Annotated in this window: 49 protein-coding genes and 3 tRNA genes (2 of these 52 cut by a window edge); 30 read left to right on the top strand and 22 right to left on the bottom strand. The window is 60.6% G+C overall.

Annotation, left to right across the window (positions count from 1 at the left end):
• From B5D32_RS06265 to B5D32_RS06210, 12 genes are all read right to left on the bottom strand, one after another.
• On the bottom strand, positions 1 to 301 hold the 5' end (the start) of the coding sequence (locus tag B5D32_RS06265) for a hypothetical protein (protein WP_078784225.1). It extends 395 nt beyond the left edge of the window; 301 of the gene's 696 nt are visible here — the first part of the coding sequence; the start codon lies at positions 299 to 301; the stop codon falls past the left edge of the window.
• 3 nt (positions 302 to 304) lie between these two features.
• Positions 305 to 634 (bottom strand): PadR family transcriptional regulator, encoded by a 330-nt coding sequence (locus B5D32_RS06260; RefSeq protein WP_078784224.1) that lies wholly within the window; start codon positions 632 to 634, stop codon positions 305 to 307.
• A gap of 155 nt (positions 635 to 789) precedes the next feature.
• Positions 790 to 1,803, bottom strand: coding sequence for an acyltransferase family protein (locus B5D32_RS06255; protein ID WP_078784223.1), 1,014 nt, complete (start codon positions 1,801 to 1,803; stop codon positions 790 to 792).
• On the bottom strand, positions 1,803 to 2,342 hold the full coding sequence (locus B5D32_RS06250) for a PglD-related sugar-binding protein (protein ID WP_078784222.1): 540 nt from the start codon (positions 2,340 to 2,342) through the stop codon (positions 1,803 to 1,805). Before B5D32_RS06250 ends, B5D32_RS06255 begins: the two co-directional genes overlap by 1 nt.
• A gap of 2 nt (positions 2,343 to 2,344) precedes the next feature.
• A complete protein-coding gene (locus B5D32_RS06245; RefSeq protein WP_078784221.1) occupies positions 2,345 to 3,733 on the bottom strand; it encodes a hypothetical protein in 1,389 nt (462 codons plus the stop codon).
• A gap of 15 nt (positions 3,734 to 3,748) precedes the next feature.
• Positions 3,749 to 5,251 carry an MBOAT family O-acyltransferase gene (locus tag B5D32_RS06240; protein WP_078784220.1) on the bottom strand — a complete coding sequence of 501 codons (1,503 nt, stop codon included), beginning with the start codon at positions 5,249 to 5,251 and terminating at the stop codon, positions 3,749 to 3,751.
• A gap of 18 nt (positions 5,252 to 5,269) precedes the next feature.
• Complete coding sequence (locus B5D32_RS06235; protein WP_078784219.1) at positions 5,270 to 5,623, bottom strand: DUF2304 domain-containing protein; 354 nt, start codon at positions 5,621 to 5,623, stop codon at positions 5,270 to 5,272.
• Positions 5,620 to 6,339, bottom strand: a complete 720-nt coding sequence (locus B5D32_RS06230; protein WP_078784218.1) for a glycosyltransferase family 2 protein — start codon at positions 6,337 to 6,339, stop codon at positions 5,620 to 5,622. The genes B5D32_RS06235 and B5D32_RS06230 overlap by 4 nt, the downstream gene beginning before the upstream one ends.
• A 374-nt stretch (positions 6,340 to 6,713) precedes the next feature.
• A complete protein-coding gene (locus B5D32_RS06225; protein ID WP_078784217.1) occupies positions 6,714 to 7,931 on the bottom strand; it encodes a glycosyltransferase family 4 protein in 1,218 nt (405 codons plus the stop codon).
• A gap of 21 nt (positions 7,932 to 7,952) precedes the next feature.
• Positions 7,953 to 9,128: a non-hydrolyzing UDP-N-acetylglucosamine 2-epimerase gene (gene wecB, locus B5D32_RS06220; protein ID WP_078784216.1), complete on the bottom strand. Its 1,176-nt coding sequence runs from the start codon at positions 9,126 to 9,128 to the stop codon at positions 7,953 to 7,955.
• 208 nt (positions 9,129 to 9,336) lie between these two features.
• Complete coding sequence (locus B5D32_RS06215; RefSeq protein ID WP_078784215.1) at positions 9,337 to 10,536, bottom strand: capsular polysaccharide biosynthesis protein CapF; 1,200 nt, start codon at positions 10,534 to 10,536, stop codon at positions 9,337 to 9,339.
• Positions 10,533 to 11,591: a polysaccharide biosynthesis protein gene (locus B5D32_RS06210; protein WP_078784214.1), complete on the bottom strand. Its 1,059-nt coding sequence runs from the start codon at positions 11,589 to 11,591 to the stop codon at positions 10,533 to 10,535. The genes B5D32_RS06215 and B5D32_RS06210 overlap by 4 nt, the downstream gene beginning before the upstream one ends.
• A gap of 172 nt (positions 11,592 to 11,763) precedes the next feature.
• Here B5D32_RS06210 and pepT point away from each other — a divergent pair, with 172 nt between their 5' ends.
• Positions 11,764 to 12,978 (top strand): peptidase T, encoded by a 1,215-nt coding sequence (pepT, locus tag B5D32_RS06205; protein ID WP_078784213.1) that lies wholly within the window; start codon positions 11,764 to 11,766, stop codon positions 12,976 to 12,978.
• A gap of 334 nt (positions 12,979 to 13,312) precedes the next feature.
• Here pepT and B5D32_RS06200 read toward each other — a convergent pair whose 3' ends face one another.
• From B5D32_RS06200 to B5D32_RS06190, 3 genes are all read right to left on the bottom strand, one after another.
• The gene (locus B5D32_RS06200) at positions 13,313 to 13,618 is read right to left on the bottom strand and encodes an SdpI family protein (RefSeq protein ID WP_338108538.1); all 306 of its coding nucleotides are present in this window, start codon (positions 13,616 to 13,618) and stop codon (positions 13,313 to 13,315) included.
• Positions 13,619 to 13,819: 201 nt separating this feature from the next.
• Complete coding sequence (locus tag B5D32_RS06195) at positions 13,820 to 14,485, bottom strand: SdpI family protein (protein ID WP_078784211.1); 666 nt, start codon at positions 14,483 to 14,485, stop codon at positions 13,820 to 13,822.
• Positions 14,472 to 14,756 carry an autorepressor SdpR family transcription factor gene (locus B5D32_RS06190; RefSeq protein ID WP_078784210.1) on the bottom strand — a complete coding sequence of 95 codons (285 nt, stop codon included), beginning with the start codon at positions 14,754 to 14,756 and terminating at the stop codon, positions 14,472 to 14,474. The genes B5D32_RS06195 and B5D32_RS06190 overlap by 14 nt, the downstream gene beginning before the upstream one ends.
• A 364-nt stretch (positions 14,757 to 15,120) precedes the next feature.
• Here B5D32_RS06190 and clpB point away from each other — a divergent pair, with 364 nt between their 5' ends.
• A complete protein-coding gene (clpB, locus tag B5D32_RS06185; protein WP_078784209.1) occupies positions 15,121 to 17,733 on the top strand; it encodes an ATP-dependent chaperone ClpB in 2,613 nt (870 codons plus the stop codon).
• Between the two features lie 254 nt (positions 17,734 to 17,987).
• On the opposite strand, the gene B5D32_RS06180 is transcribed toward clpB, so the two are convergent.
• Positions 17,988 to 18,545 carry a manganese efflux pump MntP gene (locus tag B5D32_RS06180; RefSeq protein WP_078784208.1) on the bottom strand — a complete coding sequence of 186 codons (558 nt, stop codon included), beginning with the start codon at positions 18,543 to 18,545 and terminating at the stop codon, positions 17,988 to 17,990.
• A 508-nt stretch (positions 18,546 to 19,053) separates the two neighbouring features.
• Here B5D32_RS06180 and B5D32_RS06175 point away from each other — a divergent pair.
• From B5D32_RS06175 to B5D32_RS06165, 3 genes are all read left to right on the top strand, one after another.
• Complete coding sequence (locus tag B5D32_RS06175) at positions 19,054 to 19,872, top strand: Cof-type HAD-IIB family hydrolase (protein WP_078784207.1); 819 nt, start codon at positions 19,054 to 19,056, stop codon at positions 19,870 to 19,872.
• Positions 19,873 to 19,875: 3 nt separating this feature from the next.
• Positions 19,876 to 20,835 (top strand): 3'-5' exonuclease, encoded by a 960-nt coding sequence (locus B5D32_RS06170; RefSeq protein WP_078784206.1) that lies wholly within the window; start codon positions 19,876 to 19,878, stop codon positions 20,833 to 20,835.
• A gap of 164 nt (positions 20,836 to 20,999) precedes the next feature.
• Positions 21,000 to 21,860 carry a LysR family transcriptional regulator gene (locus B5D32_RS06165; RefSeq protein ID WP_159446994.1) on the top strand — a complete coding sequence of 287 codons (861 nt, stop codon included), beginning with the start codon at positions 21,000 to 21,002 and terminating at the stop codon, positions 21,858 to 21,860.
• A gap of 213 nt (positions 21,861 to 22,073) precedes the next feature.
• Here B5D32_RS06165 and B5D32_RS06160 read toward each other — a convergent pair whose 3' ends face one another.
• The gene (locus B5D32_RS06160) at positions 22,074 to 22,913 is read right to left on the bottom strand and encodes a DegV family protein (protein WP_078784204.1); all 840 of its coding nucleotides are present in this window, start codon (positions 22,911 to 22,913) and stop codon (positions 22,074 to 22,076) included.
• Positions 22,914 to 23,112: 199 nt separating this feature from the next.
• Here B5D32_RS06160 and B5D32_RS06155 point away from each other — a divergent pair, with 199 nt between their 5' ends.
• From B5D32_RS06155 to sstT, 7 genes are all read left to right on the top strand, one after another.
• On the top strand, positions 23,113 to 24,123 hold the full coding sequence (locus tag B5D32_RS06155) for a GDSL-type esterase/lipase family protein (protein ID WP_078784203.1): 1,011 nt from the start codon (positions 23,113 to 23,115) through the stop codon (positions 24,121 to 24,123).
• A gap of 259 nt (positions 24,124 to 24,382) precedes the next feature.
• On the top strand, positions 24,383 to 26,482 hold the full coding sequence (gene glgB, locus B5D32_RS06150) for a 1,4-alpha-glucan branching protein GlgB (protein ID WP_078784202.1): 2,100 nt from the start codon (positions 24,383 to 24,385) through the stop codon (positions 26,480 to 26,482).
• A gap of 60 nt (positions 26,483 to 26,542) precedes the next feature.
• Positions 26,543 to 27,766, top strand: coding sequence for a glucose-1-phosphate adenylyltransferase (locus B5D32_RS06145; protein WP_078784201.1), 1,224 nt, complete (start codon positions 26,543 to 26,545; stop codon positions 27,764 to 27,766).
• A complete protein-coding gene (gene glgD, locus B5D32_RS06140) occupies positions 27,760 to 28,884 on the top strand; it encodes a glucose-1-phosphate adenylyltransferase subunit GlgD (protein ID WP_078784200.1) in 1,125 nt (374 codons plus the stop codon). Before B5D32_RS06145 ends, glgD begins: the two co-directional genes overlap by 7 nt.
• A gap of 149 nt (positions 28,885 to 29,033) precedes the next feature.
• Positions 29,034 to 30,452, top strand: a complete 1,419-nt coding sequence (gene glgA / locus B5D32_RS06135; RefSeq protein WP_078784199.1) for a glycogen synthase GlgA — start codon at positions 29,034 to 29,036, stop codon at positions 30,450 to 30,452.
• Between the two features lie 156 nt (positions 30,453 to 30,608).
• Positions 30,609 to 30,695, top strand: a tRNA-Leu gene (locus tag B5D32_RS06130).
• Between the two features lie 433 nt (positions 30,696 to 31,128).
• On the top strand, positions 31,129 to 32,385 hold the full coding sequence (gene sstT / locus B5D32_RS06125; RefSeq protein ID WP_078784198.1) for a serine/threonine transporter SstT: 1,257 nt from the start codon (positions 31,129 to 31,131) through the stop codon (positions 32,383 to 32,385).
• 161 nt (positions 32,386 to 32,546) lie between these two features.
• Here the strand turns inward: sstT and B5D32_RS06120 are convergent.
• Positions 32,547 to 32,633, bottom strand: a tRNA-Leu gene (locus B5D32_RS06120).
• 360 nt (positions 32,634 to 32,993) lie between these two features.
• Here B5D32_RS06120 and B5D32_RS06115 point away from each other — a divergent pair.
• The 7 genes from B5D32_RS06115 to B5D32_RS06085 all read left to right on the top strand — a co-directional run bounded on the left by B5D32_RS06115 (position 32,994) and on the right by B5D32_RS06085 (position 40,880).
• Complete coding sequence (locus tag B5D32_RS06115) at positions 32,994 to 33,773, top strand: DUF975 family protein (protein ID WP_078784197.1); 780 nt, start codon at positions 32,994 to 32,996, stop codon at positions 33,771 to 33,773.
• Between the two features lie 172 nt (positions 33,774 to 33,945).
• Positions 33,946 to 34,986: an ABC transporter ATP-binding protein gene (locus B5D32_RS06110; RefSeq protein WP_078784196.1), complete on the top strand. Its 1,041-nt coding sequence runs from the start codon at positions 33,946 to 33,948 to the stop codon at positions 34,984 to 34,986.
• Positions 34,970 to 35,833 carry an ABC transporter permease gene (locus B5D32_RS06105; protein ID WP_078784195.1) on the top strand — a complete coding sequence of 288 codons (864 nt, stop codon included), beginning with the start codon at positions 34,970 to 34,972 and terminating at the stop codon, positions 35,831 to 35,833. Before B5D32_RS06110 ends, B5D32_RS06105 begins: the two co-directional genes overlap by 17 nt.
• Positions 35,834 to 35,846: 13 nt before the next feature.
• Entirely contained in the window at positions 35,847 to 37,271 is a 1,425-nt protein-coding gene (locus B5D32_RS06100) for a Gldg family protein (RefSeq protein ID WP_078784194.1), read from the top strand.
• A gap of 9 nt (positions 37,272 to 37,280) precedes the next feature.
• Positions 37,281 to 38,291, top strand: coding sequence for a DUF4340 domain-containing protein (locus tag B5D32_RS06095; protein WP_078784193.1), 1,011 nt, complete (start codon positions 37,281 to 37,283; stop codon positions 38,289 to 38,291).
• Positions 38,292 to 38,598: 307 nt separating this feature from the next.
• Entirely contained in the window at positions 38,599 to 39,774 is a 1,176-nt protein-coding gene (locus tag B5D32_RS06090) for a glycoside hydrolase family 3 protein (protein WP_078784192.1), read from the top strand.
• Between the two features lie 53 nt (positions 39,775 to 39,827).
• On the top strand, positions 39,828 to 40,880 hold the full coding sequence (locus tag B5D32_RS06085) for a glycosyltransferase family 4 protein (protein ID WP_078784191.1): 1,053 nt from the start codon (positions 39,828 to 39,830) through the stop codon (positions 40,878 to 40,880).
• Positions 40,881 to 40,923: 43 nt separating this feature from the next.
• Here the strand turns inward: B5D32_RS06085 and B5D32_RS06080 are convergent, their stop codons facing one another.
• A complete protein-coding gene (locus B5D32_RS06080) occupies positions 40,924 to 42,480 on the bottom strand; it encodes a YifB family Mg chelatase-like AAA ATPase (RefSeq protein WP_276327516.1) in 1,557 nt (518 codons plus the stop codon).
• Positions 42,481 to 42,631: 151 nt separating this feature from the next.
• Here B5D32_RS06080 and B5D32_RS06075 point away from each other — a divergent pair, with 151 nt between their 5' ends.
• The 8 genes from B5D32_RS06075 (at position 42,632) to B5D32_RS06040 (ending at position 52,838) form a co-directional block, all read left to right on the top strand.
• A complete protein-coding gene (locus B5D32_RS06075; protein ID WP_078784189.1) occupies positions 42,632 to 44,314 on the top strand; it encodes a phospho-sugar mutase in 1,683 nt (560 codons plus the stop codon).
• A gap of 456 nt (positions 44,315 to 44,770) precedes the next feature.
• Positions 44,771 to 46,777 (top strand): M56 family metallopeptidase, encoded by a 2,007-nt coding sequence (locus B5D32_RS06070; RefSeq protein ID WP_078784188.1) that lies wholly within the window; start codon positions 44,771 to 44,773, stop codon positions 46,775 to 46,777.
• 14 nt (positions 46,778 to 46,791) lie between these two features.
• Positions 46,792 to 47,175, top strand: a complete 384-nt coding sequence (locus tag B5D32_RS06065; RefSeq protein ID WP_078784187.1) for a BlaI/MecI/CopY family transcriptional regulator — start codon at positions 46,792 to 46,794, stop codon at positions 47,173 to 47,175.
• Positions 47,176 to 47,285: 110 nt separating this feature from the next.
• On the top strand, positions 47,286 to 48,152 hold the full coding sequence (locus B5D32_RS06060) for a PHP domain-containing protein (RefSeq protein ID WP_078784186.1): 867 nt from the start codon (positions 47,286 to 47,288) through the stop codon (positions 48,150 to 48,152).
• 13 nt (positions 48,153 to 48,165) lie between these two features.
• Positions 48,166 to 48,423, top strand: coding sequence for a TIGR03905 family TSCPD domain-containing protein (locus B5D32_RS06055; RefSeq protein WP_078784185.1), 258 nt, complete (start codon positions 48,166 to 48,168; stop codon positions 48,421 to 48,423).
• 128 nt (positions 48,424 to 48,551) lie between these two features.
• A complete protein-coding gene (locus B5D32_RS06050; protein WP_078784184.1) occupies positions 48,552 to 50,330 on the top strand; it encodes an HAD-IIIC family phosphatase in 1,779 nt (592 codons plus the stop codon).
• A gap of 15 nt (positions 50,331 to 50,345) precedes the next feature.
• Positions 50,346 to 51,458, top strand: a complete 1,113-nt coding sequence (locus tag B5D32_RS06045; RefSeq protein WP_078784183.1) for an LB_356 family protein — start codon at positions 50,346 to 50,348, stop codon at positions 51,456 to 51,458.
• A gap of 15 nt (positions 51,459 to 51,473) precedes the next feature.
• Positions 51,474 to 52,838 (top strand): MBOAT family O-acyltransferase, encoded by a 1,365-nt coding sequence (locus B5D32_RS06040; RefSeq protein WP_078784182.1) that lies wholly within the window; start codon positions 51,474 to 51,476, stop codon positions 52,836 to 52,838.
• 154 nt (positions 52,839 to 52,992) lie between these two features.
• Here B5D32_RS06040 and B5D32_RS06035 read toward each other — a convergent pair whose 3' ends face one another.
• Positions 52,993 to 53,952: an ATP-binding protein gene (locus tag B5D32_RS06035; RefSeq protein ID WP_078784181.1), complete on the bottom strand. Its 960-nt coding sequence runs from the start codon at positions 53,950 to 53,952 to the stop codon at positions 52,993 to 52,995.
• Positions 53,953 to 53,955: 3 nt separating this feature from the next.
• Positions 53,956 to 54,861 (bottom strand): DnaD domain-containing protein, encoded by a 906-nt coding sequence (locus B5D32_RS06030; protein ID WP_078784180.1) that lies wholly within the window; start codon positions 54,859 to 54,861, stop codon positions 53,956 to 53,958.
• Positions 54,862 to 55,045: 184 nt separating this feature from the next.
• Between B5D32_RS06030 and B5D32_RS06025 the strand changes: the two genes are divergently transcribed.
• Positions 55,046 to 55,684, top strand: coding sequence for a type I phosphoribosyltransferase (locus tag B5D32_RS06025; RefSeq protein ID WP_078784179.1), 639 nt, complete (start codon positions 55,046 to 55,048; stop codon positions 55,682 to 55,684).
• Positions 55,685 to 55,799: 115 nt separating this feature from the next.
• The gene (locus B5D32_RS06020; RefSeq protein ID WP_078784178.1) at positions 55,800 to 56,897 is read left to right on the top strand and encodes a hypothetical protein; all 1,098 of its coding nucleotides are present in this window, start codon (positions 55,800 to 55,802) and stop codon (positions 56,895 to 56,897) included.
• Positions 56,898 to 56,992: 95 nt separating this feature from the next.
• On the opposite strand, the gene B5D32_RS06015 is transcribed toward B5D32_RS06020, so the two are convergent.
• A tRNA-Gly gene (locus tag B5D32_RS06015) sits at positions 56,993 to 57,067 on the bottom strand.
• A gap of 190 nt (positions 57,068 to 57,257) precedes the next feature.
• Between B5D32_RS06015 and rsmD the strand changes: the two genes are divergently transcribed.
• Positions 57,258 to 57,671, top strand: the 5' portion of a protein-coding gene (gene rsmD / locus B5D32_RS06010; RefSeq protein WP_078784177.1) for a 16S rRNA (guanine(966)-N(2))-methyltransferase RsmD. It continues 135 nt past the right edge of the window; the window shows 414 of its 549 coding nt (coding positions 1-414); it begins with the start codon at positions 57,258 to 57,260; its stop codon lies beyond the right edge, outside the window.

Raw genomic sequence — 57,671 nt, 5'->3', positions numbered from 1 at the left:
ACACAAGGCTGTCTGCCATGTAATCCGCCAGCTTGGGTCTGGGCATGCTTGCCAGCAGATTCCGCTTAAAAACCTCTACGTCCCCGATGACCGACGGCAGATAGTCGCGCCGGGCCTCGGCCTGTGCCGCCATGGCGATCAGGTCCTTGCGAATCAGCTCGATCTCGTACCCGATGCCGCGTGTGTTGTCCACCACGCTGATGATTTCCGTGATGGTATCCCGGTCGTACTCTGCCAGCGTTGAAAAAATCAGGTCGTTCTCTTTTTTCAAGTCGCGGTATTCGTTGCGCATTGTTTTCATGGTTCAGCCCTCCTTGTCGTGCAAAATGCGGTTCACAGTGTCGCTGGCGTTCTGCCATGCCTCCGTAAATTCGTTAAGGTACTGCACCCCGTCGGGGGTCAGGCGGTAATACTTGCGGCTCGGCCCGCCGGAACCCGCGCGGTACTCGGCGGCAATCAGCCCCTTGCGCTCGAGCCGCAGCAGCAGGGGATAGAGTGTGCCCTCGGTCAGGTCGGCAAAGCCGCTGTCCCGCAGGGTGGTGGCAATGGCATAGCCGTAGGTCGGTTCCCGGTCAATGATCTTTAAAATGCAGCCTTCCAGCGTGCCCTTGCGCAGCTGTGCCTGGTCAAACACCGGCTCACCTCCTCTGACTACCTTGCATTACCATGTTCTCTGACTATATTGTATTGCAATGTAGTGGGAATGTCAAGCAGAAATCCCACCCGCATTTTTGTGTAGAATAGACAAAAGCGGCAGTCCCTTTTTCAAGAGACTGCCGCCTGCAGAGGTTATTTTCGTTTGTACCAGCAATTCGCCACCGCGTCACACGCCCGCTGCACCGGGCTAAGGTTCAGCACGGCCAGCGTCACCGCAGCCAGCAGCACGGACCAAAGCACAACGACAATCGTCGCCTTCCCGCGCATAAGGTCGTACAGACCCAGCTCGACCAGCAGCGCCTGCACCGGCAGATGCAGCAGATAGATCGCCAGCGTGTGCCGCCCCAGCCCGGCCAGCAGATGCCGACGGCTGGCCAGCACAGTCAGCGCCGCCGTGGTCGCGATGCCCACGAGGTAGAACACGACCCGGTACTGCACCCTGTCGCCGCCCGCATAGCTCACATCGTGGAACAGCTCCGCGCTGTGGTCCATGATCGGGTCAGCCCGCAGCACCCAGAGAAAATACACTCCATAGCCAAGCACCAGCCCCGCCGCAGCCACAAGACGCACCGGGCGGTGCTCCGCCGCAAACGCGGCCAGCCTGTCCAGCTGCGGGCGGAGCAGCACCCCGCACGCATAAAACGGGTAGAATGCAAATACCCGCACCAGCGTGAAGGGCCAGTCCACCAGCCCGGCAGTCAGCGCCAGCCCCACGGCCAGCGCCATGCCAAGGCAGGAACCGGCCAGCCCCAGCCTGTCCCGCAGCCGACACAGGACCGGCAGTGTCAGATGCCAGAAAATCAGCGCGTACAGATACCATATATGCCGCCACGGCAGCAGCCACGCGGCCAGCAGGCCGCCCGTCTCGGCAAAATTTTCCCGCAGAACGGCGGCACGGAACGCCAGCATCAGCGTCTGCCCCACAAGGTACAGCCACAGCTGCTGTGTGACCAGCTTGCGTGGGTTGAACCGTGCTACCAGCCCGCTGCAGATGCAGAACAGTGCCATGTGGAACGCATAGATGCAGAAAAACGACGCACTGACGAAGGAATACCCCATGCGGTACTGCTCGATAAAATGGCCGAGCACAACCAGCAGGATGCCAAGACCCTTCAGCTCGTCAATATAATCGCGGCGCTGGGGCATTATTGGTTCTCCCACGGGGAGCGCACGATCTCGCCGGAATCGACCTTGCCGAATTCGGCGACCTCTGCGCTGGCCTTGACGATGCCGCCCGGAGCCACATGCACGCCGCGGCCCAGATGGGCGTTGTGGTCTACGATGGCTCCCGCGTTGACGATGCAGCCCACGCCCAGATGGGCGTCCGCACCGACATACGCCTGCGGCAGGATGATGCAGCCCGGCTCCAGCACGGCGCTGGGGCTGACAGAGGCGGCGTCACTGATAAAAACCGGCGTGCTGTAGCCCGCTGCTGCCAGCTTTTGCAGCAGCTCGACGCGCAGCTTGTTGTCGCCCAGCGCCACAAAGGCGGGGCGTCCGCGCTTCAAAATCGCAGGGTCAACGTAATCCCGCAGGCCGCCCACGGCGTCGGGGGCGTTGTCGTCCAGAAAGTCCGCGCTGCCCCAGCCCTCGTCCATCAGCCAGTCGTTCAGCTGGGTGCCAAAGCCGCCGCGGCCCAGGATCAGCGGGCGCTTTGTGTTGAAACCGATCTCAATGAATGCCATAGTTATCCCTCCTGTTGGGTTACTTCACCGTCGGGGGTCTCGCCCTCGGCGGGCTGTGCGTTGGGGTCCTCCAGGCTGGTACGGGGGTGTACGTCCAGCGGATTGGCCAGTGTGCCGTTCTGCAGGTCGCTCAGGGCCTGGGGGATGCCGGGGAAGAACCGGGCAATGCCGGTGCCGCCGCAGTGCAGACCGTCAAAGAAGTCTGTCTCCTGCAAGCCTTCAATGCACGCGGGGTCGTAGCTGCCGTAAATCGGCACGTTGTTGTCGGCACAGTACTGCCGCAGCCAGTTTTCCACCTGGAAGAAGCCCTTGTGGTTCTCCGGCTCGGTCAGCAGGTAGCCGTACAGATACGGGTGCCACGGCGACAGCACAAGAATGACCGTTGTGCCCTGCGACTGGGCGTATCTGACGAAGGAGTCGAACGCCTGGATCTGAGTCTGGCTCAGCTCGTCAAAGCCCTCCATGTGTACGCTGTTAAAGCTCATACAGGCTTCGGCGGCCAGCGTGCGGATCTGGTCCTCGGTCTGATTGCGGAACGCTACATCGTACAAAACGCTGCCGTCGGACCGTTTGATCGACGTGGTCTGGTTGTAGGGGTCGCCCTCGACGGGGTTAAACTCTATCGTGTTGCCCTCGTCGTCGGTGACGGTGGCCTGCCCGCGGTTCTTTATGTAGTAGTCTACGTTGCCCTGGAAGTACGCCGGGTCGGCCAGCGCCTTCCACAGCTCGACCTTGTCAGGCTCCTCGTAATCGGTGGGCACGTTCAGGACCTTCGTCAGAAACTCGTTGTACAGGTCGGCGTCGGCGCGCGCGTCAAACGCGGCCTCGCTGCCGTAGAACACCCACGGGTCTATGCTCCACAAAAGAACCTTCGGGGCCTTGCCGTAGGTGACCATCTTGTAGTAGCTTGTCATGTTGTCGCGCACGTCCGCGCCGGTGACGCCCATGTTGAAGAAGCTCTCGACGCCGGTGTTCTCGCGGTTGAACTGCAGAACACGGCTCGAGCCGATGCCGATGGCCTCGGGCGTCTCGGGCACATCCTGTGCAAATAACTGTACCACCTCGCGCTCGTCCATCTGCTCGAAGTTTGTAACGTCGTAGCCTTGGAGCATCAAGTCGACGATGCGGCGGGGTGCCAGCGCGCCCTGGAACAGACCGCTGCGGTCCACATTGTAGCTGAACGCCACCATGAACACCAGCACCGGCACAAACAGCAGGAACTTGAACGCCGTCTTGATGCCGAAGTAGAGCCGCCGCGCCAGCCCGCGCAGGAACAGCACGAACGGGTTGACCTTCTTTCTGCGGCGGCGCTGCCGGGCGGGTGCGCTGCCGGGGGCACCGCGGTGGATCTTGACCGGCGGTGCGGGAATCGGGGTAGGGGATTTCGCCATGATACACCGCCTTTCTCAATACTGCTGGTAGATGAACGCCGACTGGCCGAAGGCGGCGAAGAACAGAATCGCTGCAGCCATGCCGTAGTAGAGCGTCCAACGCAGCGGCCAGACCTGCTGGCGGATCCAGCGGGCGACGCTGCGGCCCTTATGCTCCGCCGCAAAGACGACGAAGCAGCCAAACAGCAGCACGACGGGCAAACGGCCATCAATGCCGCTGCTGTAGATGAGATTCGACACCTGCGCCCACGACCCTGTCAGACCGTCCCAGCCCTGTAAAAGCGAGCCGTACACGGCAAACGGGTCGGTGTTGTAGATAGCCGACGCGAAGAACACGAGCGTCAGGCAGAACAGCGCATTGGTGAAAAGACACTGCCAGAATACCTTGAACCAGCCCATGCGGTAGAGCGGGTTATAGCGGTTGATTCTCTGCCGCGCCCTGGCGGTCATGACACCGAAGGCGGCCAGCAGACCCGTGAACAGGCCCCACGCCAGATACCGCCAGTCCGCACCGTGCCACAGGCCGGAGCAGACAAAGACGATGACGATGTTTAAGTAGTGCCGCCACGGGGCGCAGCGGCTGCCGCCGAGGCTGAAATAGACGTAGTCGCGGAACCAGCTCGTCATCGAGATGTGCCACCGCCGCCAGAAATCGTTGAAGGTCCGCGCCTCAAACGGGGACTGGAAATTCTCGATCAGGTCATAGCCCAGAATGCGCGCCGCGCCCAGGGCAATGTCGCAGCAGCCGGAAAAGTCCATGTACAGCTGCACGGCAAACAGCACCGTGGCAGCCACGAGGTTCGGGCCGCTCATGCTGCCGACATCGCCGTAGACCAGCGAGACATAGTGGCTCAGGTTGTCGGCAAGGACCATCTTTTTGGTGTAGCCCCACAGCATACGGAACGCGCCGCCCGCGCAGCGGCCATAGCTGAACCGGCGGCTTTTCTGGATCTGCGGGCGCATCTGGGGATAGCGCTCAATAGGCCCGTTGATGAGGGTGGGGAAGAAGCTGACAAACAGCGCGTAGTGCAGCAGGTTTGTCTCGACCCGGCAGCGGCGCTTGTAGACGTCGATGGTGTAGCTCATCGCCGCAAACGTGAAGTAGCTCAACCCCAGCGGGGCCAGCAGATTCTCCCGGTGGGAGAGGATGCTGCCGCCCACCGTGTCCGCCAGCAGGTTCCAGTATTTGTAGTAGACAAGGATACCGATGCCGAACCCCACCGACGCAGCCAGTGCCAGCACCCGCACGGGCTTGGCCCTGACCTTGCCGATGATCAGGCCGCACAGCCAGGTCAGCACCGTGGCGGCGGCGATCACCCAGACCAGCGGGCGGTTGACGGGGTCATAGCAGAAGAAGCCGTAGCTGGCGGCCAGCAGAAAGTAGGGCCGCAGCACACGGGGCAGGGCATAGTTGATGAGTGCCACTGCCGCAAAAAAGGCGAGGAACAACAGCGAGGTAATTGCCATGGTCTGATCCTCGCACAGGAAGGCGAGGACCTGCTCCCAAGTTATCGTCATGATTCCTATTCTCCGCAATTATTTCTTTTCTTCCAGGTCGCGCACGCGCTTTTCCAGCATAGCGTTGGCCTGGGTCAGCCGCTTGCACTTGTCGGCCAGCTGGCTGATGGCAATGCTCAGCGAGAGCAGTACCACCAGCACAAAGCAGAACATTAACAAAAACACCAGATTGACCGGCATCTCAATGTCCAACAGGTCGCGCAGCACGTAGACCACGTAGGGGAACGCCGCCGCAATGACCAGCCCGACGGCCAGCGCAAGCCAGAGCAGACTGTACTTGACGCTCATCAGCCCGCGCTTCAAAAACGCAAAGATGATGAGCAGCAGCACCACCGCGCCCAGAATCATAAACAGCTGTAATTGTGCGGTCATGCGCGGCCCCCCTTGCTTTTGCGGATGGACAGACGGTCAATGATGAGCGCCAGCGAGACCTTGATCATGTAGTAGACGCTCTTGAAGCTGTGGATGCTGGACACGCCGCCCTGCCGCTCCCGCATGATGACGGGGGCCTCGGCCACCTTGAAGCCCGCCAAAATCGCGGCCAGCGCGGCCTCTGGCTCCGGGTAGTCGATGGCGTAGTGCCGGGCAAAATAGGCGGTCATCCGCGCATTGGTCGCGCGGAAGCCGCTGGTCACGTCCAGCACCCTATGCCCGGACAGCAGGAAAATCAGCCCGCTCAAGAACCGGATGCCGACCCGGCGCATAAAGCTGGTCTGGAAGCCCTCTTTTTTGACAAAGCGGCTGCCGATGCACATATCGCATTCGCCGTCCAGCACGGGCTGCACGATCTCCATCAGGTAGGCGGGGTCGTGCTGACCGTCGCCGTCCATCTGCACGGCCACATCGTAGCCGTTGCGCACGGCGTACAGGTAGCCGCACTGCACGTTGCCGCCGATGCCCAGATTGACCGGCAGGTCCAGGAACGGGTAATGATGCCTGCGAAGCAGCTCGGCGCTGCTGTCGGTAGAGCAGTCGTTCACGACGAGAAAATCCACCTCCGGGCATTCTGCGCGCAGATTTTCCACCGTATTGACGATGTTATCCTCCTCATTGTAGCACGGGATGATAACAAGAACTTTTTTATCCAAAGGGGTGTACCTCTCAATTTGGGTAGTGTAGCATTTTGGAAACGGGGACGGCGCCCTTGGCCCCCTCTGGGAGGGTGACTCCCCACTGCGTGGGGAGATGTCGCGTAGCGACAGAGGGGCTCGGGCCCGAAGGGCTCCGCCCGCAGGCGGTGGGGGAGAGAACCTTGCGGTTATCCGAAACATTTCGGGCCGTGGCAAGGTTCTCTCCCTCCGGCCCTGCGGGGCCACCTCCCTCCCAGAGGGAGGCAGGGAGAAAACCGCAGAGCGATTTGCAAAAGGAAACGTAGGGGCGGATTCCATATCCGCCCGGGGAACCTGCCGCTGCTGCACACGGCTGCGGGCGAGCAATGCTCGCCCCTGCAACGCGGTTCCGCTCAAACGCCTTTGACCGTAAACTCCTCCAGCCGCTTCAGCAGCTCGGCACGGCGGTAGTGGGCGGTGTAATACGCCTTTGCCTTCGCGCCCAGTGCGGCCCGCTCGGCGTCGGCCATGCGGTACAGCGCCAGCATATTGTCCGCCAGCGCCTTTTGGTCGCAGGCCGGGCTGACAAGTCCGCCGCCGCTCTCCAGGACTGCCGCATAGCCCGCGCCGTTCATCGAGGCCAGCACCGGCTTGGCCGCGGCCATGTAGCTGGCCAGCTTGCCGGGAACGGTCAGTCCCAGATCGGGTGAGTCGGAAAGCGAGATCAGCAGCGCGTCGGCCAGCGCCGTAAACCGGGGCACATCAGCGGCGGGCACACTGCCGTAAAACGTCACGGCGTCCCCGGCGTGCAGGTCGGCAGCCTGTTTCTGCAAAGCCTCGCGGCTCATGCCGTCGCCGACCAGAAGAAGATGCAGGTGCTCCGCCCCGGCGGCGCGGGCGTCCAGCACGGCACGGATCACCATGTCCAGGCTTTGCGCCGGGGTGAACGTGCCGGTGAACACTATGTTGAACCGCCCCGCAAACTGTGCCTCCAGCGCCGCGTCATGCTGCGGCACGGCATAGAAATCCTCGCAGTACTGCGGAATGACCGCCACGTCCGCCGTGCTCTTGCCGGTGCGGGCGCACAGCCGCTCTTGCAGCGGCCCGCTCATGGCGATCAGCCGGTCACAGCGCCTGTACAGGCTGTCGCTGACCGACTGCGCGACCCAGCGCATAAACCTGTTTTTGACCGGCAGCACGCTGTACAGATTCTCCGGCCAGAGGTCAAGGACGTAATTCGTAAACGGTATATGGTGCTTTTTTGCATACCGGATGGCAGGCCAGCACATCAGCACGGGACTGGTGTTGAAGCAGAACACCGCATCGTACCCGCCGGGCAGACGCTTTAACGCCCCCGCCGCGTAGAGCGGCCAGCTGACGTAGTTCAAAAAAATCGTCTTGCCGGTGTTGCCCTTGCGGGGGATCTCCCGCGCACGGAACACCCGCGCACCCTTGTAGACTTCCTCAAACGGGCCGTCGGCGCTGTAGCCGTCGAACCATTCGCCCTTCGGGTAGTTGGGCAGACCGCAGAGCACGTCCACGGAGAGACCGTCCTGCACGAAGCCTTCGACAATATCGTTGATGCGGAAATTTTCCGGCCAGAAATGCTGGGTCACTACCAGTATGCGCATAATATATCGTGTTCCTGTCGCTTAGTATTTGCGCCACACCATCTTGTTGACAACACCGGTGTAGCTCTGGATGATCTTGACGACCTTGTCGGAGACATTCTCGTCCACGTAGTTGGGCACGGGCAGGCCGAGGTCGCCGTTACGGTTCATCTCCACAGCCACGTCCACGGCCTGCAGCAGGTGGTCGCCGTCGATGCCCGCCAGAATGAAGCAGGCCTTGTCCAGCGCCTCGGGGCGCTCGGTGGAGGTGCGGATGCAGACCGCCGGGAACGGATGGCCGACGCTCGTGAAGAAGCTGCTTTCCTCGGGCAGCGTGCCGGAGTCGGACACGACGCAGAAGGCGTTCATCTGCAGGCAGTTGTAGTCATGGAAGCCCAGAGGCTCATGCTGAATGACGCGCTTGTCGAGCTTAAAGCCGCTCTGCTCCAGACGCTTGCGGCTGCGCGGATGGCAGGAGTAGAGGATCGGCATATCGTACTTTTCCGCCATCTTGTTGATGGCGGTGAACAACGAGGTAAAGTTCTTCTCGGTGTCGATGTTCTCCTCGCGGTGGGCAGACAGCAGAATGTACTTGCCCTTCTCGAGACCCAGACGCTGGTGAATGTCGGACGCCTCGATTTTTTCCAGATTCTGGTGCAGCACCTCGGCCATCGGGGAGCCGGTCACGTAGGTACGCTCCTTCGGCAGGCCGGTGTCGGCCAGATAACGGCGGGCATGCTCGGAGTAGGCCATGTTCACATCGGAGATGATGTCCACGATGCGGCGGTTCGTCTCCTCGGGCAGGCACTCGTCCTTGCAGCGGTTGCCGGCCTCCATGTGGAAGATGGGGATGTGCAGCCGCTTCGCACCGATGACGGACAGGCAGCTGTTCGTGTCGCCCAGCACCAGCACGGCGTCGGGCTGGATGGCGGCCATGAGCTTGTAGCTCTCCGAGATGATGTTGCCCATCGTCTCGCCCAGATCCGCGCCGACGGCGTTCATATAGACCTCGGGGTCGGCCAGCTGCAGGTCGTGGAAGAACACGCCGTTCAGGTTGTAGTCGTAGTTCTGGCCGGTGTGGGCCAGGATAACATCAAAATATTTGCGGGTCTTGTTGATGACGGCGGCCAGGCGGATGATCTCCGGGCGGGTGCCGACGATGATGAGCAATTTCAGCTTGCCGTTGTTTTTAAAGGAAATGCTGCTGTAGTCAGACATACTTTTCTCCTTAGTAGCTACTATGTGCAGGGGATGTAGGGGCGAACATCGTTCGCCCGCAGAAACGTTACGACCGGGGCAAACTTCCGGGTCGATGACGAGCATCGACCCCTACATCGCAGGGGCGGATTCCATATCTGCCCGGGAACTTTGCCGCTGCCGCACACGGGCACGGGCGAGCACTGCTCGCCCCTACAATGCGCCCGTTTTACACCTTTTCAAAGAATGTATCCGGGTGGGCCGGGTCGAACTGCTCGTTCGCCCACATCAGGGTGACGAGGTTCTCGGTCTCGCTCAAATTGATGATGTTGTGGGTGTACCCCGGCAGCATGTGGATGGCCTGGGGCTTGTCGCCGGTCACCTCAAATTCCAGCACCTCGCCGCTGCCGACGCGGCGCTCCTGAATCAGACCGTGGCCCGAAACCACGATGAAAAACTCCCACTTCGTGTTGTGCCAGTGCTGACCCTTTGTGATGCCGGGCTTCGAGACGTTGACGCTGAACTGGCCGCAGCTCTCGGTTTTGAGCAGCTCGGTAAAGCTGCCGCGGGCGTCCTCATTCTTTTTCAGGTCAAAGATGACCTTCTCTTTGGGCAGATAGGACAGATACGTCGAGTACAGCTTTTTTGCAAAGCTGCCCGCCGGAATCTCCGGCAGTACGAGCGTTGCGGGCTGAGCCTTGAACCTTTCCAGCAGGTCCACAATTTCGCCCAGTGTGACTTTGTGGGTCACCGGCGCGGCACAGTAGCGCCCACTGTCATGGAAAACCGGCGTCAGACCGTCGTAATCGCAGCGGTGAGGCTTACCCTCCAGCGCGTCGAGCATTTCCTCCACCAGGTCGTCAATGTACAATAGCTCCAGCTCGGTGGCGCGGTCATTGACCGTGATGGGCAGGTCGTTGGCGGTGTTATTGCAGAAGGTCGCCACGGCGCTGTTGTAGTTGGGGCGGCACCACTTGCCGAACAGATTCGGGAAGCGGTAGACCAGCACCGGCGCGCCGGTCTCCTGCCCGTAGGTGAAGAACAGCTCCTCACCGGCCAGCTTGCTCTTTCCGTAGTCGCTCTCGCCGTAGCGGCCGATCAGCGTCGCCTGGATCGAGCTGGACAGCATGACCGGGCAGCGGTTGGCGTGAGATTTGAGCGTGTCCAGCAGGGTAGAGGCGAAGCCGAAGTTGCCCTGCATGAACTCGTCGTTATTTTTGGGACGGTTGACACCCGCTAAATTGAACACAAAATCGGCTTGTGCACAAAAGTGGTCCAGTTCTGCGGGGGGCGTGTCAAGGTCATACTCAAACACGTCCTCGATCTGCAAGGCGGGGCGGGTACGGTTCTTGCCGTCGCGGACAGCCTTCAGGTTCTCGCAGAGATTGCGCCCCACAAAGCCCTTAGCGCCGGTCACAAGGATTTTCATGCCTTTTCGGCCTCCATCTCTTTCAGGGCGTTCCGGACATAGTCGGTGGTCAAAATTTTCTTAACCGTGCCCTCCACGTCCAGACGGTGCGTGTTGTGGCTCGTGTAGGAGTCGTCGGCCATCGTGTGGACCTCACCCTTGACGACGAACTTGTCGTAGTTCAGGTCGCGGTTATCGGCGGCCACGCGGTAGTAACCGCCCATGTCCTCACTGCGCAGGCGCTCCTCGCGGGTCATCAGGGTCTCGAACAGCTTCTCGCCGTGGCGGGTGCCGATAATGTTCGTGCCGGTGTCGCCGAACAGCTGCTGCACGGCCTTGGCCAGGTCGCCGATGGTGGAGGCGTCGGACTTCTGGATGAACAAATCGCCCGGGTTTGCATGCTCAAACGCGAACATGACCAGGTCAACGGCCTCGTCCAGATTCATCAGGAAGCGGGTCATATTGGGGTCGGTGATCGTGATGGGGTTGCCGGCGCGGATCTGGTCAATGAACAGCGGAATGACGCTGCCGCGGCTGCACATGACGTTGCCGTAGCGGGTGCAGCAGATCGTCGTGCCGCCGCGCTCGGCGGCCACGCGGGCGTTGGCAAAGATGACGTGCTCCATCATCGCCTTGGAGATGCCCATGGCGTTGATGGGATAGGCGGCCTTGTCGGTGGACAGGCAGACGACGCGCTCCACGCCCGCGTCAATGGCGGCGTGCAGGACGTTGTCCGTGCCGATGATGTTCGTCTGCACGGCCTGCATCGGGAAGAACTCGCAGGAGGGCACCTGTTTCAGCGCTGCCGCGTGGAAGATGTAGTTGACGCCGGGCATGGCATCCCGGATGGACTGCGGGTTGCGCACGTCGCCGATGTAGAACTTGACCTTGCCGGCATACTGCGGGTGGTTGGCCTGCAGCTCATGGCGCATATCGTCCTGCTTTTTTTCATCGCGGGAGAAGATGCGGATCTCGCCAATGTCGGTGGACAGAAAATGCTTGAGCACTGTATGCCCGAAGCTGCCCGTGCCGCCGGTGATGAGAAGAGTCTTATCCTTAAAAATGCTGTCTGCCATAATATCCTCCTTATAATTAGCTGCGCAAAAGGCACAGTGATCCTTTATAATCTCATTCATTTTAGCACAAAAATCGCTGCTTGAAAAGGGCACAGGGTTGGAAATTGCTGTTTTTTGTGGTATAATGGCTAAGAAATCACAGCAAAATGCTTTTTACAAGGAGGACACGCCCATGCGCGCCTACGAATGTCTTTTAAAATATGTAAAGGTCCACACGACCTCTGACCCCAACAGCGGCACCCACCCCAGCACGCTGCGCCAGTTTGACCTGGCGAAGATCCTCGTTGAGGAGCTGAAGGAACTGGGCCTGGCCGATGCCCATGTGGACGAGCACTGCTATGTCTACGCCACGCTGCCCGCCACCCCGGGGCAGGAGAGCGCCGCGCCGCTGGGCCTTATCGCCCACATGGACACGGCGGACGACGCCAGCGGTGAGAACGTCCGGCCGCAGATCCACGAAAACTACGACGGCGAGGCTGTCACGCTGCCCGCCACCGGCGCGGTGCTGGACCCCAAGGTGTTCCCGTTCCTGCGCGAGATGAAGGGCCAGACCCTCATCACCACCGACGGCTCGACGCTGCTGGGCGCGGACGATAAGGCCGGTGTGGCCGAAATCATGACCGCGCTGGAGCGCATCATCGCCGAAAATCGCCCCCACGGCAAGCTCTGCATCGGCTTCACCCCCGATGAGGAGATCGGCGAGGGCGCGAGCCTGTTTGACGTCGAGGGCTTCGGCGCGGCCTATGCCTACACCGTTGACGGCGAGGACGTCGGCGAGATCAGCTATGAGAACTTCAATGCCGCCGCTGCCGTCGTGACCGTGCACGGCTTCAGCGTCCACCCCGGCAGCGCCAAGAACTCGATGATCAATGCGCAGAACGTGGCCATGGAGTTTCACGCCGCGCTGCCCGCCTTCTCCCGCCCCGAGCACACCGAGGGCCGTGAGGGCTTCTTCCACCTGACGAGTATGCAGGGTGACGTGACCACCGCGCACCTGGGCTACATCGTGCGCGACCACGATGCCGCCAAGTTTGCCGCCCGCAAGGCCCAGATGCAGCATATTGCCGCCTGCCTGAATGACCGCTACGGCGCGGGCACGGTGGAGCTGGACATCAAGGACAGCTATTATAATATGTTGGAGAAAATTCAGCCCCACTTCCATCTGGTCGAGAACGCCCGCAAGGCCATCCGCGCAGCGGGCCTTGCGCCCATCGAGACCCCGGTCCGCGGCGGCACCGACGGCGCGACCCTGAGCTATATGGGCCTGCCCTGCCCGAACCTCGGCACCGGCGGCTTTAACTTCCACGGCCCCTGCGAGTGCATCACCGCCGAGAAGATGGATCAGGGCGTCGAGATTTTGCTGAATCTGGTCGAGCTGTATAAATAAGGGCCCGGAGTTTATTGAAAAGGAATTGAATAAGACATAACAACAGCCCGTGCTTCCCAATCGAAGCACGGGCTGTTTGCTATTTGATTTTCTGCGAACCATAAAGCAGGATGTAGGGGCCGGGCATGCCCGGCCCGCAACCTGACGGCTGTGCCCCTTTTCTGGTTGGCTTTGTAGGGAGGGGTCTTGACCCCTCCGCGGCGGCCAGAGGTCTGGCCGCCCTACGGACTCTCGTTCATGTCGTTGGTAGGGGAGGGATTCATCCCTCCCGTGCACCTGCCCATAGCTGCAACATTCTCCGGGCAGCATCTATACCGCCCATGCAAACGGGGAGTTATTTACGCGTTCCGTCGTCATTAAAATGCTTTTTCAAGGCTTTCTCTGTCGGGTAAATTGATGCAACCATAATAAAACATTGAATTGCCACAAGAATCAGCCCTGCAATTCCAATCGTATTCTCATCACTATGGTATAACGGAATATGTATCAAAGCGGATGCTATAGTCGTTACCCATCCTACTTTCCACCAAAGTTTTCCGCAGTAGTCGTGGGCAAATTTCCAAGTGTCCATATTTTTCATGGAGCGAGTTGTCCTATACCCAACCAGACTATTTATATGCTTTGGGCAGTGTTTCCACATCATTCTTCCTACAATAACCATAACAATGGGAACTAGCATATCACATAGTAACATAAACCACCAAAACCACATAAAATTCACCTCCACTTTAAGCAGGCTGTAGGGGCCGCATATATGCGGCCCGCAACCTGACGGGAAACGCCCTTTTGCGGGAAAGCCGCGGGCCGGGCGTGCCCGGCCCCTACACGGCGTTTTTAGAAATCACTTCATCTTCCCCACATACACCAGATACGAATACAAATAAATCCACGCGCTGCCGCCAAGAACGGCGGCCAGCAGCACGATCAGCGTAGCAATGTCGCCCAGCAGGCCGCCCAGGAAGGCGAGCACCAACAGGACAATGCCCATAACGACAAAGGTGTACCCGCCCATGCGCTGGGTGCGCTGCCAGTTGTGCTCGTCGTTCAGCGCCCAAGGCGTGCGGCAGCCGAAGGTATAATTCTGCTTGATCTGCGGCATAAAATTGCCCAGGATGATGAACAATACGCCGATGCCGCCGCAGACCAGAATGCTGACGAGGTTGCTGCTGTCCGGCAGCTTGCCGAAGACGGCCAGCTCACTCAGCCAGCTGAACGCGGCCATCATCACGGTGAACAGCACTACGAACAGGTTCCATACCTTGCCGAACTTCTCAAAATTCTGGTGTTTGGGGTCGATTTTGCGGATGACCTCAAACAAAATCAACATCGCAAACGGCAGCGCGGCCAAAATCAAAACCGTGGATTTCGGCCCCCAGCCATTGACCTGCCCGTTGGCTCCCCAGTGGGTGGGCACAATGTCCGGCAGGGAGGGGTAGAAGTACAGGTGCGCGGCAAAATTCAGCACGCAGACCACGGTTAAAATCCAGAACAGTTTATTCTTTTTCATTGCTATCGTCTCCCTTTACAAGTCCGCAGTCATAAAACCACTTCATCAATTCCTGAAATACGGTCAGATTCACACTGTACACAATGTTCTGGCCGCGGCGCTCATCGGTAATAAGCGCCGCACTTTTTAAAATGTTCAGATGGTGGCTGACGGACGGCTTTGTCATATCAAAATGTGCGGCGATCTCCCCGGCGGTCAGATCGCCCTGTGCCAGCAGTTCTAAAATGCGCCGCCGCGTCGGGTCGGCCAGCGCCTTGAAAGCATCTCCCAAACAGAACAACTCCTTTCCTGATAAACAATTAGATAAACGTCTAACTGCCTATGCCTTTACTATACTCCTATGCACCTGCCGCTGTCAATAGATATTTTGAAAAATATCTAACTATCAGCTCCCCTCTGACTGCTTCTCCAACTTTTACCAATGATTTTTCCTGCAAATTCACAATTTGTTTGCAATTTTCCTATTGACATAGTATGTGAATGTGCTACAATATTAGCAATCTAGCGGATAGAGTGCTAAAGAAAAACGAACACACAGAATTTGCGAAAGCAGATTCTTGAGCTGCAAAATCCAAGCACTTTACATGCGAGACTGCCAGAACAATGCGCTATCTGCACTAAAGGAGGTACGCACTATGAACATCGAACAAATGACACAGAAAACCCGTGAGGCTTTGCAGGCTGCACAGCGCATCGCGGTGGAATATTCCAACAACGCGGTGGAGCAGGAGCATCTGCTGGCCGCCCTTGCCCAGCAGCAGGACGGGCTTATCCCGCAGCTGCTGCAGACCCTCGGCATTGACGCCAATGCCTTTGCCCAGGCGGCCTTGCAGAAGGTCGAGGCGCTGCCCCGCGTGACCGGCTCTGGCCGTGACCCGGAGAAAATTTACATCTCCAACGATCTGGACCGCGCCCTCAACGCCGCCGAGCAGCAGGCCAAGCAGATGAAGGATGAATACATCAGCGTAGAGCATGTATTCCTCGGTATTTTGCAGCGGCCCGGAAAGGCTGCCAGTGAAATCTTCAAGACTTTCGGCATCACAACCGAGAAATTTATGAAGCAGCTGAGTACGGTGCGTGGCAATCAGAGGGTAACGAGTGATAACCCGGAGGACACCTACAATGCCCTGAAAAAGTACGGTCAGGACCTTGTCGAGATGGCAAAGGCGCATAAACTTGACCCTGTGATTGGACGCGATACGGAAATTCGCAATGTCATCCGTATCCTGTCCCGCAAACGCAAGAACAACCCCGTGCTGATCGGTGAGGCCGGTGTCGGTAAGACCGCCATCGCCGAGGGGCTGGCGCAGCGGATCGAAAGCGGAGATGTGCCCGAAAACCTGAAGGATCATACCGTGTTCAGTCTGGACATGGGTGCGCTGGTCGCAGGTGCCAAATACCGCGGCGAGTTTGAGGAACGCTTGAAGAGCGTCCTCAACGAGGTCAAGAAGTCCGAGGGCAAGATCATCCTCTTCATCGATGAGCTGCACACCATTGTCGGCGCAGGCAAGACCGACGGTGCGATGGACGCGGGCAACCTGCTCAAGCCCATGCTGGCCCGCGGCGAGCTGCACTGCATCGGCGCGACCACGCTGGACGAGTACCGCGAGTATATCGAGAAGGACCCCGCGCTGGAGCGCCGTTTCCAGCCGGTCATGGTCAATGAACCGACTGTCGAGGACACCATCTCGATCCTGCGCGGTCTGAAGGAGCGCTACGAAGTCTACCACGGCGTCAAGATTCAGGACGCCGCCCTGATCGCTGCCGCGACGCTGTCGGACCGCTACATCACGGATCGCTTCCTGCCTGATAAGGCCATCGACCTCGTCGATGAGGCTTGCGCTATGGTCAAGACCGAGCTGGATTCGATGCCCGCCGAGTTGGACGAGATGAACCACCGCATCACCCAGCTGCAAATCGAGGAGGCCTCTTTAAAGAAAGAGACCGACGAGCTGTCCAAGCAGCGTTTGGCCACGCTGGAAAAGGAGATGGCCGAGCTGCGCGACAGCTTCAACAGCAAGAAGGCGCAGTGGGAGAACGAGAAGAACGCCGTGAACAAGGTGCAGAGCCTGCGCGCCGAGGTGGAATCCACCAAGGCCGAGATCGAAAAGGCGACCCGCACCGGCGACTACGCCAAGGCCGGTGAGCTGCAATACGGCAAGCTGCCCACCCTGCAAAAGCAGTTGGAGGAAGAAGAAAAGCTGGCCGAAGCCAAGAAAGAATCCAGTCTGCTTCGTGACCGCGTAACGGAAGAAGAAATTGCGAACATCGTCGCCCGCTGGACCGGCATCCCGGTCTCCAAGCTCGTCGAAGGCGAACGCGAGAAGCTGCTCCGCCTGCCGGACACGCTGCATCAGCGGGTCATCGGCCAGGACGAGGCCGTGCAGAAGGTCTCGGACGCTATCCTGCGCTCCCGCGCCGGCATCGCGAACCCGAACCGCCCCATCGGCAGCTTCCTGTTCCTCGGCCCCACGGGCGTCGGCAAGACCGAGCTGGCCAAGGCGCTGGCGCAGGCCCTGTTTGACGACGAGAAGAACATGGTCCGTATCGACATGACCGAGTATATGGAGAAATTCAGCGTCTCGCGTCTGATCGGTGCGCCTCCGGGATACGTCGGCTATGAGGAGGGCGGCCAGCTGACCGAGGCCGTGCGCCGCCACCCCTACAGCGTTGTGCTGTTCGATGAGGTCGAAAAGGCCCACCCGGACGTGTTCAACATCCTGCTGCAGGTGCTGGACGATGGCCGCATTACCGACAGCCAGGGCCGCACGGTGGACTTCAAGAACACCGTCATCATCCTGACGTCGAACCTGGGCTCCGACCTGATTCTGGAGGATCTGGAAAAGAGCCGCGCCAACGGCAGCAACGAGCTGTCCGACGAGGCCAGAAACGCCATTGACCAGCTGCTCAAGCGCCAGTTCCGCCCCGAGTTCCTGAACCGTCTGGACGACATTGTCTACTACAAGAGCCTGACCAAGACCGAAATCGGCTCCATCGTTGACCTGATGCTGGCCGACCTGCGCAAACGTCTGGAGGACAAACAGCTGAAACTGGTGGTCACCGACGCGGCCAAGAACGCCATCATCGACGGCGGCTATGACCCGATCTACGGTGCCCGCCCCTTGAAGCGGTACATCCAGTCCCATGTGGAAACGATGATCGCGAAGGAGATCATCGGCGGCGCCCACACGGCAGGGGACACCCTGACCGTGGATGCGGATGGGAACGGGCAGCTGGTGCTGCGCTGAACCCTATAATAATAAATGACGCTCCGGGCGGTATGGAAAATGTTCCATACCGCCCGGAGCGTTTTTGCTTGTCTTGCAGCGTTGCAGGGACCGCACATCTGCGACCCGTTAGCTTCCGGCAGCCCAGGCGCTTCCGGGGCGATGACGAGCATCGCCCCCACGCCGTAGGGGCGGATTCCATATCCGCCCGCTCATCCGGGCGTTTGCGGGTAAGCCGCGGGCCGGGCATGCCCGGCCCCTACAGGTACACCAAATTACAGCACACCCAGCCCCGCCAGCAGCGTCTTGACACCGATCAGGATCAGCACAATGCCGCCGATGCGCTCGGCGGGGGCGCGGTACTTGTCGCCGAACATGGCACCGACCTTGACGCCGATGGCGGACAGCAGGCAGGTGATAACGCCGATCAGCCCGGCAGCGGGCAGAATGTTCACCTGCATGGCTGCAAAGCTGACGCCGACGGCAAACGCATCAATGCTGGTGGCAATGGCCAGCGGCAGCATGGCTTTGGCGGAGTAGTCGTCGTCCAGCTGCTCGTCGCCGCCAAAACTCTCCTTGATCATGTTCGCACCGATGAGCGCCAGCAGCACAAACGCGATCCACGGGCCGAACTTCGTCAGCAGCGCGGCAAACCGGTCACCGAGAAAATAGCCCAGTGCAGGCATCAAAAACTGAAACCCGCCGAACCAGACGCCGCAGATCATAGCGTGCTGCAGACTTACCTTGCGGACGGACAGCCCCTTGCAGATCGAGACGGCGAATGCGTCCATCGAGAGGCTGACGGCAATCAGGATCAGGTCGAATAAAGTCATGATTTTCTCCTCCGTTTTGGCAGGGTGCAGACAATAAAAAAGACCTATCCACCCGTGAAAACGGGCAGATAAGTCTCGTCGTTTAAAGTAAAGCCAGAGCAAACGCTCATTGTGTTGGCAGAACTGCGCGGCGGCTGCTCCACCGCTGCGCTGACTACTCCCTTATTGTTTCGGATAGTGTAGCATAGGTGAGAATGCTTGTCAATACGTTAGAAATGGCTAATCTTAAACAAAGGGCTTCCCCCGCGGGGGAAGCTGTCAGTGGCTCCGACCACTGACTGATGAGGGCCGACCCTGCCATGGTATCCCACCAACGGGTAAAAATGGCAAACATACCCCTCATCCGGCCCTGCGGGACCAGTTTCAGTCTACGCGCTAAGAGCCGCCTACGGCGGTTGCGCTCCGACACGCGCCTGCGGGCGCAGCCCCGCAGGGGTAGGCAAGATGCTTGCATAATCCCCAATTTTAGAGTACAATATACACAAATCTGCATTCCGGGGGAATAACCATGCAATATAAAGTTTTGGCGCTGGACCTTGACGGCACCCTGACTAACACCGAAAAAGTCATCACACCGCGCACAAAGGCGGCATTGCAGGAGGCGGCCCGCCGCGGTGTCTGCATCGTGCTGGTCAGCGGACGGCCCACCGTCGGCATTGAGCCGCTGGCCAGGGAACTCGAGCTCGAAAAGTACGGCGGCTGTATTTTGAGTTACAACGGCGGCAAGATCATCGACTGCCGGACCGGACAGACGCTGGTGCAGCATGCCTTCCCGGCAGACCTGATCGAGCCGGTCTGCACGTTCAGCCGCTATTGGAACGTCGTGCCGCTGACCTACGACAAAAACGGCATCGTGACCGAGGTTCCCGACGCCCCCTACGTGCTGGAGGAAGCCCGCATCAACAAGATCCCCGTGCGCAAGGTGGAAAACCTGCCCGCCGAGGTGACCTACCCCATCAACAAGCTGCTGCTGACCGGCGACCCCGCCGACATGCCGCACGTTGAGGAGCTGATGCAACAGGAGTTTGCGGGCAAGCTGTCCATCTGCCGCAGCGCACCTTTCTTTATTGAAACAATGCCCCTCGGCGTCGGCAAGGATACCTCGCTGGAAATTCTGCTGCGCGCCAAGGGCCTGACCTCCGCCAACCTGATGGCCTGCGGTGACGGCTGGAACGACCTGCCGATGATACGCCTGGCCGGTATGGGCGTGGCTATGGGCAACGCCCAGCCGCCGGTCAAGGCCGCGGCCAACTACCTGACCGCCGATAACGACCACGACGGCGTGGGCCTGGCGGTGGAGAAGTTTATTTTGAATGAGGAGACCTGACCTGTGAATCTGATCGTTTTCGATTTGGAATGGAACATCGGCTACCAGCCGAAAACCTTCCTCTATCACGGCACAGAGCTGACGCTGCGCGGTGAAATCATTCAGATCGGCGCGGCCCGCATCAATGACCGCGGCGACGTGCTGGATACGTTTGAGGTCAACCTCAAGCCGCACATTTTCCGCAAATTGCAGCATCATATCGCCAAGGTCACGGGTCTGTCCCAGGGCGACCTGGACGCGGGCCTGCCGATGAAGGAGGGTCTGCAGAAATTTCTTGACTGGGCGGGCGACGATGCCGAGCTGGCCGAGTGGGGCCTGGACGACGTGCCGGTTTTAAAGCAAAACCTGTTCCTCGTCGGGCTGGATGAAAACTGGCCGAACCGCTGGTACGACCTGCAGCGCATCTTCCTGCAGGCTTACCCCCGCAAGGAGGGAGAGGGCCTGACCCTGGAAAGCGTTGTGGACCGCCTGGGCATCCCCAAGGAAGAACCGTTCCACAACGCACTGGACGACGCGCTCTATACGGCCAGGGTCTGCCGCAAGCTGCCGCTGGCCGAGGGCCTCGCGACCTATCCGACGGAGGAGGAACTGCTGACCGAGGCGCTGCTCGGTGCCGAGAACACGGGCCGCGACGTGCAGTTGTTCATGAACCGCATGGAACACGACGACTACCGCAGCGTGCCCGAGCTGTATCAGGCCGGCTGCCCTGAGTGCGGCGCGCCGCTGCAAAACGACGAGGTCTGGCTCAAGCGCGGCAACACGGGCTACTTTACCAGAGCAGCCTGCCCCTACTGCGGACACTGGTATCTGCGCTTTAAGCTGAGCCGCCGCGACGGCCTGCATTGGAGCTTTGCCCGCTGCATCGACCCGGCTACCCCGGAGTACGATGCCAAATGGGACAAGCAGAAGGCGGCTCTGCTTGAGCGCATGAAGCGCAAGCAGGAGCGGAATATAAAAGAGTGATGAACCCCAAGCTCCGGCTCTGCGGGACACCTCCCTCGTAACCGGGGGAGGCTTTTTTAATTTCCGTCCTCCTGCTCTTGACAAATCCGGCGTTCTGTCTTATGATTGATGAAAACGTAACACAATTTTTACAAAATTGCAAATATGGCAATAAGAGGTACAAGATGGATACAGAACGCTGGCAGATCTTATTAAAGGCAATCGACCACGGCAGCCTGCGTGCGGCGGCGGAGGAGATGGGGTTTACGGTCTCCGGCATCAGCCGCAGCGTGGCAACGCTGGAAAAGGAGCTGGGCTTTGCGCTGCTGCACCGCGCCAAAAGCGGCGTGCAGCCCACCGCGGAATGCCGCCAGCTGCTGCCGTCGGTGCGTGAGCTGCTGTTTGCGCAGGAGCGGCTGGAACAGACCGCAGCCAAGGTGCGCGGCGCAGACTGCGGCACCATTGTCATCGGTACGGCGTATAACTGCTACTATGAGTGGGTCACCCGGATGATGGCGGCGTTCCGCACACGGCACCCCGGCGTGGTCATCAAGATCGTCAACGGCACCAGCAGCGAGCTGGCCGAGATGCTGCTGGATCACCGCACGGATTTCTGCCTCATCAGCCACCGTGACTCGCTGCCGGTCTGGCTGCCCATCCGCCAGGACGAGCTGATGGTCCTGCTGCCCAAAAACCACCCGCTGGCGGACCGCGAGTCCTTCCCGGTGGAAAGCCTGAAGACCGAGCCGTTCATCGACAGCTACCCGGGCATGGAGACCGACATCACCCTGATTTTTGACAAGCTGAAGGCCCGCCCCGACGCACGCTATTCCACGATGGACATCACGGCGACCTATGCCATGGTGTCGGCGGGCTTGGGCATCAGCGTAAACAACGCCATCAACCACCAGGGCGGCTATCCCGGCGTCGTGGAGCGCCCGATGAATCCCCACCAGATGATGGAGATCGGTCTCGCCTGCGGCGAGAACCTCGCCCCCGCCGCCCAGGCGTTCCTGGATTTCGTGAAGGAGCGGCTGCCGGAATAAGAATGCCTTCCCCCGCGGGCGGGGGAAGGTGGCCGAGGCCCCGCCCGAGGGGGGGTGAGGGGGCGGGTCTATGTTATATCGCGCCAACGGATGATGGCCGTACACCTGCCCCTCATCAGTCAGCGGTCAGGGCCGCTGACAGCTTCCCCCAAGGGGGAAGCCAACAAAACAAAAACCGCCGTGCAAATCCATGCACGGCGGTATATTTTTTCCTTAATACGTGATAATGATGCCCTGATCCTGCGCGTAGAAGCTGCACAGGCCGGAGCAGGGCACGATTTTCACCGGAGCGCCGGGCCACTTGGCCTCAATGCCGTGATGCAAAAGCTGGGCGGCGTTCTGATTGCCGCACTCGCTGATGAGTACCGGATGGACACCATCGTATTTGTCCTCGTCCATCTGCTCCAGAATCCTTGCCAGCACGCGGGTCTCGCCGCGGGTCTTGAAGTAAAAGTCGATCTTGCCGTCCGACGTGCGGCGGCCCAGAACGCGCATGTTCAGGCGGCCTGCGATAAAACCAACTACCCTGTTGACACGGCCGTTCTTGGCCAGATTGTCAAAGCTCGCCAGTGCAAACAGGATGTGGGTGCTATCGGCAAACTTTTTCAGCGCAAAGCAGATGTCGTCAAATGTCTGATCCTCGCCGATCAGCTTGTTGGCCAGCTCGGCGGCACCGGCCAGCGCACCGGAGCAGCTCAGCGTGTCCAGCACAAAAATTTTCTTCTCGGGGTGCTCCTCCAGCACCATCTCGCGCGCGGCCATGGCGGCATTGTAGCTGCCGGACAGGTTGCTGCTGATGGTGAAGGCAAACACGTTGTCCGCCTGCAAAAAATATTCGGCCCATTCTTCGGGGCTGGGGCAGGCGGTGGTGCTGGCACCGTTGTAGTCGGTCATGGCCTGCAGCATCTGCTGGGTGTTCAGCGTGGCAAGGTCAACATACTCGCGTTCACCAACGCGGATTTTAAACGGTACAAGGGCAAACTGCACGCCCGGTGCCGGGTTTTCCAGCTCGCGGATCTCGCAGGAGCTGTCGGATACGATCATCCATGCCATGGGGCAGGACCTCCGTTCTGTGATGATTGATCACGTCTATTCTTACTCTTATTATAGGGGTACAGGGGAAAAGCGTCAAGCTAATTTTTGCAAACGTCCCTTTTTCGGTCTGTAAAATTTGCTGTGGCCACTTGTACCCGGTGCGGTTCCGGCGTATAATAGCTATACATGCTTGATTGCGTAAAGAATAGGAGCTTTTATGGCTGATTTTTATACCTACCGCAATGAGGTCGCAGGCAGGCGCCGCAAGCGCAGACTGTTCCTGATCCTCATCGTTGTTTTAGTGGTGCTCTGCATCGGCGTGGGCTACTTCTGGTTCACGCGGCAGAGTGCCCCGGCTCAGACTTCCCCGGCGGAATCCGCTACGCCGGAGCAGGCCGCATCCGCCGCTGTGCCCACCGAGGCCCCCTCGGCAGCCCCGACAGACATTGCCGAGCCGCAGCGCATCCTGCCGGGCGTCGATACCGCCGCGTGGGACAAGTCCGAGGCTGTCGCGGCCACGATCGACACCGAGTACCGCAACACCGATCACCGCATGGTGGCCGTCCCGATGCTGGGCACCGTGACGAACGACTATTTCAACACCGTCACCTTCGCGGGCGACAGCATCGCGTCGGGCCTTGGCATCTACGATACGGGCTACCACAATGCCCACTACGCCACCTACGTCAGCGCGGGCGTGCAGACCTTTGTCAACAATGTCAGCGTCAAGAACGCCGTCACCGGTGCGAACGAGACCCCGATGGAAACCATTGCCGCCAGCCAGCCGGATTATCTCTATATCCTTGTCGGCACGAACAACCTCGTCGTGCAGGGCAGTGAGGACAGCTTTATCGCCTACTACGAGCGCCTCATTGATATGCTGCGTGAGCAGCTGAACCCCGGCGTGACGATTTATATCCAGTCCATCCCCGGCGTACAGGAGGATGTGGTCGCCTCCAAGCCCGGTCTGGACAACACCCGCATTGCCACGGTCAACGACCTGCTGGCCAACATGGCGCTGCGCAAGGGCTGCTACTATATCAACATCCGCGAGGCCCTGACCAACCCCGCCGACGGCAGCCAGATCGACGACTACGCCACGAAGGACGGCGTCCACTTCAATGCCGCGGGCTACCATGCCTGGGCCGAATACCTGGCCACCCACACGGTCTGGAACCGCCGCAGCGTCTACAGCGGCGAGAACCCGTACTACATCTACGGAACCTGAAAATAATTTCCGAATTGCACAAATCCCCTGCAAAGTGTAAAAAGAACCTTGCAGGGGACTTTTTTTGTACATTTGTCCGAAAAAACGCTCGATTTATGTCGAACTTGTACAAAACGAATGGGTAACATACGAAAATTTTAGCAGAATATTACACAAAAGACCTTGCATTTCCCGTAAGAAACAGGTAATATAGAGACAGAGATTATATAGAGTCGGTGTACTGTATCCACTACAGCACCGCTCAAAAGGGGAGATTACGTTGAAACAGCGCAAAGAAACGCCCAAAAGCTCCGATCTGCCCATTTATCTGTTCAAGCAGGGCAACAATCAGGAGGCCTATCGCTACTTCGGTGCGCATCTGTGCGAGGAAAACGGCGAGGCCGGCGCGGTGTTCCGTGTCTGGGCACCGCACGCCAAGGCCGTTTCCATTGTGGGTGACTTCAACAGCTGGACGCCCGGCGAGCACCCCATGGAAAAGGTGACGGACGGTATCTGGGAGCGCTTCGTTCCCGGCATCAAACAATTTGATGTCTACAAATACTGCATCACCACCCCGGCGGATGAGCTGGTCTACAAGGCCGACCCGTATGCCTTCCATACCGAGACCCGCCCGTCCAACGGCAGCAAGGTCTATGATATTGAGGGCTACACCTGGGGGGATGCCGACTGGGTCAGGGACGAGGAAAAGCGGGATGTCATCAACAGCCCGATGTCCATTTACGAGCTGCAGGCCGGCAGCTGGAAGATGAAGGACCCCGATAACGGCGTGCCCTACAACTATGCCGAGCTGGCCGACGAGCTGATCCCGTACATAAAGGAGATGGGCTACACCCACGTGGAGCTGCTGCCCATCACCGAGTATCCCTTCGACGGCAGCTGGGGCTATCAGGTCACGGGCTATTTTGCCCCGACAAGCCGCTACGGCACGCCGAAGGACTTCATGGCCTTCGTCGACAAGCTGCATCAGGCGGGCATCGGCGTCATTCTGGACTGGGTCCCGGCCCACTTCCCGAAGGATGGCTACGGCCTGTACATGTTCGACGGCGCCCCCTGCTATGAGGACCCCAACCCCCGCCGCGGTGAGCACAAGGAATGGGGCACGATGGTCTTTAACTACGGCATGAAGGAGGTCGAGAGCTTCCTGATCTCCAGCGCCATGTTCTGGGTGGACCGATATCATGTGGACGGTTTGCGCGTCGATGCTGTCGCCAGTATGCTCTACCTCGACTACAACCGCAAGGACGGCGAGTGGGAGCAGAACGTCAACGGCGGCAAGGAAAATCTCGAGGCCATCGCCTTCCTGCAGAAGCTGAACACGGCTATCCTGGGCCGCTATCCGCATAAAATGATGATCGCCGAGGAATCCACCGCCTGGCCGCTGGTCACAAAGCCCGCGTCCGACGGGGGCTTGGGCTTCAATTTCAAGTGGAACATGGGCTGGATGAACGACATGCTCAGCTACATGAAAACCGACCCGCTCTTCCGCGCCGGCAACCACGGCAAGGTCACGTTCAGCTTCTTCTATGCGTTCAGTGAGAACTTCGTGCTGCCCATCAGCCACGACGAGGTCGTCCACGGCAAGTGCAGCCTGCTGAACAAGATGCCCGGCGACTATGAGGAAAAATTCTCGAATCTGCGCACCTTCTTCGGCTATATGATGGCCCACCCCGGCAAAAAGCTGCTCTTTATGGGCCAGGACTTCGGCCAGTTTATCGAGTGGGACGAGAAGAAGCCGCTCGACTGGATGCTGCTCGGCTACGATAAGCACCGTGAGCTGCAAAGCTACGTCAGGGATCTGAACCACTTCTACCGTGACACGCCCGCCCTGTGGCAGGTCGATTACAGCTGGGAGGGCTTCCAGTGGATCGTGCCCGACGACAGCAAGCAGAGCGTCATCGCGTTCCTGCGCCGCGACGCTGCGGGCAAGATGGTGCTTGTCGTCTGCAACTTCAACCCGGTGCTGCGCAAGGAGTACCAGATGGGCGTGCCGAACCCCGGCAGCTACAAGGAGATCCTCAACTCCGACGATAAGAAGTACGGCGGCTCCGGCGTGACCAACGGCACGGTCAAGGCGAAAAAGGGCCCGATGCACGGCTTCGACCAGCATATTTCGCTGACGCTACCGCCGCTGTCCACCCTCTACCTGAGCGTGCCCGCTGCCCGCAAGCCGCGCGCCGCCAAGGCGGAGGACAAGGCAGCGGACAAGGCAGTGGACAAGGCAGTGGAAAAGCCCGCCAAGCCCGCCGCCAAAAAGACGGCAAAAACCACTGCCAAGACTGCGGCCCCTGCCGCAGACGCCGGGTCCGAGGCGGCTCCCAAGCGCCGCGGACGTCCGCCCAAGGCCAAAACGACGGTGTAAGCCGTCTTTGGATATATGTTAAAAACGGCATTCTGCCGAAATTTTAAGGGGAGAAATCTTATGGCTAAAGAAATGATCGCAATGATCCTGGCAGGCGGCCAGGGCTCGCGTCTGTACGCGCTGACCCAGAAGCTCGCCAAGCCGGCAGTTCCGTTTGGCGGAAAGTATCGTATCATCGACTTCCCGCTGTCCAACTGTGTCAATTCTGACATTGACACGGTGGGCATCCTGACCCAGTATCAGCCCCTCGTCCTGAACGAGTACATCGGCAACGGCCAGCCGTGGGACCTTGACCGCCTGCACGGCGGTGTTCACGTTCTGCCGCCGTACCAGCAGGCTTCCGGCTCTGACTGGTACAAGGGCACGGCCAACGCCATCTATCAGAACCTGTCCTTCATTGACCGCTATGACCCCAAGTATGTCATCATCCTGTCCGGCGACCAGATCTGCAAGCAGGATTACTCTGACTTCCTGCGCTTCCATAAGGAGAAGAACGCAGAGTTCTCCGTCGCCGTCATGGAGGTGCCATGGAGCGAGGCATCCCGCTTCGGCCTGATGGTCACCGATGAGGATGACCGCATCAACGCCTTCCAGGAAAAGCCGAAGGAGCCCAAGTCCAACCTGGCTTCCATGGGCATCTACATCTTCAACTGGGACATCCTGAAGAAATACCTGAGTGAGGACGAGGCTGACCCCAACTCCGAGAACGACTTTGGCAAGAACGTCATTCCCAACCTGCTGAAGGATGGCCGCCGTATGTATGCGTACCACTTCAGCGGCTACTGGAAGGACGTCGGCACGATCTCCAGCCTGTGGCAGGCCAACATGGAGGTCCTGGACCCAAAGCATTCCGGCATCAACCTGTTCGATGAGAACTGGAAAATCTACTCCCGCAACACGGGCCGTCCCTGCCAGCAGATCGGCAGCGACGCCACCATCTCCAACTCGATGATCTCCGAGGGCTGCAAGGTCAACGGTACGGTCAATAATTCCATCCTGTTCCCCGGCGCAGTCGTTGAGAAGGGCGCTACGGTCGAGGCAGCCGTCGTTATGGGCGGCACGGTCATCAAGGCCGGTGCGTCCGTCAAGCACTGCATCGTGGCCGAGAACGTCACGATCGAGGAGGGCGCAACCGTCGGCGCTATGCCCGAGGGCGGCCTGAACATTGCCGAGCCCGGCGATGTCGCCACCGTCGGCTCCGGCGTCGTCATCGGCAAGGGCGCAGTGGTTGGCCCCAAGGCAATGGTCTCCAGCGATGTAAAGGATGGTGAGGAACAATGGTAAACAGCAATGTGAATGCTCTCGGCGTCATTTTCGCCAATACGTATGATAACCTCGTTCCCGAACTGGTGGCGGAGCGCTCCATGGCCTCCATCCCGTTCGGCGGACGTTACCGCCTGATCGACTTCACGCTGTCCAGCATGGCCAACGCCGGCATCGACAACGTGTCCGTCATCGTGCGTAAAAACTACCACTCTCTGATGGATCACCTGGGCGCAGGCCGTGAGTGGGACCTGACCCGTAAGCGTGGCGGCCTGAATATCGTCCCGCCCTTTGCCGAGCGCAGCGTCAAGCTGTACTCCGGTCGTGTGGACGCACTGGACAGCATCCTGAACTGGCTCGAGGCGCAGAAGGAGCGCTACGTCATCCTGTCCGACTCCTACATTGCCATGAACTTCGACTTCAATAAGCTGATCGATGCTCATGTCAAGTCCGGCGCTGACGTCACGATGGTTTACAACCGCGCCGCCATCCCCGAGGGTGCCCGCAGTGATAACTACACCATCCGTCTGGATGACAATGACCGCGTTGTTGAGATTCTGTCCAACGACTACCGCATCGGTGAGCAGAACCTCGCCATGAACATCTATGTCATTGAGCGCGAGAGCCTGATCCACCTGATCCACGATGCCTCCGTCCGCGGCCTCGTCTACTTCGAGCGCGACATCCTGGCCCGCAACCTCAAGCTGCTGAACGTCCATGCCTACCGGTTCGACGGCTATGTCGCCCGCGTCTCCGACATGAAGAGCTACTTCGACGAGAATATGCGTCTGCTCCAGGAAGGCAGCATGGACGCCCTGTTCGGACCCGCGCCCATCTACACGAAGATTCGTGACGATAACCCGACCCGCTACCTGGAGGGCAGCTCTGTCAAGAACAGCCTGCTGGCTGACGGCTGCGTCATCGAGGGCTCCGTTGAGAACAGCGTGCTGTTCCGCGGCTGCAAGATCAAGAAGGGCGCTGTTGTCAAGAACTGCGTCCTGATGCAGGATACCGTTGTTGAGCCGAACTGCAATGTGGAGTACGTCGTCACCGACAAGAACGTCCACATCACCGAGGACAAGAAGCTGACCGGCACCGACACCTTCCCGGTGTTTGTCGCCAAGGGCCACAGCGTATAAAATACCCCGCCAGCAAAACGCTGGCACTGGGGAGACATAACGCTCATAGAGGTCGAACTCCCTCTCCCCGGAGACGACTTTGATGAGAGGGCGGGGGAGAGCCAGACTTTCCCTCGCCCTCATTTTGTGAAACTCGCACGGAGGTGCTTATGAAAATCCTGTACGCAGCCAGCGAGGCTGCACCCTTTGCCAAGTCCGGCGGCCTGGCCGATGTTGCGGGCGCTCTGCCCAAGGCGCTGGTCCGCGACGGCATCGACGCCCGCGTCGTTATGCCGCTGTACGGCGACCTGAAATTCAAGGATACGCTGACCTATGTCACCAACTTCAGCGTCCCCGTGGGCTGGCGCAGCCAGTACTGCGGCCTGTTCAAGGCCGAGCGCGACGGCGTTGTCTTTTACTTCATCGACAACGAGTATTACTTCAAGCGCAGCGGCCTGTACGGCTTCTATGACGACGGCGAGCGTTTCGCGTTCTTCTCCCGCGCCATTCTGGAGATGCTGTTCTACACCGACTTTGAGCCGGACATCATCAACTGCAATGACTGGCAGACCGCACTGACGCCCGTCTACCTGAACCTGTACTACCGCCATCTGGATAAGTTCAGCCGCATCAAGACGGTGTTCACGATCCACAACATTGCCTACCAGGGCAAGTATGGTCTGGATATTCTCGAGGATACCTGCGGCATCGGCGCACGTGACGCCCATGTTGTGGAGTATGACGGCTGCGCCAACTTCATGAAGGGCGCCATCGAGTGTGCAGACAAGGTCACCACCGTCAGCCCGACCTACGCGCAGGAGATCCTCGACCCGTGGTTCAGCCACGGTCTGGACGGCTTGCTGCGCCAGAAGCAGTATAAACTGTGCGGCATTCTGAACGGTATTGACGTCGATGTCTTTAACCCTGCCACCGACCCTGACATTGCCAAAAACTACGACGCCGAGACCTTCCAGGAGGGCAAGGCTGTCTGCAAAGAGGCCCTGCAGGACGAGTTTGGCCTGCATAAGGACGGCAGCCCGGTCATGGCTATGGTCACCCGTCTGGTTGGCCACAAGGGCGTTGACCTGGTTCAGGCCATCGCCGAGGGTCTGCTGCAGCAGGGCATCGAGCTGGTCATCCTCGGCTCCGGCGAGGCCCAGTATGAGAACTTCTTCAACGAGCTGTGCGCACGCAACCCGGGCCGCGTCGGTGTCTACATCGGCTTCAACGCCAAGCTGGCACAGCAGATCTACGCCGGTGCCGACATCTTCCTGATGCCGTCCCGCTCCGAGCCCTGCGGCCTGGCTCAGATGGTCTCCTGCCGCTACGGCACGATCCCCGTCATCCGCGAGACCGGCGGCCTGAAGGACTCTATCCGCGACTCCGGCGACGGCTACGGCAACGGCTTTACCTTTGCCAACTACAACGCCCATGAGCTGTATGAGGCCTGCTGGCGCGCCAAGGAAGGCTATTGGCAGAAGGACGGCTGGCCCGTGCTGGTCAAGCGCGCCATGGAGTGTGACTTCAGCTGGTCCAACTCCGCCAAGAGCTACGAGGGCCTGTACAACGAGGTCGTCAACCTCTGGTAATCTTTTCATAAAATGCGGTCTTTCGTCAAAAAGCGGAGGACCGCATTTTTCGTTGAAAAAAGCAGCATTTTTCTCAAAAAATCGCTTGACATTTCTTCTGCCAGCCGTTATAATAATACACGTCGTCAGGGCCACGGCCCACGGCGAAAAGAATATGCGGATGTGGCGGAACTGGCAGACGCGCTAGATTCAGGTTCTAGTTCCCTTAAAAGAGTGTGGGTTCAAATCCCTTCATCCGCACCAAAATCCTCGAACGTTTGTTCGAGGATTTTTTGTTTTAGTGATTTGTTTGGGATGACAAGCATCGTCCCCCGCACCGTAGGGGCGGATTCCGTATCCGCCCGCGGAGCCTTGCCATTACTGCAAACGTCCCGGGGCGCTGGCGAGCATTGACCCCTGCGGTGCTGTAGGCGTGATGCCCTATGCAACTGCAAAATGTACGCGGTACAAATACACCTATCCCGCGCACAAAAACATTTTTTGCGATTTTTTTCCCGCGTTGCACCGACCAAAAGTGACTGTTTTTGTAGGCACTACAGCTGTACTTCTCTTGCAATCTGCACGGGATGCGCTATAATGTGGATTGTCACGCGAGCCGCCTGTGCGGGCGGCTGCAAACGGCGCGCACACCCTGCAAAACGTGCCCGACTATTATAATAAGGAAGAGGAGCTTCACATGAATCAATTCACCAAGGCGGTCAAGTCGCTGGCCGCCAAGTACAACGAGACCAGCTTGATCCTGCGTATTGCCATCGGTCTGCTTGTCGGCGCGGCGCTGGCACTGATCTGCCCCGGCGCCGTATGGCTGGAAGAATTCGGCAGCCTGTTTGTCGGGGCGTTGAAGGGCATTGCCCCGGTGCTGGTTTTCGTCATCGTTGCCAGCGCACTGGCACAGGGTTCCTCCAAGCTGGACCGCCGCTTCGGCACCGTTGTCTGGCTGTATATGCTGACGACCTTTGTGGCCGCGGCGCTGAGCGTGGTGACCAGCAAGCTGTTCCCGCAGACGCTGGTTCTGGCCGAGGCCGCCACGGCAGACGTTGTGCCGCAGGGTCTGGGTGACGTCATGCACACGCTGCTGGCCAATATTGTTTCCAACCCGGTGGCGTCGATCATGAACGGCAACTACATCGGCATCCTGATGTGGGCCTGCCTGTTCGGCTTGGCGATGAAGCGCCTGGGAAGTGACACGACTAAGAACTTTATGGCCAACACTGCGGACGCGGTCTCCACCATCGTGCGCTGGATCATCAACCTGGCACCGTTCGGCATCATGGGACTGGTTTTCGCCAGTGTGTCGGACAACGGCCTGTCTATCTTCACTCAGTATGGCCGCCTGCTGCTTTTGCTGGTCGGCACTATGCTGCTGATGGCGCTGGTCATCAATCCGCTGATCATCTTCATCTATCTGCACCGCAACCCGTACCCGCTGGTGCTTCGCTGTCTGCGTGAGAGCGGCCTGACCGCCTTTTTTACCCGCAGTTCCGCGGCCAACATCCCGGTCAATATGTCTCTGTGTGAGAAGCTCGGCCTGGATAAGGACATCTACTCCGTCTCTATTCCGCTTGGTGCGACTATCAACATGGACGGCGCGGCCATCACCATCACGATCATGACGCTGGCTGCGGCCAACACGCTGGGCATGGAGGTCTCTTTGCCCGCCGCCATCCTGCTGTCCATCATGTCGGCACTGGGCGCGTGCGGTGCCTCCGGCGTTGCGGGCGGTTCGCTGCTGCTGATCCCTATGGCCTGCTCGCTGTTCGGCATCTCCAATGACATTGCGATGCAGGTCGTTGGTGTCGGCTTTATCATTGGTGTTATCCAGGATTCGGTCGAGACAGCGCTGAACTCCGCTGGCGACGTTGAGTTTGCCGCTACCGCCGAGTATCACCAATGGCTGAAGGAGGGCAAGCCCCTGCCGGATTTCATGGCATAAAGTTAATGTAAAATCGTACAGCCCCGGTTCCAGTGCAGAACCGGGGCTGTTGGTGTATCTATAGCGGAAAAGCGCGAACCGCCGGTGCCGCAGGGGGCGATGCTTGTCATCCCAAACAAATCACTAAAACAAAAAATCCCCGAACAAACGTTCGAGGATTTTGGTGCGGATGAAGGGATTTGAACCCACACTCTTTTAAGGGAACTAGAACCTGAATCTAGCGCGTCTGCCAGTTCCGCCACATCCGCATATTCTTTTCGTCGTGGGCCGTGGCCCTGACGACGTGTATTATTATAGCCAAACCGCAAACAAATGTCAAGCGTTTTCCGCAAAAAATGCCAAACTTTTTTATATTTTTGTGAACATGAGCAAAAACTGCGCAAAAACGTCAAAACGCGCCGCGCCAAAACTTGCATTTGCGCCATAAGCTGTTATAATAAAAGCATATAGTAAAAGCATGCAACCGTGAGCAAAACGCATGTTTTGCGAAATCAAAATGCAGTATATAGATGAAAAGACAAGCCGAACACAACTATATGCTGTACGCCCTCGAGAACAAATCGGAGCTTTGCCCATCCCTAAAGCATGAATTATGGAGGTGACCCACTATGTGGACACGTGAACTTTTAAAAACCAACGCCAAGCAGGCCCTGCAGGGACGCTACTGGCGTTCCTTCTGGATCTGTCTGGTGCTCAGCTTTGTAGGGCTGGGCGGGGCAGGGGCCAACAGCGGCAATGCGGCGCGGCAGGCTGTCAGCACTGTTACGGACGACACGACGGCCTATGACATCATCAACAGTATCCCCGACAGTATGCTGGGGGCGATCTTCGTCGGTATGCTCATCGGCTCTATTGCCGCGCTTTGCTGGGCACTCTTTGTCGTCTACCCGCTCAACGTCGGCCGCTGCCGCTATTTTATGGAGAGCCGCCAGTCCCTGACGCCCGTCTCCACCGTCGTCAGCGCCTTCCGCCGCCCCTACGGCAACCCCATCGTGGTGCAGTTGCTTACCGACCTGAAAATCGCGCTGGGCTTCCTGTTGCTCATTGTGCCGGGCATTTACTGGGAGTATTGCTATGAGCTGGTGCCCTACCTGCTGGCCGAAAACCCCTATATGTCCGCCACCCGCGCTATGGAACTGAGCAAGGAGATGATGGAGGGCGAGAAGTGGAACTTCTTCATCCTCAAGCTGTCCTTCTTTGGCTGGCTGCTGCTCTGCGTGTTCACCTTCGGCATCGGCGGCTTCTTTTTGGAACCGTACATGCAGGCGACCTACGCGGAATTTTATGCCGCCATGCGCAGCAAGGCACTGGCCATGGGCATGACGACTACCGACGAGCTCGGCGGCTTTGTGCGGCATGATACCTACCCCAACGACATGGACTTCTGATTCAGAATAAACCCGCGAAACGCCGCGGAAACGGGAGCTGCTCCTGTTTCCGCGGCGTTTTTTGGCAAAGCCCCGCGCACGATTTCACACTTCTTCAAACCATTGTCGCAAAATTATCACAATTTATCACTATAATAAAAGACATTATGAAATGAAAAGGGGAGTGCGCACTTTGATCGAAGTAGAGCATCTGACAAAGCGCTACGGCAGCCACACCGCGGTGGACGACATCAGCTTCACCGTGGAGGATGGCGGCATCTACGGCCTGCTCGGCCCCAACGGTGCGGGCAAGTCGACCACCATGAACATTATTACCGGCTACATTTCGGCCACGGACGGCACGGTCAAAATCGACGGCCATGACATCGCCGACGAGCCCGCCGCGGCCAAGGCCTGCATCGGCTATCTGCCGGAGCTGCCGCCGCTGTATCAGGAGATGACCGTGCAGGAGTATCTGCTGTTCGTTGCCGAGCTGAAGGGCACCCGCAAAAAGGCGGATCGTGCCGCCGCAGTGGAGCACGCCGCGGCCCGCGCGGGCCTGCAGGGCATGGAGCAGCGCCTGATCCGCAACCTGTCCAAGGGCTACCGTCAGCGTGTGGGTATTGCCGCTGCGCTGCTCGGCACGCCGAAGATCATCATTCTGGATGAGCCCACCGTCGGCCTGGACCCGGCGCAGATGATCGAGATCCGCTCCCTCATCCGCGACCTGGGCAAGACCCACACGGTCATCCTGTCCAGCCATATTTTGAGTGAGGTCCAGACCGTCTGTGACCGGGTGCTCATCATTGCCCACGGCAGGCTCGTGGCGCAGGGCACACCGGAGGAGCTGGCCGCCCAGCTGACAGCCAAGGGCACGATCACCGCCACGGCACAGGGCAGCCGCGAGGCCGTTGTGGCCGCTGCAGGCAAGGTGCCCGGCCTGACCGACCTGCGTGTCACCGACGAGAAGGGCGGCGAGGTCAGCTTCACCGCCGTCAGCACGGCGGGTACTGACCTGCGCGGTGCGCTCTCGCTGGCGCTGGCTCAGGCGGGCTGCCCGGTGCTGAGCCTGAGCGCCGAGACGATGAGCCTGGAGGATGTATTCCTGCAATTGACCGAGACACCCGAGAGCGGCAAGCCGGAAAGCGACGCTGCCCCCGCCGAAAATCCCCCTGCGGAAGCCGCCGCAGAAGAAAACGAAAAGGAGGCGGACAGCGATGAAAGCAATCTTTAAACGCGAGGTCAAAAGCTACTTTACCGGCATGATCGGCTGGGTCGTTGCTGCCGTAAGCCTTTTCTTCCTGGGGCTGTACTACACCAACCGCAACCTGCTCTACGCCTCGTCGGACTTTGCGTCGGTGCTCTACACCATGACGATGATTTTGCTTTTCCTGCTGCCGGCCATCAGTATGCGCAGCTTTGCGGAGGAGCGCAAGAACCGCACCGACCAGCTGCTGCTGACCAGTCCGGTCAGCATCCCGGCCATCGTGGGCGGTAAGTTTCTGGCCGAGGTCGCGGTCTTTGCCCTTCCGCTGGCCGCCGCCGTGCTCATGCCGCTGATTTTAAAGGCGTTCGGCACGGTCTCGCTCGTTGCGGCGTACAGTGCCGTGCTTGGCTACCTGCTGCTGGGCAGCGCCTGCCTGGCCGTCGGCACCTGGATCTCGGCCCTGACCGAGAACCAGATCTTAGCCTACCTCGCCACCTTCGGCGCACTGCTTGTTGCCTACATTATGGACGGCATCCAGACCATGTTCACCACCGGCAATCTGCTGGCATTCATTGCTTTTATGGTCGTCGTGCTCATCGCGTCGATTCTCGTCGGCGTTATCTGCAAGCGGCTGACCGCGGGCGTCACGGTGTTCTGCGTGGGGGCTGTCGTGCTGTTCATTCTGTTCCGGCTGCGCCCGGCGTGGCTGCTGACGGCCTTCAACGCGGTGCTGTCCGCGCTGGCGCTGTTTGACCCGTTCCAGGACATTGTGGGCGGTATGTTCAGCATCCCGGCCATCGTGTACTATCTGTCGGTCATCGGGCTGTTCCTCTTCCTGACCGGGCAGGCGTTGGAACGCCGCCGTTGGAATTGAGGAGGGATACGCCATGAAAAAGTTGAATGTAAAGCTCCCGCAGGGCGGCAGCAAGCGTGCCCTGCACAGCGGTATGTACGCCAGTGCGCTGGCGGTGGTGGTGCTGGCGGTGATCATTCTGGTCAACCTCGTCATCCGCGCACTGCCCACCAAATACACCGAGTACGATATTTCCACGACGTCGCTTTTCACGTTAAGTGACACCACCGAGAACCTGCTCCATGAGCTGAACGCCGATGTGACGGCCTACTATCTGGCCGAGAGCGGGCAGGAGGACGCGAACATTACCCGCCTGCTGGACCGCTACGCGGGCGAGAGCAGCCATTTCAGCTGGCAGCAGCGCGACCCCGTGCTCTACCCGACGTTCGCCCAGCAGTATGACGGCGCGTCGGCGGGCAGCGTTGTGCTGGTCTGCGGCGACAACAGCGACGTGCTCTCCTACAACGACATGTACGAGATGGACCTGGAGAGTTACTACACCACCGGCACGGCCAACTACAGCTTCCAGGCCGAGAACGCCCTGACCTCCGGCATCGCCAGAGTCACCCGCACGGCGGCCTACCAGCTGTACGAGCTGACCGGCCACGGCGAGACCGCGCTGTCCGACGACTTTACCGACACGCTGTCCAACGCCGGTGTGACCGTGACCTCGCTGAACCTGACCACCGCCGGCAGCATCCCGGCGGACGTGAGTGCCGTGCTTATCAACGCGCCGGGCGCAGACCTGACCGATGCCGAGACGACGATTTTGAAGGACTACGTGGCGAACGGCGGCAAGCTGTTTGTGACCACCGACTTCACCACCAGGACGCCGAATCTTGACAGTGTGCTGGCCGACTGCGGCATGGCCCGCCAGCCCGGCCTGCTGATCGAGACCGACACCGACCATTACCCCTACGGCTACCCCCAGACCTACCTGCTGCCCAAGCTGGCCGGCAACGACATCACCGCGGGCGTGTCCCAGAGCATGATGATCTACACCCCCATTGCCCAGGGCATCACGACGAACGACGACAGCGAGTTCGCCTTTACCGACCTGCTGACCACCGGTGATAACGCCTACTCGATGGAGAACTACGCCACCGCCGAGACCGCCCAGAAGGCCGATACCGACCCAGAGGGCTGCTTTGCTGTGGCTGTGGCGGCGGATAACTCCGCCACCGGTGCGCGCGTCGTCTGGGTCAACTGCCCGAACCTGCTGGAAAGCAACATCAACCAGGCCGTCTCCGGCGGCAACGCCCAATTCCTGGGCAGCGTTGTCAACTGGATGAACGGCGAGCAGACGACAGCGGTCATCAACGCCAAGAGCATGAGCGCGGCCTCGCTGAGCGTGCCGACCTCGGCGGCCATCCCGCTGGGCGTACTGTTCACGCTGGTGCTGCCCATCGTCTGCATCATTGCGGGCGCGGTGGTCTGCGTTGTGCGCCGCCGCAGATAAAGGAGAACCATGAAAAACAAGAAATTTCTGCCGCTTGTCATCCTTGTGGGCGTCGTTGCGCTGCTGGGCATCCTGCTGGCCGTGCTGACGCTGCACGGGGAGGCGGAGACCGACACGACGCTGCCGCTGTGTGACCTTGCGGCGGATGACATCGACGCGCTGTCCTACGCGGGCAACAATGTAGAGGTCTCGCTCCTCAAGGGCAGCGACGGCTGGCTGCTGGCCGATGACCCGTCGCTGCCGCTGGACCAGACCAAGGTGCAGAGCCTTGTGGAGGACTACGCCAACCTGAAGGCGCAGCGCAAGCTCGAGGGCAATGACCTGGCCGAGCTGCCCGCTAAAAGCGACACCCCGCAGATGACGATCACCCTCGGGGCAGGGGAGCAGACCGTGGACCTGACTGTAGATCAGCTGAACAGCGTGGCAGACGTCTACTACGTCTACGACGAATCCGGCGCAGCCTACACGGTCCGGCGCAGCGACCTGGCGACGCTGAGCAAGTCACCCCGCGACCTGTACAAGGCCCAGACGCTGACCGACAAGACGACAGACGATGTGGCCGCCATGCAGGTGAACGACCTGACATTTACCTGCACCGACGGCATCTGGACGCTGACCGACGACCCGGACTACGCCCTCACCCAGAGCAGCGTCAGGAAGATGGCCGGTACGATTCTGGAAATGCAGACCGCGTGGACCATCACCGCGCCCGATGCTGACAGCGCCTACGGGCTGGATGCCCCCGACGTGACCGCGACGCTGTCCTTCACCGACGGCACAAGCCTGACGGTGCGGTTCGGCACGGCGAGCGCGTCCGACGACAGTCTGTGCTACCTTGCCAGCTCCGACGCGCCGACGCTGGTCTATGAGGTCAACGCCGATCACAAGTCCGCCTTTGCCGTGACGAAGGAGTCGCTGCACGACGATACCGCCACCGCCGAGACTGCCGCCGACACCGACGTTGTGGCCCAGTACCCCGTCGGCGGCGAGAACGACTACGCCGACAGTCTGCCGGACTAAATATAGCCGAGCAAAAGTCTTCCCCCTTGGGGGAAGGTGGCCGCAGGCCGGATGAGGGGCGACACTGCCATGAAAACCCACTAACGGGTTACGGCAGGGTCGCTCCTTTTTGCTGTCTTGCTCTTGCTCTGCAAATATGCTACTATAATAGTAATTGTAGGGGCGAACATTGTTCGCCCGCCAACCTTCCGTTGGCACTCGTCCCCGGGTCAATGCCTGTTACCCTTACCTCGTAGGGGCGGATTCCATATCCGCCTGCGCCGTTCGCCACACCACTCACCCTCACCCGAAAGGCGGTGACCCCCCTATGAAACGCCTGCTTCTCCCCGCACTGCTCCTCACCACCCTCACCGCCTGTACGGCAGCCCCGGCGGGCACCCTGCCTGCCGCCGCGCCGACCCCAACTCCCGCGTCCACCCCGGCCCCAACCGCAGCGCCCGCCCCCGCCGACGCGCTGACGCAGGAAGAAAAAATCGGCCAGCTTTTCATCATCCGTCCCGACGCCTTGGATCTTACGCTCCCGCAGGAGACCATCAACGACGCAAAGGCCGACGGTGTGACCATGCTGACCGACGCCATGCGGGAGACCCTGCAAGCCTACCCTGTGGGCGGCATCTGCCAGTTCGGCAAGAACATCACCGACCCGGAGCAGCTGGCGCAGTTCAACGCCGATTTGCAGGCCGCCAGCCGCACGCCGCTTTTCATCGCGGTGGACGAGGAGGGCGGCGCGGTGGCGCGTCTGGCCAACCACCCGGCCTTTGACCTGCCGCAATATGAGAGCGCCGCCGCGGTGGGCGCGTCCGGCGACCCGGCGGATGCCTGCGCCATGGGGCAGACCATCGGCGCATATTTAAAGGAGTACGGTTTCAATATGGACTTTGCGCCTGACGCCGATGTGAACACGAACCCGGATAACCCCATCATTGGTACGCGGGCCTTCTCGTCTGACGCCGCCACCGCCGCCGAAATGGCCGCTGCCGCCGCGGACGGCCTGCGCACCAGCGGCATCCTGCCGACGCTCAAGCATTTCCCCGGCCACGGTGATACCGCTGAGGACAGCCACACCGCGTTGGCCGTGACCTACAAAACGCTCGACGAGCTGCAAGCCTGCGAGCTGCTGCCCTTTGCGGCGGACACCGGCCTGCACGCCGTCATGGTCGGGCATATCGCCGCACCGAATGTGACCGGCGACGGCACCCCGGCCACCCTTTCACCGCAGCTTGTCGCGCTGATCCCCGACGCGGAAAACACCCTCATCGTCACCGACTCGCTGGCGATGGATGCCATCACCGCCGCCTACACCCCCGGCGAGGCCGCCGTGCAGGCCCTTCAGGCGGGCTGTGATGTACTTTTGATGCCCAACTCCCTGCCCGAGGCCTACGCTGCCGTCCTGGAGGCTGTGCAAAACGGAACGATCTCCGAGGAACGCTTGGACCGGAGCGTCAATAAAATCCTGCTGTACAAGCAGCAATTTGCATCGTAGAGCGGCCAGTCCTCTGGCCGCCGCCAACCGCGCCGTAACAAAAGAGGTACTCTATGTCCAACACCATCTGGGCCGTTGACGGCTCGTTTTTTGCCCAGCGCCTTTCGGGCATCCAGCGCTATTCCATCGAGCTGCTCGCCGCGCTGGACCGCATCATCCCGCCGGGCTTTGTCGAAATTGTCACCCCGCCGGGCGTTGAAACGCCGCACTATACCAATATAAAGGTCGTTTCCTTCGGCACGCACAGGGGCGGCGTCTGGCAGCAGCTCGACTACCCGCGCTACCTCCGGCAGCGCGGGGCCGGAGGACTTGCCACCTGCAATGTTATCCCGCTGTTCGGCTTCCGCGGCATTGCCGTTGTGCACGATGTCTGCTACCGCGCGCGCCCGGACTTTTACACCGACCCCCGCGGGCGGCTGAGCGCTGCATGGCACTGCCTGCAATACCGCCGCATTGCCAAAAGGGCCGAGCGCATCATCACGGTGTCGGAGTTCTCCAAATCGGAAATTACCAAATATTACGGCGTTCCTGCGTCGAAAATGGACGTTGTCTACAACGCCTGGCAGCAGATGCAGCGCATTGCGCCCGACGAGAGCATTTTTGCCCGGCACCCGCAGCTCAAGCCCGGTCAATACTATTTCAGCATGGCGAACCTGCTCAAAAACAAGAACTTTCCGTGGGTGCTGCGCGCGGCCGGGGCCAAGCCCGACGCCGTGTTTGCCATTGCGGGCGGCGGCAGCCTTGCCGCCGAGGCCGAGCGCCTCGGCCTGGCCGACCTGCCCAATGTGCTGTATCTGGGGTATGTCAGCGACGGCGCAGCCAAGGCACTGATGGCTCACTGCAAAGCCTTTCTTTTCCCGACGCTTTATGAGGGCTTCGGCATCCCGCCGTTGGAGGCCGCTGCCTGCGGTGCGCCGCAGATCATTGTCAGCGACACCCCTTGTATGCGGGAGGTCTACGGCCCCTGCGCCGCCTACATTGACCTGACCGCGAACCCCGGCGACGTCGATGACGTCACCCCGGCCACGGCTCCCACCGCCGCCCTTCTCGAAAAATACAGCTGGGATAAGAGCGCTGAAAGGCTGCTGCAAATTCTCGAAAAATAAAACACGGCCCGCCGCTTTCAACCCGAAAACGGCGGGCAGTGTTTTACATCCCGAACTTTCTGTCCAGCGTCCTGTATTGCAGCGTTTCGGACAGATGCGCCGTGTCCAGTACCTCGCTGCCGTCGAGATCGGCCACGGTCCGGGCCACGCGCAGAATGCGGTCATAGGCGCGGGCGCTGTAGCCCAGCCGCTCAAACGCACCGCGCAGGATTTTCTCGGCGGCAGGGGTCATGCGGCAGTAGCGCCGCAGGGCGCCGGACGGCAGCTGCGCGTTGCACCGCACGCCGGGCAGGGCCTTGTACCGTTCCCGCTGCAAAGCACGCGCTGCCATGACCCGGGCACGCACGTCGGCGCTGGACTCACCGCCCTGCTCGGACGCAAGGTCGTCGTACTCCACGGGCAGGGCCTCGACGTGTAAGTCAATGCGGTCCAGCAGCGGGCCGGAGATGCGCCGCCGGTAGGCATCCACCGCGCTCGGCGTGCAGGTACACTCCCGCGTGGGATGGCCTAAATAGCCGCACTTGCAGGGATTCATGGCGGCCACCAGCATGAACCTGCACGGATAGGACGCCGTGCCGTGTACGCGGCTGACGGTGACCCTGCCGTCCTCCAGCGGCTGGCGCAGCACCTCGAGCGTATCGCGGGCAAACTCGGGCAGCTCGTCCAGAAACAGCACGCCGTTGTGCGCCAGACTGACCTCGCCGGGGCGGGGGACAGACCCGCCGCCCACAATGGCTGTCGAGCTGACGCTGTGGTGCGGGCTGCGGAAGGGCCGCTGCTTGATAAGCCCCGTGCCGCCGCGCAGCAGCCCGGCCACGGAGTAGATGGCGCTGGTCTCGAGCGCCTCCTCGTAGGTCAGCGGCGGCAGAATGCCCGGCAGCCGCTTGGCAAGCATAGATTTTCCGGTTCCGGGACTTCCAATCATGATCAAATTATGCCCGCCTGCAGCGGCGATCTCCATGGCGCGGCGGGCTTCGCTCTGGCCGCGCACGTCGGCCATGTCCGGCCCCAGCCAGACGCCGTCCTCGTCGTACCCCTCGGGCGTTGCCGGGGTCAGGGGCGTTGCGCCGCAGAGGTGCAGCACCACATCCTGCGCACTGCGGGCCGGGTAGACGGTCAGTCCCTCGGCCACGGCGGCCTCGGCGGCGTTTTCGGCAGGCAGAAACAGCTCCTTCACGCCGTTCTGCACCGCGGCCAGCGCCATTGGCAGCACGCCGGTCACGGGGCGCAGCGTGCCGTCCAGCCCCAGCTCTCCCAGAAACGCCCGCTCACTGCCGGGGGCGGGCAGCTTGCCCTGCGCGGCCATGATGCCCACAAACACCGGCAGATCGTACACCGGCCCGGTCTTGCGCACGTCGGCGGGGGCCAGGTTGATGGTGATGCGGCTGGCGGGCCACTCATAGTGCAGGTTCTTGATGGCGCTGCGCACCCGCTCACTGCTCTCCTTCACGGCGGAGTCCGGCAGACCCACCAGATTGAACTGCGGCAGCCCGCCTGAAAGGTCGGCTTCGACCTGCACGATGTACCCCGCCAGACCGGTCACACCAAGGCTTGTCACTTTTGCATACATGGCCTGTTTCCCACTTTCCTGCTTTTTTATCAGTATACCGCACAGCGCGCCCCTGCACAAGCACGAAACGGGAAAAATCAGGCAAAATTAACCAAAATTCGATTGACAGGCTTGCAGAATGTTGGTATATTTAGAGTAAGCCAAGTTAGTATTTCCTATGGAAAGTGAAGGTGTTTTACTTATGTATCAGGATATGTATGAGCGTTGGCTCGCTGCCGAGCTGGACGACGCTGACCTCAAGCCCGAGCTGGAAAGCGTCAAGGGTGACGATGCCGCCATTCAGGACCGTTTTGCCGTGGCCCTGAAGTTCGGTACCGCGGGCCTGCGCGGCGTCATCGGCGCGGGCACCAACCGCATGAATATTTACGTTGTCCGTCAGGCGACCCAGGGCCTTGCCAACTGGGTCAAGACCCAGGGCGGCAGCCAGACCGTTGCCATCAGCTATGACAGCCGCATCAAGAGCGACCTGTTCGCCAAAACCGCTGCCGAGGTGCTGGCCGCCAACGGCATCAAGGTCCGCATCTACAGCGCCCTTATGCCCGTGCCCGCACTGAGCTTTGCGACCCGCTATTACAACTGCAACGCCGGTATCATGGTCACGGCCAGCCACAACCCCGCCAAGTACAACGGCTACAAGGCCTACGGCCCGGACGGCTGCCAGATGACCGACGAGGCCGCCGACATCGTCTACGCCGAAATTCAGAAAACCGATATCCTGACCGGCGCCAAGCTGATCTCCTTTGAGGACGGCATGGCCAAGGGCCTGATCGAGTACGTCGGCGACGACTGCATCAACGCGCTGTATTCCGCCATCGAGGCGCGCTCCATCCGCCCGGGCATCTGCAAGACCGCCGGTCTGAAGCTCGTCTACAGCCCGCTGAACGGCTCCGGCCTTGTGCCCGTCACCCATGTTCTGGGCGACATCGGCATCACCGACATCACCATTGTGCCCGAGCAGAAGGACCCGGACGGCAACTTCCCGACCTGCCCGTATCCCAACCCTGAGATCTTCGAGGCACTGCGCCTGGGTCTGGAGCTGGCCGAGAAGTCCGGCGCTGACCTGATGCTGGCCACCGACCCCGACGCGGACCGCGTCGGCATCGCCGTCAAGTGCAAGGACGGCAGCTATGAGCTGCTCTCCGGCAACGAGGTCGGCGTTCTGCTGCTCGACTACATCTGCGCGGGCCGCATTGAGCAGGGCACGATGCCCAAGAACCCCGTCATGTGCAAGTCCATTGTCTCCACGCCGCTGGCTGACAAGGTTGCTGAGCATTACGGCGTCGAGTGCCGCAACGTGCTGACCGGCTTCAAGTGGATCGGCGACCAGATCGCCAAGCTGGAGGCCGACGGCGAGGTGGACCGCTTTATCTTCGGCTTTGAGGAAAGCTACGGCTATCTGGCCGGTCCCTACGTCCGCGACAAGGACGCTATCATCGGCTCGATGCTGATCTGCGAGATGGCCGCCTACTACCGCGCCAAGGGCTCCTCCATCAAGGAAGAGCTGGAGCGCATCTACACCGAATATGGCCGCTACCTGAACAAGGTGGACAGCTTTGAGTTCCCGGGCCTGTCCGGCATGGACAAGATGGCCGGCATCATGCAGAACCTGCGCGTCAACCCGCCGAAGGACTTTGCCGGTGACAAGGTCGTCAAGGTCGTAGACTACAAGAAGCCCGAGGAGACCGGCCTGCCCGCCGCCAACGTCCTGATTTACACGCTGGAAAGCGGCGCGACGGTTGTCGTGCGTCCCTCCGGCACCGAGCCGAAGATCAAGACCTACTTCACCACCAAGGGCAAGGACCTCGCCGAGGCCGAGGCCCAGAAGGAAAAGCTGGCCGAGGCCTGCAAGCCCCTGCTGGCGTAAGTCTGGCATAGCATAAAGATATTTTGCGCACCGCTCCCGACTGGGGGCGGTGCGCTTTTTTGTTGCGCAGCCGCGTTTTCGAGCGATTTGTAGGGAGGGGTCTTGACCCCTCCGCGGGGCGTCGAGGATGCCGCCCCCTACAGTGGCAGCCCATAAAGTTATATAGTATCGCAAACGTCCGCGGCGGCCAGAGGGCTGGCCGCCCTACAACCACCCGGTAACGATTTGCAGGGGAGGGATTCATCCCTCCCGTGTACCTTGCCTTCAACGCCTGTTCAACAAGCATGGCGCTGTAGGGGCCGGGCATGCCCGGCCCCTACCTGCCCGCTGCCGCCCTTGTGCAATTCCACCAAACAACCCTGTCAAACTTTGTCACCTACACCCCTTGACACCGCCCTTCTACACTTGTAGAATAAAGCTATCTTCTACAGCTGTAGAACAAAGGAGGTCGACCCCATGTTCGCCACACTTTTTGCTTCGCTGTTCGTGCAGGGCATTCTGCTGGGCTTGGCCGCGCTGGCATTGCTGGCCGCGGCGCCCCGGCTGCAAAAACGCTACGGTCCGCAGTGGCTCTGCCGCCTGTGGGTCACGCTGGCGGTGCTGCTTCTGGTGCCGCTGCACGCGCTTGTGCCCCAGGCCCCGGCGGCGGTGTCCGTGGATACCACACCGCTGTACAGCCGGACCGCCCTTTCGCAGGAAGTCACCGAGCGCCCAGCCGACGGTGTGCCCTACATGGTTGCCATGGAGGGCGACACGCCCACGGGCTACATCGTGCCCCGCGCCGAGCTGCAGACGGGACACCGCACGGTGCTGGAACGCCTCGCCGTCGGTGCAACGCGGCTGAACCTGCTGGCCCTTGCGTGGAACCTCGGCGTGCTGGCTGTTGCGCTCTATCAATTTGGCGGCTATGCCGTCTGGCGCATCCGCGTCCGCCGCACCGCACAGCCGGTTGACCCCGGCTGGCGCAGCGCCCTGCCGCAGGGGGTATGCCCGCGCATGGTCGCCACGCCGCTGGTACGCAGCCCCATGGTGGCGGGCACGCTGCATCCCGTACTTCTGACCCCCACGGGCACGGCTCCCAATGGCGCAGACTACATGCTGGCCCACGAGCTGACCCACATAAAACGGCATGACGTCGCCAAAAAGCTGCTGTTTACGCTGGCGTGTGCCGTGCATTGGTATAACCCTGCTGTCTGGCTGCTGGCCGCCCGCGCGGGCCGCGACATTGAGGAGGCCTGTGACGCCGAGACCCTGTGTGGCCGCGATGCCGCTTACCGCGCGGCCTACGCCGACGCCCTGCTGACCGCCGTGCGCCAGAACCGCGGACCCGCGCTGACCAGCGGCTTTGCCCTGAACAAGCGCCAGTTCAAGCAGCGTCTGGCCGCCCTGTGGGACACCGCCCCCAAGCACCGCGGACGCGCCCTGCTGGCGGTGCTGGCCCTGACTGCCTGCTGCGCGGGTGGGCTGGTCGCCTGCAAGCCCGCCGACGCGGCCCCGCAAGACGAGCAGGAACCCGCCGCAGCTGCCGTATCGGCGCCGTCCGAGACCGCCAACCCCATCGTGACCCCGGAGCCGCCGCCCATCTCCATGGAGGCGGGGGCCGCAGCTGTGCGCCGCGGTGCGGACTTCCTTTGGAGTGAGTACCTGACCGACGGAAACGGCTACTACTACCACAGCGGCGCGTGCGGCCTTGTGGAGCCCGAGGATTACGACACGGAATATATTTCCGCCCTGCTGGAAACCCGGCGCGACGACGGCACAACTTGGCGCGACTACCTGAACGACGGCCGGGGCGCGCTGGTCAAAGCGACCTTTGAAGCCGAGCTGACGCCCGAAGCCTGGTATCTGGGCAAACAATACGGCGAGGGACGCTTTCATGTCTATCTGATTGCACCGTTCGACGAATCGCAGCCCTGTGAGGTCATCAGCGGCTGGCAGTCTGCCGACGACCCGAACCAATCGGCGCATTTTGAGATTCTGCCGATGGCGCGGGAGCTGGACCTGACCAACAACCAGTACCGTATGCTGCTGCACCAGTGCAGCGCGCTGGCCCAAGCGGGGGCGCAGAACTTTTTTAACCCCGGCGATTGGCCGCAGGACGAGCTGGAAACCTACCTTTATTACCGCAACCAGTATTTTTACGGCGGGGCCGATGCCCTGATGATGCTGAACGTTGATTTCACTCCTGCAAATGATTGGAACCAACAGCTGCTCTACCTGACCTACGACGAAGTGAACGCGCTGGATTTCTCGGCACCCAAGACCGCTGCACTCCCGGGCTACACCCCGCCGGAAAGTCTCGAAAGCGACGACCCGGGCGTCTGGACCTTCACGCGCGAGGGCTTGTATATTACTGCCGAATGGCCCGGTGTGGAGCGCTACACCTTCTACGTTCATAACGGCAACGCCAGCCTGAAATTTGACGCCCGCACCATCTGTGTACAGGGCCAGAGCCTGTCTTAAAAAGGAAACATCCCATGTCCAAAATCAAACATCTGCCCGACGCAGAATTAGAGATCATGAACGCCCTGTGGGATGCCGACGCGCCGCTGACCGCCGCCGAGCTGGAAACGGCGCTGCCCGGCCCGCCCCGCGCCCGCACAACGCTGCTGACCCTGCTGGCCCGGCTGGAGGAAAAGGGCTGCGTCACCCGCGAAAAGCAGGGGAGAGGCTACCTCTACACCGCCGCCTTGACCCGGGCCGCGTACCTGCCCGCCGAAAGCCGCAGTCTGTGGGGCCGCCTTTTCGGCGGCAGCCCCCGCAACTTCGTAGCCGCCCTTGCCGAAACCGACACTCTCACCGATGCCGACATAGACGAGCTGGCGGAATACTTGGAGGAACTGAAAAAAGAGAGAAAGTAGCGTAAAATTTGTAGGGGCGGGCATTGTCCGCCCCTACTTGCAATTCTCCCTCGACTTGTAGTATAATAATATGTCCTATAGTATCCACATTCGCAAGTGAGGTGACGCCCATGCCCGGTGATCTGCATACCCATACGACCTTCTCTGACGGTTCGACCCCGGCGGACAAGCTGCCGTTTCTGGCGGCCTGCGCGGGGATGACCCATCTGGCCATCTCCGACCACGATTCGATTCGGAGCGTGCGCTACGCCTATGCCCATCCCGTGCAGAACGGCGTCCACCTCATCCCGGCCACCGAGCTGACCGCCTACGACTACGAGCGCGCCCACCGCGTGCATTTGCTCTGCTACTGGCCCGACGACTGCGCCGCGCTGGCGGACTTTTCCGCCATGATGGCCGAGCGCCGCCTGACCGCCATGCTGCAGAGCTGCAAGGAGCTGGAAGCCATCTGCCCCCAGTTCCGCACCGAGGAGGCGCTCGAGCTTGCCAAAGACAGCGGTACGCTGTTCAAGGCGCAGGTCATGCGGGTGCTGTGGCAGTACGGTCTGGCCGACGGCATGTATAATACCGTATACAAATCACTGTTCGGGCTCAAGCCCGTGCGCGGGCGCATCCTGCACACGCCGCGGTATGAGCCGGTGGACACCGTGCTGGATGTTATTAAGGCAAGCCGCGCAGTGGTCGTGCTGGCGCACCCCAGCGTTTACCACAGTATGGAGCTGGCGCGCGAGCTGATCGCCGCCGGGCGGCTGGACGGCGTCGAGATCGACCATCCCCGCAACACGCCGGAGGACAGGGCCGAGCTGACCCGCTTAGCCAAGGAAAACGGACTGATCGTCACGGGCGGCACCGATTACCACGGCATCAACACCGTGACGCCGCGCCCGGTGGGAGCATTTACGACCAGCGACGAGATGATCGCGCGCATCGGCGACATAGCCAAGGCACGCAAATCGACCTACAAGAGACAAAAATAAGGAGCAAATCAAAATGACATACACCTACAACAATAAAGGCACCTGTTCCGTCCGCACCGTCGTGGAGCTGAACGACGACCATACCATCAAGAGCGTGCAGGTCCTGGGCGGCTGCGACGGCAACCTGAAGGGCATCGCCAAGCTGCTGCCCGGCATGAAGGCCGAGGACGCCATCGCCCGCATGGAGGGCACGACCTGTGGCCGCAAGCCCACCAGCTGCCCCGACCAGATCGCCCAGGCACTCAAGGGCGCACTGGCGGAGATGGGCTGATAAAGGTCCGTAGGGGCGGATTCCATATCCGCCCGGGCCGTCTGCGGCAGCCGCACACCTTGCGGACGCATATAGAATGCGCCCCTACATTTTGCCCACAAGGCTTATTACTATAAAAGGAGCTTCCCATGGACTGCTTCCATTACCCTCTCGATACCGAAACGCTGCTGCGCAAAAAGCGTAAGCTGCGGCGTGAGCTGCTGGCCCGGAACCCGCACCCGCTGCACAAAAAAATTGCTATCCTCGGTGGGTCCACCACAAACGAAGTGGCCGACCAGCTGGGGCTGTTTCTGCTGCAATACGGCATCGAGGCGGAGTTCTACCAGAGCGAGTACGCCCAGTATTGGCAGGACGCCATGTTCGGCACGCCGGAGCTGGACGACTTCCACCCCGACGTCATCTACATCCACACAAACTGGCGCAACCTGACCGCCCTGCCCACGACGGCCGACAGCGAAGCTGCCATCGACGCGATGCTCGACGAGCAGTACGCCCATTTTGAGACGATGTGGCAGGCGTTGGAGCAAAAATTCGCCTGCCCGGTCATCCAGAACAACTTTGACCGCCCGAACTTCCGCCTCATGGGCAACCGCGACATCTGGGACCCCCATGGCCGCTCCAACTTCATCAGCCGCCTGAACCAGAAATTTTACGCCTATGCCGCGTCCCATGAGCACTTTTACATCAACGACATCGACTACCTGTCGGCGGACTACGGCCTGACGGCGTGGGGCGACGCCTTCTTCTGGCACATGTACAAATATGCCATCTGCCTCGACGCAATCCCGTCGCTGGCCAACAGCGTGGCCAATATCATCAAGTCCCTGTACGGGCGCAACAAAAAGGCGCTTGTGCTCGACCTGGACAATACGCTCTGGGGCGGCATCGTCGGCGACGACGGCGTGGATGGCCTGGCCATCGGCCCCGAGGTGCCCGAGGGTCAGGTCTACGCCGAGTTCCAGAGCTACTGCAAGGCGCTGAAATCCATCGGTGTCATCCTGGCCGTTGACTCCAAAAACGACGAGGCCAATGCGCTGGCGGGCCTGAACCACCCGGACGGCGTGCTGCGCCCCGATGATTTCGTCGCCATCAAGGCCAACTGGGACCCGAAGGACCTGAACCTGAAGGCCATCGCGTCCGAGTTGAATTTGGGCGCGGACAGCTTTGTCTTTGCCGACGACAACCCGGCGGAGCGCGCCATCGTGGCCGCGCAGGTGCCCGGCGTCGCTGTGCCCGCGCTGGACGGGGCCGAAAACTACATCAAGACCCTCGACCACGGCGGCTATTTTGAGGTCACGGCCCTTTCCAAAGAGGACCTGAAAAAGACCGAGCTTTACCACCAGAACGCCGAACGTGCCAAGGCACAGGCGGCGTTTGCCGACTACGGCCAGTATCTCGACAGCCTTGAAATGACGGCCACGATCAAGGGCTTTGAGCCGCTCTACATCCAGCGCATTGCCCAGTTGACGAACAAGTCCAACCAGTTCAACCTGACGACGCTGCGCTGCTCCGAGGATGACATCCGCGCTATGGCCGGGGACAAAAACGACCTCTGCCTTTGCGGCAAGCTCGTGGATAAATTTGGTGATAACGGCATTGTCACCGTTGTGGCGGGCCGGCAGCAGGGCGATGTGCTCGACCTGACGCTCTGGCTCATGAGCTGCCGCGTGCTCAAGCGCGGCATGGAGGACGCCATGATGGACACCGTCGTGGCCGAAGCCGCCGCCCGCGGGGTCAAAACCATCGTAGGCCATTATTATCCGACAGCCAAAAACGCCATGGTGCGCGAATTTTACGCGCAATATGACTTTACCAAAACGGCGGAGGATGCCGACGGCAATACCGAGTGGACGCTGGACGTCGCCGCCTACACGCCGAAACACCCCCACATGAAGATCGAACGCTGACAGATAGGAAACCGTATGAAACGAACCATCCTGCAAAAAGCGGCAGCCGCCGCACTGTTTATGCTGCTCACGGCGGCACTGCTGGCGGCTGCGAATTTTCTGCTGGTGGATGATGTACACTCCTACTCCCGCGTCATGCTGCAGGAGCTGTATGCCGACGCCGGAAACATAGATACGCTGTTTTTGGGCTCGTCCCACTGCTACCGCAGCGTTGACCCCGCGCAGGTGGACGCGGCGCTGGGCACCCACAGCTTCAACGCCGGGTCGTCCCAGCAGCTGCCGGACGGCTCCTATTATATGCTGAAAGAAGCTGCTGCGCAGAACCCGCTGAAAACCGTCTATCTCGAAATGTTCTACACCGGCTACAATGAGAGCGCGTCCGCCAACATCCCGCTGGCCTGCTATCTGCTGGCCGACCACATGGACTGGCGCTCACCCAACCGATACGCCTACCTGTCGGAGATGGGCGGTCTGGCGGCCTATGCCGACCTGCTGCTGCCCGCGCGCCATGGCATTGCGTCGCCGTCCTCCATGCCCGCCCTCTGGAAGGCCAAGCTGACTGACGGCTACACGCCGGACAGCTACGGCTATGTGACCTACCCGGACAGCGGTGAGGCGTACCGGGGCCGCGGCTTTGTCTATACCACCGGCATCCCGCAGGACGGCTTTGCCACGCTGCTGAACGTAGATGCCGACGCGCCGCTGTCGGATTTTGGCTGGGAATACCTCAACAAAATCACCGATTTCTGCGCGGAAAACGGCATCCGGCTTGTGCTGTTCACGGCCCCGCTGCCCAGCGGCTACCTGTACAACACCGAAAACTATCAGTCCTACGTCGATGCGCTGCGGAACTTCTGCGCCGCGCATGACGGGCTGGAATACTGGGATTTCTCGCTGTACAAGCTGCAAAGCGAGATCAATCTGAAAATCGAGGACTTCTCCGACGCGCACCACCTGAACGGCGCGGGGGCGGAAAAGTTCACCGCTATTCTCTGCAAGACGATCCAACGCCGTGCGGCGGGGGAGAGCATTGACGATCTTTTCTATCAGACGGTGGAGGAAAAGCTGACCCTCACCCCGGACGACTCTGTCCTGATGGCCTATTATGCAAAGCTGCAAGACGAATAAGAAGGAGGCTCTGCCATGATCGCCGTGACATCACCCGGCTTTGTGCTGTTTGCGGCGCTGCTGGCGGGGCTTTGGTATGCCTGCCCGCCGCCGCGCCGCTGGCAGCTGCTGCTGGGGGCAAACTTACTATTTTACGCGGTGCTCTGCCCGGCAGCACTGCCGGTGCTGCCGGGCAGCAGCTTTCTGGTCTGGTGGTGCGGGCGGCGCACCGCGAAAAAGCCCGTGTTCCTTGCTGGGCTTGCGGCGGCACTGCTGCCGCTGGCCCTGCTCAAGTATCTGCCCGCTGCGCTGGGCTGGCAGGGCACGCTGGCGAACGCTCTGGGCATCGGCTATTTTACGCTGCAGCTCGTCAGCTATCTGTGTGACGTGCGCCGGGGCAGGATTTTGCCTGAGGAAAAATACGCCCGCCTTTTGTGCTATGCGTCGTTCTTTCTCTCCATCACGCAGGGACCCTTCAACCGCTATGACGCCCTGATGCCGCAGCTGGACCGGCCCACTGTCTGGGATACGGACCGGGTCTGGCGCGGCGTACAGCGCAGCGCGTGGGGCTACTTTAAAAAGCTGGCCGTGGCGGACCGCGTCGCCGTCGTTGTGGATGCAGTCTTTGCCAACCCCGCCGCCTTTGACCGCACCCAGCTGCTGCTGGGCGGCGTGCTGTTCACCGTGCAACTCTACGCCGATTTCTCCGGCTACACCGACATTGTGCTGGGCGTCGGCGAGGTGCTGGGCCTGCACCTGCCGGAAAACTTCCGCCAGCCGTTCTTTGCCGACTCGGTCAAGGACATTTGGGCGCGGTGGCACATCAGCCTGTCGCAGTGGCTGCGGGATTACATCTATATTCCGCTGGGCGGCAGCCGGTGCAGCAAGGCGCGCAAGGACGGAAACCTGATCATAACCTTCCTCGTCAGCGGCCTGTGGCACGGCGCGGGGCTGACCTACCTCGTCTGGGGCGGCCTGCACGGCCTGTGCCAGGCGGCGGAAAACCACCTGCCGCCCCGCCGCCCGGGTAAGCTCCGCCATGCGCTGCGCGTGGCGGGCACATTCTGCATTCTGGCGGGTGCGTTCGTGATTTTCCGCGCCAGCAGCCTTGCCAACGCGGCAGAGCTTTTTAAGGGGATTCTCTGCAATGGCGGGCACGCCGTGTTCTCCAACTATTGGGAGCTTGGCCTGACGAGCCTGCAGGAGGAAATTCTGCTCTACGCGGGCATTGCGATTCTGCTGGCCGTGGACGCTGCCCATGAGCGCGGTGTCTCGCTGCGCACCAAAATCGCCGCCCTGCCCACGCCAGCTCGCTGGGCCGTCTATGAGGTCTGCATTTTTGTTTTCCTGTTCATGGGCCGCTTCCTCGGCGGCGGCAGCTTCCTGTATGCGAGGTACTGACAATTTTGCTGCCTGTAGGGGCCGGGCATGCCTGGCCCGCCCGTTACCCATACAGGGCAGCCTGCGGAAGGCCGCGGGCTGCCCCTGCAATATGATACAACAAACCCGGCGTGTGCCCATCGGCAGGCACACGCCGGGTCGTTTTTTTATGAAGTTATTTCAACCTCTGGTCCGTTCCAAAAAACTTGAACATCTTGCACCCGCCCAGCATACGGCTGGCGACCTTCTCGGTGTAGCGGGCCACAAAAACGCTCTGGTCGGTGATGTTCGTAGTGTAGATCGTGGGGCGGTGGGTCAGCATCCGGGTGTTGATCAGCTCATACAGCACGCTGATGGTCAGCGGCGTGATGTACTCGGTGCCCAGGTCGTCCAAAATCAGCAGGTCGGCCTCCTGACAGGCGGCCAGCCACTCGTCGTTGGTCGTGTAGTTGAAGTGCTCGCGCCCCAGCTGCGCGGCCAGCGCGGCGGCGCTTGTGTACAGTACGTCGTGGCCGCCCTCCAGCACGGCGTCGGCAATCGCCAGCGCCAGATGTGTCTTGCCCAGGCCGGTGTGGCCCATGAACAGCAGGTTCGGGCTGTTCTGGCTGAATTTGGCGGCGTAGCCGCGGCAGTAGTTCAGCAGCTTGCCCATGTACTCCCGCGGGGAGATGCCCAGCTCCGGCTCCACGGCGTCGCTGTAGCGCTCGACCTCAAAGCTGGCAAACTGGCACAGGCCCAGCGGGCTGGCGGCATTGATTTCGTCCCGGCGCAGACGGCGGGCGGCGTCTGCCACGCAGCGGCAGGGGACACCGCCGCGCATACCGGTATCCTCACACAGCGGGCAGCGGTAGGCGGGCTTGAAATCGTCCGCGCTGAACCCGGCCTCCCTGACCGCAGCGGCCAGCGCTTCCTCTGCGCGGGCCAGCGCGGCGCGGGCGGTATCCATATTTCCGCCAAGGGCTGCGGCCTTCGCAAGGCCCAGCCCCGCACGCAGGTGGGCGCTGTCCGCCTCGGCCAGCGCCGGGTGAGCGGCGTAGGCGGCGCGGCGGGCAGTCTCGGCCTGCATTACGGCCTGTTGGCGGTAGGCTGCCACCTCGCGCTGCGCTGCGCGGAACAGTTCGTCTTTTGTGCGCATAGGTTACCCCTCCTCGTCAAACATGGCCGCCCAGTTGCGGTTGAACAGGTCCTTCTGGGCGCTGGCGGCGGGCGGCTGGGCGTTGGGCCGCTCGGTCATCACGATGTTGCTGCCCTCCAACTGGCCCTGACGGCGCGCAGCGTCGATCGTCGTGATGCCCTGGGCACGCCAGGCCCGCAGAATGCCGTCCACGTACCGCACGGTGTTTTTACCGTTGGCACGCAGCAGTGCCTCGTCGATCATCTCGCGCCCGATGCCCATTTCCTCGTGCCAGCGGGCAATCGTGCGGCGCTCCCAGTTCGTCAGTGCACGCGGCTCAATGCCAAACTGTGCGGCGGCATCCTGGCACCAGGCCTCGCGCTGCTTGGCGCGCTGCAGCCAGCGCTCGGCGTCCTCGCCGGTCTCAACGCCGTCCTCCCGCCAGCGGGCCAGCAGGTGGGTCACGGCGGCGATGGTGCGCCGCCCCAGACGGGTGACCTCGGCGCAGCAGAGCAGAATGACATCGGGCTGCCAGCCGTCGTTTAAGTACAGCCCCACAAGCCGCTGCATCTCGCTGCGGCTCAGCGTTTTACCGAAGATGCTTTGCGCCTCCTGGCACAGAACGGCAACATAGGGGTCGTTGGCCACGCTGGCCAGATCGACCCGCGCGGGCTCGGCTGCCGGGGCAGGGGCGGCCCCGCGCTCACTGACCAGCAGCCCGGCACCGGCCCAGTATTGCAGGGTGCGCTTGGCAGCCTCGATGCTGGGCAGTGCCAGTGCGCGGGCCATCGTGCGCGGATCGGTGTCGTGGGTCTGCAAAATGTAGAGTGCGGCCCGGATCGTATCGCCGTCGGTCTGGGTCAGATGGGTCAGGACCAGCTGCGGCACAGCCAGCGTGTCGCCGTTGCTTGCCGCCAATTTGTAGCCCATATCCGCAAACCTCCCCACTATAAATTGTTGGCTTATTATACCACAAAAGTGCCATTTGGTCAATCTCGAAGAAAAACTGCCCAAAAATCAGCGCCGGATTTTGGGCAATGCGTTCCTTGTATTTTGATGCACAAATTTGTACAATAGTACCATAAACAGTTAAAGCATTAAGGGGGAGACCACCATGGCGATGAATCTTGTAAAACTGCCCACCGGCAAATCGAATTTGCAGCTGCGCGTCAGCAAGGGGCACTATGCCACCAGCCACAGCCATATCAACTACTACATTGATGTCACCCTGACAAAGTTCCGCCTGTCGGAGGCACGCGCTGCCGCCGCCGAGCTGGTGCGAGAGTACAAGTCGACGACCATTGTGGACACGATCCTCTGCCTGGACGGCACCGAGGTCATCGGCGCCTGCATGGCCAGTGAGCTGACAAAGGCCGGCTATACGAATATGAACGCCCACCAGACAATTTACGTCGTCACGCCGGAGCACACCACCGGCAGCCAGCTGCTTTTCCGCGAAAACACCGCCCCGATGATCGCCGGTAAGCATGTACTGGTGCTGGCGGCGTCTGTCACCACCGGCTTCACCGTGCAGGGCGCTGTCGAGGCCATCCGCTACTATGGCGGCGATCCCGTCGGCATCGCGTCGATCTTTGCGTCGGTCAAGGAGTGCGCAGGCTACCCCGTGGCCAGCATCTTTGACACCCACGACCTTCCCGACTACGAAACCTACGACTCCCACAGCTGCCCGTGGTGCAGGCAGGGCAAGAAAATTGATGCGCTTGTCAACAGCTTCGGCTACTCGAGCCTGTAAATTTTCTGACGATTTTGCCCCCTCGAAAGAGGGGGCTTTTTGTCGTTTTGCGGTCTTGACGCTCCGCGCAGGGTCTTTTATAATGGGAAGGCTGATTTTTTTAGGAGGAATTGGTTTGAATACTGAGAATTTGAATGGGATCCTTGCACAATACGTTCAGCACTGCAAAGCCCGCGCGGCAGCCGATGAGGGAACGGTCTGGCGCGCGGTAGACTGCTTTGGCGTGAACTGGGACATCGAGGACAGCGACTTTCCAGCCATGTTTGCCGATGCCATGCAGCAGGCCCAGCCGACGCTGGACAACCCGGCCCTGCAGCCCATCGGCGGCCTGCAGAACCTGATGCTGCGCGACAGCGAGGTCGAACTCGTCCGCGAGTGCTTCCGCTGGCTGTACAATGAGGACGGCGGTGATATTTCCAAGCGCCGGGGCCGCGCCGAACTGTTCGCTGACCAGATCAACGGGCGGTTCCGCCGCGTGTTCCCGCGCATGAGCAAGTATACGATGAACACGGCCAACGCGGTGTTCTTCCTGAACCTGTGGGAGCCGCACGCGAACTACTTCTATCAGGCCAGCGAGGCGAAGGCGTGGGCAGATTACTTTGGGTATGAGGCAGACTTTGGCGGCGGCACGGCGCTGGACCTGCCGCGTTACTACACGATGTGCAACGACCTGCTGCACGCGCTGGAGAACTACCCGGAGATCATCGCCCTGCACAAGGCCTACGCGGAGCAGGAGCTGGGCGGCATCGACGACGCGCTGCACCTGCTTGTGTACGACATCCTGCACACGGCCTACGCCGAGCAGTTCTACCCGAAGGGCTACACCCGCGGCTCGACGAGCAGGGAGCGCGCAAAGGCTGTGAAGGAGAAGGCGGACCGCGCCGAGCTTTGCATCCGCATCGGCGAATGTGAGCAGGAGCTGCAGGAGCTGCTGGCGAACCCTGCTGCGCTGCCCGACCTGACCGGCTGTAAAATCAACCATAAAATGTTCGGCGCAGGCACGGTCCGGCCCGCCGAGGGCCAGTTCATGGTCATCGACTTCAACGGCACGCTGAAGAAGTTCAGCTACACAGCCTCTATGAACAGCGGCTATCTCTCCGCCGAGGACCCCAACGTCGAAGCCCGCCTGCAGGCCTACCAGGACTACAACAAGGACAAGGACCGCCTGGAGAAGGAACTGAAGAACCTGAAGGCAGAATTGGTGAAGCTGTAATCGGAAACCGGCCCAGCGGGCGAAGGCTGTTCGCCCCGGCTGCGTTCTGCAATAAAAAAATCCCTGCGTCTGAATGTGACACAGGGATTTTTTATTGGAGCGGCTGATGGGAGTCGAACCCACGTCCTCAGCTTGGAAGGCTGATGTACTAGCCGTTGTACGACAGCCGCGTAACAACAGTATCTATTATACCCATCTGCGGGGGTGTTTGTCAAGCCCACCGGGCCGTGTTTTCCTGCCTCTGTTACCCTTTTGCCATTTTATTTTACATTTTGCACCCTTGACAATCCTACGCCAAAGCACCATAATAAATACTGAATCTGTATAAACGAAATTTTGAGAGGAAAGAGGTGCGGCACCATGCGCGTGATTGCCGGAACAGCTCGCGGCAAAAATCTGCAGGCCCTGCCGGGCGAGGACATTACCCGCCCGACCATCAACCGTGTGAAGGAGGCCATGTTCTCCAGCGTGCAGTTCCTGGTGCCGGGGGCACGGGTGCTGGACCTGTTCGCAGGCAGCGGTCAGCTGGGCATCGAGGCTCTGTCCCGCGGTGCCAAAAGCTGCCTCTTTGTGGACCGCTCCACCGAGGCACTCGCCGTTGTGAGGGCCAACTGCAAAACGGCAGGGGTGGACCGCCAGAGTGATATACGCCAGGGCGAGGCCGAGAGCTTTCTCGCCAACATCCGCGGGCCGTTTGACTTGGCTCTGCTGGATCCGCCGTTCCACCATGATACCGTGGCTGCCGTGCTGCCGCTGCTGGCCGCTAAGATGGCC

Origin of the sequence: Gemmiger formicilis, assembly GCF_900167555.1 — a bacterium.
GTDB classification, from domain to species: Bacteria; Bacillota; Clostridia; order Oscillospirales; family Ruminococcaceae; genus Gemmiger; species Gemmiger formicilis.
Note: the sequence above shows the minus strand (reverse complement) of the source record. Positions and strands in the feature narration are given on the sequence as shown.

Bases quoted from the DNA above. Each gene is read 5' to 3' on its own strand.
- B5D32_RS06255 (WP_078784223.1), bottom strand. From the start codon at position 1,803: ATGCCCCAGCGCCGCGATTATATTGACGAGCTGAAGGGTCTTGGCATC.
- B5D32_RS06250 (WP_078784222.1), bottom strand. From the start codon at position 2,342: ATGGCATTCATTGAGATCGGTTTCAACACAAAGCGCCCGCTGATCCTG.
- B5D32_RS06245 (WP_078784221.1), bottom strand. From the start codon at position 3,733: ATGGCGAAATCCCCTACCCCGATTCCCGCACCGCCGGTCAAGATCCAC.
- B5D32_RS06240 (WP_078784220.1), bottom strand. From the start codon at position 5,251: ATGACGATAACTTGGGAGCAGGTCCTCGCCTTCCTGTGCGAGGATCAG.
- B5D32_RS06235 (WP_078784219.1), bottom strand. From the start codon at position 5,623: ATGACCGCACAATTACAGCTGTTTATGATTCTGGGCGCGGTGGTGCTG.
- B5D32_RS06225 (WP_078784217.1), bottom strand. From the start codon at position 7,931: ATGCGCATACTGGTAGTGACCCAGCATTTCTGGCCGGAAAATTTCCGC.
- wecB (WP_078784216.1), bottom strand. From the start codon at position 9,128: ATGTCTGACTACAGCAGCATTTCCTTTAAAAACAACGGCAAGCTGAAA.
- B5D32_RS06215 (WP_078784215.1), bottom strand. From the start codon at position 10,536: ATGAAAATCCTTGTGACCGGCGCTAAGGGCTTTGTGGGGCGCAATCTC.
- B5D32_RS06210 (WP_078784214.1), bottom strand. From the start codon at position 11,591: ATGGCAGACAGCATTTTTAAGGATAAGACTCTTCTCATCACCGGCGGC.
- pepT (WP_078784213.1), top strand. From the start codon at position 11,764: ATGCGCGCCTACGAATGTCTTTTAAAATATGTAAAGGTCCACACGACC.
- B5D32_RS06200 (WP_338108538.1), bottom strand. From the start codon at position 13,618: ATGTGGAAACACTGCCCAAAGCATATAAATAGTCTGGTTGGGTATAGG.
- B5D32_RS06195 (WP_078784211.1), bottom strand. From the start codon at position 14,485: ATGAAAAAGAATAAACTGTTCTGGATTTTAACCGTGGTCTGCGTGCTG.
- clpB (WP_078784209.1), top strand. From the start codon at position 15,121: ATGAACATCGAACAAATGACACAGAAAACCCGTGAGGCTTTGCAGGCT.
- B5D32_RS06180 (WP_078784208.1), bottom strand. From the start codon at position 18,545: ATGACTTTATTCGACCTGATCCTGATTGCCGTCAGCCTCTCGATGGAC.
- B5D32_RS06175 (WP_078784207.1), top strand. From the start codon at position 19,054: ATGCAATATAAAGTTTTGGCGCTGGACCTTGACGGCACCCTGACTAAC.
- B5D32_RS06165 (WP_159446994.1), top strand. From the start codon at position 21,000: ATGGATACAGAACGCTGGCAGATCTTATTAAAGGCAATCGACCACGGC.
- B5D32_RS06160 (WP_078784204.1), bottom strand. From the start codon at position 22,913: ATGGCATGGATGATCGTATCCGACAGCTCCTGCGAGATCCGCGAGCTG.
- B5D32_RS06155 (WP_078784203.1), top strand. From the start codon at position 23,113: ATGGCTGATTTTTATACCTACCGCAATGAGGTCGCAGGCAGGCGCCGC.
- B5D32_RS06145 (WP_078784201.1), top strand. From the start codon at position 26,543: ATGGCTAAAGAAATGATCGCAATGATCCTGGCAGGCGGCCAGGGCTCG.
- glgD (WP_078784200.1), top strand. From the start codon at position 27,760: ATGGTAAACAGCAATGTGAATGCTCTCGGCGTCATTTTCGCCAATACG.
- glgA (WP_078784199.1), top strand. From the start codon at position 29,034: ATGAAAATCCTGTACGCAGCCAGCGAGGCTGCACCCTTTGCCAAGTCC.
- sstT (WP_078784198.1), top strand. From the start codon at position 31,129: ATGAATCAATTCACCAAGGCGGTCAAGTCGCTGGCCGCCAAGTACAAC.
- B5D32_RS06115 (WP_078784197.1), top strand. From the start codon at position 32,994: ATGTGGACACGTGAACTTTTAAAAACCAACGCCAAGCAGGCCCTGCAG.
- B5D32_RS06105 (WP_078784195.1), top strand. From the start codon at position 34,970: ATGAAAGCAATCTTTAAACGCGAGGTCAAAAGCTACTTTACCGGCATG.
- B5D32_RS06100 (WP_078784194.1), top strand. From the start codon at position 35,847: ATGAAAAAGTTGAATGTAAAGCTCCCGCAGGGCGGCAGCAAGCGTGCC.
- B5D32_RS06095 (WP_078784193.1), top strand. From the start codon at position 37,281: ATGAAAAACAAGAAATTTCTGCCGCTTGTCATCCTTGTGGGCGTCGTT.
- B5D32_RS06090 (WP_078784192.1), top strand. From the start codon at position 38,599: ATGAAACGCCTGCTTCTCCCCGCACTGCTCCTCACCACCCTCACCGCC.
- B5D32_RS06085 (WP_078784191.1), top strand. From the start codon at position 39,828: ATGTCCAACACCATCTGGGCCGTTGACGGCTCGTTTTTTGCCCAGCGC.
- B5D32_RS06075 (WP_078784189.1), top strand. From the start codon at position 42,632: ATGTATCAGGATATGTATGAGCGTTGGCTCGCTGCCGAGCTGGACGAC.
- B5D32_RS06070 (WP_078784188.1), top strand. From the start codon at position 44,771: ATGTTCGCCACACTTTTTGCTTCGCTGTTCGTGCAGGGCATTCTGCTG.
- B5D32_RS06065 (WP_078784187.1), top strand. From the start codon at position 46,792: ATGTCCAAAATCAAACATCTGCCCGACGCAGAATTAGAGATCATGAAC.
- B5D32_RS06060 (WP_078784186.1), top strand. From the start codon at position 47,286: ATGCCCGGTGATCTGCATACCCATACGACCTTCTCTGACGGTTCGACC.
- B5D32_RS06055 (WP_078784185.1), top strand. From the start codon at position 48,166: ATGACATACACCTACAACAATAAAGGCACCTGTTCCGTCCGCACCGTC.
- B5D32_RS06050 (WP_078784184.1), top strand. From the start codon at position 48,552: ATGGACTGCTTCCATTACCCTCTCGATACCGAAACGCTGCTGCGCAAA.
- B5D32_RS06045 (WP_078784183.1), top strand. From the start codon at position 50,346: ATGAAACGAACCATCCTGCAAAAAGCGGCAGCCGCCGCACTGTTTATG.
- B5D32_RS06040 (WP_078784182.1), top strand. From the start codon at position 51,474: ATGATCGCCGTGACATCACCCGGCTTTGTGCTGTTTGCGGCGCTGCTG.
- B5D32_RS06035 (WP_078784181.1), bottom strand. From the start codon at position 53,952: ATGCGCACAAAAGACGAACTGTTCCGCGCAGCGCAGCGCGAGGTGGCA.
- B5D32_RS06030 (WP_078784180.1), bottom strand. From the start codon at position 54,861: ATGGGCTACAAATTGGCGGCAAGCAACGGCGACACGCTGGCTGTGCCG.
- B5D32_RS06025 (WP_078784179.1), top strand. From the start codon at position 55,046: ATGGCGATGAATCTTGTAAAACTGCCCACCGGCAAATCGAATTTGCAG.